Raw genomic sequence first — 57,671 nt, 5'->3', positions numbered from 1 at the left:
TCAGAAGGACGGCCTTCACGTTTTAGGAAGCCACCAGGGATTTTACCAACTGCGTAAGCACGCTCTTGATAATGAACAGACAATGGGAAAAAGTCTTGACCAGCTTTAGCTGATTTAGCGCCTACAACAGTAGCAAGTACTTGTGCATCACCAATAGTACAAAGAACAGCACCTGTTGCTTGACGAGCAATGCGGCCTGTTTCTAGCGTTACGGTATCGTTACCGAACTGGAAAGTTTTTGTAGTAATACTCACACGTATTCCTTTTATTAAAAAAATTTCTTCTCCCAAAGACCTCTTTTTAAGCCAGTACTCATATGAACTCTTTTATCTTCTTTATTTCGAAGAAGAAAAGTGCATATGAAGTACAGGCTGTCCCTTGGGAGACCAATAAAAAAAGGGCCATAATCACTTATGGCCCTTTCTCAGTCTTAGCGACGCAGACCTAGTTTTTTGATCAAACTAGTGTAACGAGCTGCATCTTTACGCTTAAGGTAATCCAACAACTTACGACGCTGGTTTACCATGCGGATTAGACCGCGACGAGAATGATGGTCGTGGATATGAGCTTTAAAGTGACCTTGTAGACCTTCGATGTTCTTAGTCAACAATGCTACTTGAACTTCAGGAGAACCAGTGTCGCCTTCCGCTACTTGAAACTCTTTTACCAACGCTGCTTTTGATTCTGCAGACAATGCCATAATCTTAATCTCCAAATTAATATGCTATTAAAAGTAAAGGATAGCCGAGCATATTTTCAGTCATCCTAAGCCAGCAAGTTTAACACTCTTTTTAGCAGAACTCACTGCTATTTATAAAGAGAACTCGCTAGTATTTACCAATCGATAAGGGCGAATAAACGCACCTTTAATTTGCCCAAGACCTAAGAAACGCTGTGTCCCCTGATCGTACATTCTCACCACTGCTTCATGTTCTAATGAAACAGGACTAGGAACAGTTCGACCAAACATCATATTCACTGTGTCCGACTCAGGCAGTTCCACTTTCGCAAAATGCTCAACGGCAGTGTCCATTGTGATTAGATGCGCGTCTAACGCGTCATAACCTTGCTCCGCTATCGCTTCAAACTCTTCCAAAGTCATCATATTCTCAGGCAAATAACCTGCTGTCGAAATACGATGTAAAGAGTGTAAATGCGCTCCACAACCTAGCGCTTCACCAATATCCTCGCCAATAGTGCGAATATAAGTCCCTTTAGAACACTGAATATCTAGGGTCAATGTATCTTCAGTTCTGGAAACAAGCGTTAAATTTGAAATAGTAACACGACGGCGCTTCCTTTCGATGACAATACCCTGACGAGCATATTCATACAAAGGTTTGCCTTCGTGTTTTAAAGCGGAATACATAGGCGGAATTTGCTCAATCTCACCACGAAAACCATTTAGAATTTCTTCAAGAGACTCATCGGTTAAAGCAGGAACGGAATCTTCCGTCAAAACCTCACCTTCCCGATCCCCTGTGGTGGTTCTTTTCCCTAATTGAATGCAGGTTAAATAACGCTTGTCTGCATCCAGTAAGTATTGGGAAAATTTCGTCGCTTCCCCTAAACACAATGGCAACATACCTGTTGCCAAAGGATCAAGCGCGCCAGTATGACCCGCTTTCGCTGCCTGATATAGGCGACGGACACGCTGCAGCGCTTGGTTAGAACTTAAACCTATCGGCTTGTTCAGTAGGACGATACCGTCTACTGAACGCCATTTTGCTTTAACCATACGAACTTATTACTCGTCTTCGTTACCGTTTTTAGTCTCATCATCACGAATTGCTTCGTCAATAAGAGCAGACATGCGCGAACCATTAACAACACTCTGGTCGTAGTGGAAACGCAAATGCGGCATAACACGAAGTTTTACTTCTTGTGCTAAACGACGACGCAAGAACCCTTTTGCACTATCCAGTGCAGCTTGGTTCTCAGCCAATACTTCTGGCTGATCATCTTTACCAAGTACAGTGTAATAAATATCCGCATAGCCTAAATCTTTTGCTACACGTACTTCGTTGACAGTAACCAATCCTAAACGAGGATCTTTTACTTCAAACTGGATCAAGGACGCCAGCTCCTTTTGGAGCTGGTCACCAATCCGACTAGTACGACTAAATTCGCCTGCCATGATTTTGTCCTATTAAAGTGTACGCGCTACTTCGACGGTTTCAAAAACCTCGATCTTATCGCCTACTTTGACATCGTTGTAGTTTTTCACGCCGATACCACATTCCATACCGCGGCTAACTTCGTTAACTGCATCTTTGAAACGACGAAGCGACTCAAGCTCACCTTCGTAAATAACAACATCATCACGCAATACACGAATCTGTTTGTTACGGTAAACCGTACCTTCGATAACCATACAACCAGCAATCAAGCCAAACTTAGGTGAACGGAATACGTCACGTACTTCCGCCGTACCTTTGATGTCTTCACGAAGATCTGGAGACAACATACCAGACAATGCAGATTTAACATCATCAATGATGTTATAGATGACGCTGTAGTAACGAAGGTCGATACTCTCACGCTCAATAAACTGCTTAGCCGAATTATCAGCACGTACGTTGAAACCAAAGATAACCGCATCAGACGCCAAAGCTAGAGTCGCATCGGTTTCGGTAATACCACCAACACCGCTAGAAACAACATTCACTTTTACTTCGTCTGTGTTCATATCAGTCAATGACTTGATCAAAGCTTCTAGAGAACCACGAACATCGGCTTTTAGAACAACATTCAAAGTACGAACTTCATCTTTACCCATTTCAGAGAACAAGTTCTCTAACTTAGCTGAGTGTTGACGAGCAAAGCGTACTTCACGGTATTTACCTTGACGGAAGTTCGCAACTTCACGTGCTTTACGCTCATCAGCTACAACGATGAATTCTTCACCTGCTTCTGGCGTTCCATCAAGACCTAAGATCTCAACAGGAATAGAAGGACCTGCAGAGTCAATGGCCTTACCAGTTTCATCCAACAAAGCACGAACACGACCCATTTGAAGGCCAGCTAACACTATGTCGCCTTTCTTCAAAGTACCGTTTTGCACAAGCAAAGTTGCAACAGAACCACGACCACGATCAAGGCGAGCTTCAACAACAACCCCTTTAGCAGGAGCGCTAGGAACAGCCGTCAACTCTAATACTTCAGCCTGAAGAAGAACCGCTTCTAAAAGAGCTTCGATGCCTTCACCAGATTTTGCAGATACACCAACAAACTGGATGTCGCCACCCCATTCCTCTGGCACAACTTCTTGCGCTACCAATTCGTTTTTAACACGATCGATATCAGCGCCTTCTTTATCTATCTTAGTCATCGCAACAACCATTGGTACACCAGCTGCACGTGCGTGCTGGATAGCCTCGATTGTTTGTGGCATAACACCATCATCAGCAGCACAAACTAGAATAACAATGTCTGTCGCCTTGGCACCACGAGCACGCATAGAAGTAAACGCAGCATGTCCAGGTGTATCTAAGAAGCTGATCATGCCATGTGGCGTTTCAACATGGTAAGCACCAATGTGCTGGGTAATACCGCCAGACTCACCCGCAGCAACGCGAGTGGTACGAATGTAATCAAGTAATGATGTTTTACCATGGTCAACGTGACCCATTACCGTAACTACTGGTGCGCGTTTAATTGCTTCACCTTGGTAGTCAATCGCTTCGATCATATCGTTTTCGACAGCATTCTCATCGATAAACTTAACCGTGTGACCCATTTCTTCAACGACCAAGGTTGCTGTGTCACGGTCAATTGTCTGGTTAATAGTCGCCATAGCGCCCATTTTGAACATGATCTTAATAACTTCAGCGCCCTTCACTGCCATTTTTTCAGCAAGATCAGCTACTGTAATACTTTCTGGCAATGCTACTTCGTGAATCATTTTAGCCGTAGGCTTTTGGAAACCATGCTCTTGTTTAGACGGTTTCTTATTCTTACGACCCAATTTACCACGACGAGTAAATTCATCTTCGTCATTCACATTGACACGTGAAGTACGTTTATTGTCTGGGTTTACTCGACCACGAGGTTTATCTTTATCTTTGTCGTTATCATGTCTAACTGGACCCTTTTTACCTTTAGGGGCAACAGTTGATTTCTTACTATCCATTGCTGGTTGAGACACTTTTTTCGACGCCTTAGGCTGCTTCGGTGATTCCACGGGTTCTGCCGCTCCTGTATCGGAAACATACTGCTCCGTTTCATTGACCGCGCCAGCATCCGCTACGACGTTTTTCACCGCTGCTTCTTGACGCGCTTTTTCTTCGGCTTCAGCCTTCGCTTTAGCCGCCTTCTCTTCTTCTTGCTTACGCTCTAATTCAAGGCGAGCTTTTTCTTGCGCTAAACGCTCTTGCTCTTCAGCAAGACGCTTTGCTAACTCTTCTTGTTTCTGAGCTTCTTCATCATCACGCTTAACATAGGTACGTTTTTTCTTAACAGCAACATTAACGGCTTTTCCGCCATCACGAGACAAAGTACTTGTTGTCTTACGCTGCAAGGTAATACGCTGGCTATTATCGCCTTCTTCACCATGTTGACGTTTTAAATAACTCAATAGAACTTGCTTTTCAACTTCAGAGACTTCTTGACTTGCACTCGTTTGAGGCAGGCCAGCGTCTTTCATCTGAGCTAGTAGCTTATCGACTGGCGTACTTACCAGCTCGGATAGTATCTTTACGGTTTGAACTGTCATTAAGTTCCCCCTTATGTACTCAGATTTTATTCAGATTCAGTAAACCAAGGTGCACGAGCAGTCAAAATAAGACGACCTGCACGCTCTTCAGTCATACCTTCAACGCTAAGCAACTCATCAACTGATTGTTCAGCCAAATCTTCCATTGTAATCACACCCATAGAAGCCAGGACCAAAGCAAGGTGATTATCCATTCCTTCCATCGCCAATAAGTCGGCAGCAGGCTTGGCATCGTCTAATTGCTCTTCAGCTTGAAGCGCTTGATTAAGCAAGGCCTCTTTTGCACGTGAACGCAGTTCGTTTACTAAATCTTCATCAAATCCATCGATGTCTAACATTTCTTCCATTGGGATATAAGCGACTTCTTCTAAAGAAGTGAATCCCTCATCAACCATCTGGATCGCCAAATCATCATCGATATCTAATCCATTAACGAAGATATCAATCAGCTTTTGCGACTCTTCTTGCTGCTTAGCTTCTGCATCTTCGCTGGTCATTACATTCAAAGACCAACCAGTCAGAGTAGACGCTAAACGAACGTTTTGACCGTTACGGCCAATCGCTTGCGCTAAATTATCACTCTTCACTGCAACATCCATTGAATGCGCATCTTCATCAATGACAATAGAGTCTACTTCTGCAGGCGCCATTGCATTGATAACTAGCTGAGCTGGGTTATCGTCCCAAAGTACGATATCAACACGCTCGCCATTCATCTCATTAGAGACTGCCTGAACTCGCGCACCGCGCATACCAACACAAGCACCGATGGGATCAATACGGCGATCGTTTGTTTTCACGGCAATTTTGGCTCGTAGACCTGGATCTCGCGCAGCACCGCGAATTTCGATAACTTCTTCCGAAATCTCTGGCACTTCAAGGCGGAACAACTCGATCATAAACGCAGGTGCGTTACGAGAAAGAATCAATTGCGCACCACGGCTGTCATCGCGAATTTCAAGTAACAATGCACGAATACGGTCATTCATTCTGAAGCTTTCACGAGCGATCAATTGATCTTTCGGCAATGACGCTTCTGCGTTTTCACCAAGATCTATAATCAAGCTATCACGAGTTACTTTTTTGACCTGTCCATGAACAAGCTTACCAACTTTTTCAGTGTACAACGCCACCATTTTAGCTCGTTCAGCTTCACGCACTTTTTGCACGATAACTTGTTTTGCTGTTTGGGCAGCAATACGACCAAAAACTTCAGACTCAACTTCTTCTTCGTAAATCTCGCCAATTGGCACACCAAGATTTTGTTCTTCAGAATCATCAATAGTTAATTCAAATGCTGGAGCAGAATAATCTTCATCTGCAACAATATGCCATTGACGGTAAGTTTTGTAATCACCTGTACGCTGATCAATAGAGACACGAATTAATGCATCTTCTTCAAAACGGCGTTTGGCAGCACTAGCTAAAGCAATTTCAACGGCTTCGAAAATAACTTGTTTCGGAACATCTTTCTCGTTGGAAACGGCTTCCACTACCAAAAGAATTTCTTTGCTCATCCTTTTAGCCTCTCTTCAAGGTTAATTTTTAAAATTGTGGAACAACATTTGCCTTATCAATTAAATCGATAGGCAATAAGTATTCTTCTTGATCTACGCGAATAACAATATCTTCGCTTTCGATCCCCATTAGTTGCCCTTTAAATTTACGTCGCCCATCAAAAGGCACACGTAAGCGCAAAGAAACAATAGAACCGATATAAGCCTGATATTGAGCCAAACTGAATAAAGGCCGATCTAAACCTGGTGACGATACTTCTAGGTTGTACTCCCCTGTAATAGGGTCTTCAACATCTAGAATAGAACTAACTTGACGGCTAACTCGGGCGCAATCTTCTACATCAATCCCTTTTTCAGCATCCGTTTCAATATAAATACGAAGCACAGAATCTTTACCTAAAGATAAGTATTCCATTCCCCAAAACTCAAACCCTAAACCTTCAACGACTGGTCGAATAAGTTCTTCTAAAATCGTATATTTTGCTGACAATCGTTTTCTCCGAAAACCAATTTTGTAAAACGCAGAAACAAAAAACGGGCTCAAGGCCCATTTTCATTTACAAACAGTAGCAGTACAGATAACAAAAAACCCCATATAGGGGTTCTCAGCACTCTACTCAAATAAACCTGAGAGAGCGTCCTTCAATAAAGAAGGTCGTCAATCCTGACACTAAACACTAAGAACAAACTGGTGCGGATACCTATACTAGAAAAACCATGAGAAGAATATCTTCTAAAAGAAATTCAAATCTCGACAAACCAGATTGCTCTGCATCAATATTTCGACATCATACACAAAACACGACATCAATTCAAGATTGGTGCGGATGGGGGGACTCGAACCCCCACGAGCATAGCTCACCACCCCCTCAAGGTGGCGCGTCTACCAATTCCGCCACATCCGCAAAGCACTACAAAACCAACACAAACACTTTCAAAAATTATATAACTAAATATTACTCAGTTACAGGTAAATCAGAGGATGTCTTCTTTTTATCACCCAGCTCTGGCAAACCCACCGTTTCTTCAACTTGAGGAGCTGAAGGAACAAAATCAAGCGCACCAGATACACTTTTCGCCTGCTCGCTAGCAAAATATGCCAAACCAAAGCTAGTCAAAAAGAAAACCAAAGCAAACACAGCAGTCATCTTTCCAAAGAAACTACCACCACCTTGACTACCAAATACTGTTTGCGACGCACCACCACCGAAAGAGGCGCCAGCGTCCGCACCCTTGCCTTGCTGCAACAAAACCAACGCGATAATGACAACCGCCGCTAGTACATGCAAAACTAAAATAAGTGCTTCCATTAATTAACCTGCTGTTTTTACAATCGCGATAAATTCTTTTGCATCAAGAGATGCACCACCAACAAGAGCACCATCTACATCAGGCATTTGAAACAAAGCCGAGCTCGTTGATGCTTTAACACTTCCACCATACAAAATCTGAACTTTTTGAGAAACAGACTCAGATGATTTAGCTAAAAAAGACCGAATAGATTCATGAACCTCTTGTGCCTGTTCTGCACTAGCTGACAAGCCAGTTCCTATTGCCCACACCGGCTCATAAGCAATAACCAACTGCTCAAAAGAGGCAATCCCCACAAGATCAATGACAGCTTGAAGTTGCTGTTCGCAAATCTCTAGCGTTTTACCTGACTCTCGTTCCGCCAATGTTTCACCGATACACAGCATCGGGGTTAAACCAGAATCTAAAACAGTTTTCACTTTAGAAGCGACAAGCTCATTTGTTTCACCATAAAGAGAACGTCTCTCTGAATGACCAAGCAACACATACTTAACCCCAAAGTCACCCAACATAGAAGTAGACACTTCACCTGTAAAGGCGCCCTTTACTTCCTGGCTAACATTCTGCGCAGCTAAAACTATGCTACTAGCAGATATCAAACCATCAACTTGCGACAAATAGGGAAAAGATGGAGCAACAACCACTTCAGAGCTAGAACTGTCCATCTCAAGCAAACCGCTAATCAGTGAAACAATAGACTCTTTCGAGCCATTCATTTTCCAGTTACCAGCCACTATTTTCTGACGAATCATATCCTAACCCCTAAATTCGAGGCGCCCATTCTATGGAATGGGCGCTTTGGTTTCAAGTATTTATTGTCATTCGATACATAAAATTCGTTTTATGTATCTGCTTTAGCTGAAACGACAGAATTAACTTCTTCAACTAAATATTCAACAAGCTCATCTACAGTATCATTATCCCGACCCTCGACCATAACTCGAATCAAAGGTTCAGTACCAGAGGCCCTAAGCAATACACGACCCAAGCCATTTAGGCGCTCATTTGCTACGGCAATTGCTTTTTGCAAAGTTGGCTCTTCATTTGGAACAAAACGCTTAGCCACACGAATATTTTTCAACTTCTGTGGAAATTTAACCAAGCCAACCAAAAGCTCATCAAGCGCCTTCCCCTCTTCAACCATCGCACGAAGCACCTGAAGAGCAGCAATGATACCATCGCCTGTCGTAGTAATTGAGCGGCATACGATATGCCCGGATGGCTCACCACCCAATACCCAACCGTGCTGCATCAATTTTTCATTGACATACCTATCTCCAACCGCAGCTCGACTAAAGCCAATACCCGTTTCAGAGAACGCCAATTCCAAGCCGAAGTTACTCATCAGAGTACCAACAACACCACCGCTAAAACGCCCAGTACGCATCAGGTGATTGGCAATAATATATAGAATATCATCGCCATCGCGCACCACACCGTGACGATCCACCAATATCAAGCGATCACCATCACCATCAAGCGCGATACCAAGATCTGCTTCTTCAGCTAACACATTTTTGCGTAACAACTCAGGCTTAGTCGCACCACTAAATTCATTAATATTCAATCCATCAGGATTAACGCCAATCGATATAACTTCAGCCCCTAACTCTGAAAACACGCGAGGTGCAACGTGATAGGTAGCACCATCAGCACAATCGACAACGATTTTAAGACCACTTAACTGCAAGCCAATAGGAAACGTACCTTTACAATACTCAATGTAGCGCCCTGCGGCATCATCAATACGTTTCGCACGACCAATTTGACTTGACTCAACCACTTCCATTGGTTGCTCAAGAAAATACTCAATCCGCTCTTCTAGCTCATCCGAGATTTTTCCACCTTCAGCAGAAAAAAACTTAATGCCATTATCAGTATAAGGATTATGAGAGGCACTAATAACAATCCCTGCACTTGCGCGGAATGTGCGAGTAAGATATGCAATCGCAGGCGTTGGCATAGGACCAACTAAACGCACATCCGCACCGGCCGCAACAATGCCAGACTCAAGCGCAGACTCAAACATGTAACCAGAAATACGCGTATCTTTCCCTATCAGAATTTTCTTATCATTTTCTTTAAAAACCTGGCCAGCCGCCCAACCAAGCTTAAGCATAAACTCAGGCGTAATTGGCGTCGTACCAACTTTCCCACGAATTCCATCTGTACCAAAATACTTGCGCATTAAATCTCTCTCTCAATACGAGACATTAGCGCCAACATTTCAACATGCGGCCTAACGTCATGAACCCTAAAAATACGAGCCCCCTTCAAATAGGCAGAAGCATTTGCCCCCATAGTGCCATATAAGCGCTCTTCAACAGGCAGACCCAAAGCCTCCCCAATCATAGTTTTTCTCGAAAGACCAATAAGGACATCAAAGCCCATACCAGTGAATAGCTCGGTGTGCTTCAGCAAGGATAAATTATGCGCCAACGTTTTTCCGAACCCAATACCAGGATCCAAAATAATGCGAGACCGAGCAATTCCCGCCGACTCACAGGCATCAACCCTAGACAATAAGTAACTCGATACTTCATCAACCACCGAAGCATAATCTGGCTTATCTTGCATGGTCTGCGGCATACCTTTCATATGCATTAGGCAAATCGGCAAATCCGTTTGAGCCGCAGCATTCAGTGCTCCCTCTCGTTCAAGAGCCCTGACATCATTGATTAAGCCCATACCCAGACGAGCGGCTCCCTCAATCACCTCGGTAGTACTAGTATCTACCGACACCACAATATCAAAACGTTTTTTTATGGCTGCTACAATTGGCAAAACTCGATCTAGCTCTTGCTGAACCGATACAGGCAAAGCACCTGGGCGAGTTGACTCGCCACCGACATCAACAATGCTAGCTCCTTCCTGAATCATCTTTTCAGTCTGGCGCAAAGCACTATCTAAAGAGTTAAAAGCACCACCATCAGAAAAAGAATCTGGCGTGACATTTAGAATCCCCATTACATGAGGAAGGGACAAGTCTAGCGACTTGTCCCCAAAAGGCATTAACGACATGAAAAAGCCATATCAATCAGTTAATAATGAAAGGTTATTCACCTGCAGGTTTAGGTGAAGTCTGCCCTGAATTAGAATCCACATTTTCAGAGTCTGTGCCATTCTCCGAAGCACTAACATCTGATGTAGCATCCACTTCATCAATTTCTTGATTAGCGCCACCTTTCGGAGTATTTGCACTAGGGTCAGACCAACCTTCCGGAGCAGAAGGCTTCTTTCCATCCATAATTTCTTTGATCTGCTTGGCATCAATGGTCTCATATTGCATCAAGGCTTCTGCCATAACATCAAGTTTAGAACGGTTTTCCTCTAAAATATGAGTCGCTTTGGCATAGCAGCGAGTAATAATATCTTGAACCTCAGCATCTATAATCTTACCCGTTTCAGGCGAGAAATAGTTTGCTTTACTTCCAGTTGGCCCAGAAATGTAGCCACCATTATTATCATCTTCTTCATAGGCGAACGGGCCAAGCTTTTCAGACAACCCCCACTTAGTGACCATGTTGCGGGCTATACTAGTTGCGCGCTCAATATCGTTTGATGCACCAGTAGAAACACCATCAAAGCCATGAATCATTTCTTCAGCAATACGGCCACCGTACAAACTACAAACCTGACTTTCTAGGCCACGCTTACTAATGCTGTATTTATCTTCTTCAGGCAAATACATAGTGACACCAAGCGCACGACCACGAGGAATAATAGACACTTTGTATACTGGATCATGCTCTGGCATCAAGTAACCAATAATGGTATGACCAGCCTCATGATAAGCAGTATTAAGCTTCTCTTTATCACTCATCACCATGGTTTTACGTTCAGCACCCATGAGAATTTTGTCTTTTGCTAACTCAAGCTGCTCCATATTTACTAATCTGCGATTAGAACGAGCCGCAAACAAGGCTGCTTCGTTAACTAAGTTCGCCAAATCAGCACCAGAGAAACCTGGCGTACCACGAGCAATGTTTTTTGGTTCCACATCATCGTCACAAGGTACTTTGCGCAAATGCACTTTTAGAATCTGTTCGCGACCACGAATGTCAGGCAAACCTACTTGCACTTGACGATCAAAACGACCAGGACGCAGCAAAGCTGGATCCAAGACATCTGGACGGTTTGTCGCAGCAATAACGATAATACCTTCGTTACCTTCGAAACCATCCATCTCAACCAATAACTGGTTTAATGTCTGCTCACGTTCATCGTTACCACCACCCATACCGGAACCACGGTTACGACCAACAGCATCAATCTCATCGATAAAGATAATGCATGGTGCGTGCTTCTTCGCCTGTTCAAACATATCACGAACACGAGACGCACCCACACCAACAAACATTTCAACAAAGTCAGAACCAGAAATAGTAAAAAATGGTACTTTTGCTTCACCGGCAATGGCTTTAGCCAGCAAGGTTTTACCCGTACCTGGAGGCCCGCACATCAAGATACCACGAGGTATTTTACCGCCTAGTCGCTGAAATTTACTTGGCTCGCGAAGAAAATCCACCAACTCTGAGGTATCTTCTTTTGCTTCGTCACAACCTGCGACATCTGCAAAAGTTGTTTTAATTTGATCTTCAGGCAAAAGGCGTGCTTTGGATTTACCAAAAGACATCGGGCCGCCCTTGCCGCCACCACCGCCTTGCATTTGGCGCATGAAAAACATGAAGATGGCAAGAATAAGAAGAATAGGAAAACTGGCAACTAATAGTTGAGTCCAAATACTTTGCTGTTCAGGCATACGCCCTTCAACAATCACATTATTGCTAAGCAAATCATCCATTATTTTTGGATCAGCTGCCGCTGGACGCACAGTATCAAAAGTGTCACCACTAGTTCGGCTGCCGCTAATGGTATAACCATCAACAACAACTTTAGCTATACGGCCATCTTGGACTTCTTTCACAAACTCAGAATAAGAAATTCGATTTGTGTCAGATGTCGTATTAAAGTTATTAAACACAGTTAGTAGTACAGCAGCTATCACCAACCACAACAGTATATTTTTCAGCATATCGTTCAAGAGCACACCTCTTAACGGTTATTTTAAATGTTCCTAGTAATCATACCAGAACATATCCCATTAACCTTTATATTGTCTTCCTAATAAGTAAACTTCGCGACTTCTTGCTCGCGATGCATCCGGTTTACGCGTCACTACGGAGTCAAATTGAGCCCGCATGGTTTTGAGATATTCTTCAAATCCCTCCCCCTGAAACACTTTTACCAGAAAATTTCCACCTGGACGTAACACTTGAGCCGCCATATCCAAGGCAAGTTCTACAAGATACATAGCCTGTGGCTGATCAGAAGAACTGTTACCACTCATATTGGGGGCCATATCTGAAATTACAAGATCTGCTTTTTTATCTCCAATTTCAGCCAAAATAGCCTCGTACACTTCTTGCTCAGTAAAATCCCCCTGAACAAAACTTACACCAGGCAAAGGCGCCATTTCCAAAATATCAGAAGCAACAATCGTCCCGTGATCGCCCACCAGCTTTGCTGCTACTTGAGACCAACCACCAGGAGCGGCACCAAGATCAACAACACGCATAGCTGGCTTAAACAACTTATCCTTATCGTTAATTTCTATCAGCTTATAACTCGCTCTAGAGCGATAACCATCTTGTTGGGATTTTTTGACATACGGATCGTCAAAATGTTCCTTCATCCAATTATTACTACTTTTTGATCTTGCCACGTTTTCATCATACCTAAATCAGTCAATATTCCGCTATAATATCGCTTAACCTCTAAAGCCTCCAATAAAGAGGGTCAACTAATATGAGAAATTTTTACTATGAGTCTTACAAACGCCCAAAAAAAGCAATATCGCCTAATCGGCCACGCACTTAATCCTGTGGTTATGATTGCGGGCAACGGTTTAACAGAAACCGTTCTCACTGAAATCGATCGTGCTCTTGAAGATCACGAACTGATTAAAATACGCATCAGTATTACGGATCGCGAAGTTCGCACCGCATTGATTGAAGAAATCAATAAAATAATGAAGTCTGAAACCGTACAAACCATTGGTAAAGTAGCACTTTTCTACCGCGCAGCCTTAAAACCAAATCCAAAGCTGTCCAACTTACTTCGTTAAAACAAAACTTAGAGATAGTCTTTTTTGTTTAAAAAACAGACTATCTCTAAACTCTTCAAAATTACGGCCGATACCTTTGACAGCTAACAAAGGAGTCGTACCATGCTATTTATAGAGGCGTTAAATAGAGCAAGCACTCAACCGAACGAGAAAAAGTTGATTTCTAGAGCTAAATATCGCCCTGTAATCAGCAATAAAGACTCTGTCGACTTAAGTTCCGCTGCGCACCAAGTAAAGGAAATACATCTAGATAGTCAAAACAAATCCCCACTCACTGCATCAACAAGTGTTTTTGCCAACCTTATTGAACATGTATTAAGTCATCTTATAAACGGTAATGCGCATCTGCATTCTCCAGAAGAACTTAATTTAGACACAAAAGATTGGAAACTCTTTCTACAAGTCCCTCCAATGACAAAAGAGAAGGACAACAAATCAGTAGAATATGTTGCACCAGAAGTACTACAGCGGCCACCAGCCAAACAACTAATATTCCATATCCCAGTAAAGCCGTCTTACGGTATTCCTGTAGAGATGACCGTATTATTGTCACCTCATAATGGCTCACCGGAAGCACCAAGCATTTTTTACACGTCCCCTAAGGAAAACTGGCTACCAGTATTACGCACCCCCTATCCGCCTGAATTTCTCGAACAGCAAATCACTCACTATCACATACTACTTGATCAAGATGGCGAGCCAGACCAATTATCACCACTTTATACACACATCAATCAAAGTAAAGTAATGGGCGAAGACTCTTTTTCACCTCATACTTTTGGCTTACGTATTTGGAGAGCAAAAAACAACACTTTAACACCTGTTGTTTTAGGAGATAGTCAAATTGGCTTATTGTTTGTTGGTCATTTCAAACCAATTGAAGGAAACCCGATTAGTGAAGAAGAAAGAGCCCGGCAAGCAAGCAACCTTTATACAAAGGCGTAACACTCAAAACCACACAACCCACTCACACCCTGTATGAGCGGGCTTATTATCCAGCAACTCAAAAATAATTTAATCCAATGCTCGCCATCGGCTAATGCGCTCTTGAAGCCCTATTACAAAAACAAAAAACACGGGAACGAAGAAGACGGCCAATACGGTCGCACTGATAATCCCACCCAATACTCCAGTACCAATCGCGCGCTGTGTTTCAGCACTGGCCCCAGAAGCAATCACTAAGGGAACAACTCCCAAACCAAAGGCAAGAGATGTCATTAAAATAGGGCGCAACCTAAGACGAGCAGCAATCATAGCTGACTCAATCAGCCCCTCCCCTTGTTCACGCAACTGCTTAGCAAACTCAACAATTAAGATCGCGTTTTTGGCAGAAAGACCAATCACCGTAATCATACCAACTTTAAAGAAAACATCATTTGGCATCTCACGAAGCAGAACGGCGATAACCGCACCAAGCAAACCAAGTGGCACAACCAACATAACAGAAAGCGGGATAGACCAACTTTCATACAATGCGGCCAATACCAAAAACACCACCAACATGGATAACGCCATTAATAGAGGAGCTTGAGATGACGACTGGCGCTCTTGAAGTGACTGCCCACTCCAAGCAACCGCAAAGCCTGCTGGCAATTGATCCACTAAACGCTCCATTTCCTGCATGGCATCACCACTAGAAAAGCCTGCTGCTGCCGCACCAGAAATGCGTATTGCTGGAAAACCTTGATAGCGAGTTAACTGCAAAGGCGTTTCTGTCCAAACCGGAGTAACCACTTCTGATAGAGGAACCATGCCACCACTAATATTGCGCACGTATAGGTTAAGCACATCTTCTATCTGCATTCGTGCCGATGCATCGGCTTGTAAAATAACCTGCTGCATGCGCCCCGCATTTGGAAAATCACTAACATAAGTTGATCCCATCGCCGTAGAAAGCGTGTCACTAATACTGCTGAACGACACCCCCATGGCCTCTGCTTTAAGGCGATTAATATTCAGCTGAATACTTACACCCGAAGGTAAACCATCTGGATAGACACCAGTCACAACCTTACTTTGTGCCGCCAACGTAAGCAGTTTTGTTTCCGCTTCTTTTAATGCCTCATAGCCTCGATTGGCACGATCCTGCAAACGCATAGAGAAGCCTGAGCTAGTATCTAACTCATCGATTGCTGGAGGCATTAGACTCATCGCTGAGCCTTCAGAAATATCCACCATAGCCTGCTGCGCAAGAGATACCTCTTCTTGCAAAGTAGTATATTCTCTATCTTTCCAATCTTTTAGAACAGTAAAGGCCATCGCTGCGTTCGAACCTGAACCAGAAAAACCAAAACCTAAAATAGATAGATTAGACGCAATAGCAGGACGCGAAGCGATATACTCTTCAAACACTTCCACTACATCCAACGTACGTTCGCTAGTCGCGTCAGCAGGCAACTGAATGGTCGTCATGAAATAACCCTGATCTTCTTCCGGTAAAAATGACGTCGGTAACTGTCGTAAAGCGAGAATTAATATAGCTACGATAACTATAAAGATCATCATCATTCGCCCTGTTCGGGCTACCAACTTACCAACACAAGAAACGTAGCCTTTCGTCATACTATCAAACGTTCGATTGAACCAACCAAAGAACCCTGTTTTCTTAAAGTCTTTCTCTGTGTGAGGTTTAAGCAAGGTAGCACAAAGCGCTGGTGTAAGAGTCAAAGCCAAAAATGCGGAAAACAAAATAGACACGGCCATGGAAAGTGAAAACTGCTGATAAATCACTCCAACAGAACCACTAGCAAAAGCCATAGGAATAAATACTGCGGTTAACACTAAAGTAATACTAACCACCGCACCAGTTATCTGCCTCATTGCCTTGACTGTCGCATCCTTCGGACTCAACCCTTCTTTAGCCATAATCCGCTCGACATTTTCCACCACAACAATCGCATCATCGACAATAATGCCAATGGCCAGCACCATGCCAAACATCGTCAACACGTTGATAGAAAAGCCTGCCAACAGCATAATTGAGAAAGTTCCCAATAAAGCAATCGGCGCAACGATTGCTGGAATTAAGGTATAGCGAATGTTCTGCAAAAACAAAAACATCACAAGGAATACCAACGCCATCGCCTCAAGTAGGGTATAAATTACTTTCTCAATCGAAACTTTGACAAAAGGTGCCGTGTTAAAAGGGATGGAGTAACTCATACCTGCCGGCATGGTTCGCCCCAACTCTTCCATACGAGCCAACACCTTATTTGAGGTACTAACAGCGTTAGCGCCAGGAGCCAATTGAATAGCCGCCGAAGTGGATACTTTGCCATTTTCACGATTACTAAAGCCGTAAGATTGGGCCCCTATCTCAACTCTCGCGACATCACTCAACACAATTTTCGAACCGTCTGTGCGAGCTCTCACGACAATACTGGCAAACTCTTCAGGTGAGCTCAATTGCCCTTGAACAGTCAACGGCACAGTAACTCGCTGTCCAATTACTGAAGGCGACGCACCAACACTACCAGGAGCAATTTGTGTATTTTGCTGAGTAATAGCAGTCGTTAGATCTGCCATAGTCAAACCATAAGACGTCAACTTATTTGGGTCTACCCAGATCCTCATTGCCTGCTCAGAACCAAACAGCTGTACATTACCTACACCATCGATGCGACGAAACTCTTCCAACAGATTGCGTGACATATAGTCACTCAACGACGTTTCAGTAAAACGCCCATCATCGGATTTAAGGCCGACGATCATAAGAAAGCTCGACGTTGCTGATTCGACACTCAAGCCATTTTGACGAACTGCCTGAGGTAGACGTGCTTCAACTGCTTTAATCTTGTTTTGCACATCGACCTGAGCCAACTTAGGATCTGTACCCGGCTTAAATGTCACCGTAATAGAAGCGGATCCAGAGCCATCTGCTGAGGATTCGAAATACAACATATTCTTTACGCCTGAAAGCTCGCGTTCAATCAAACTCAAAACAGCATCATTCATTGTCTGAGGATTCGCGCCAGGGTAGGTCGCCATAATACTGACTGACGGAGGAGCAATAGATGGATAACGAGCGATCGGCAATTGTGGAATTGACAATACACCACCCAAAATAATAAATAAGGCAAGCACCCAAGCAAATATGGGGCGATGAATGAAAAACTGAGCCATAAACATGCTTCCTGTAAAACAAGTAGAACTGTAGAATTAATGAGCAATCGCAGAGACTGACTTGTTCGACGTCCATTCTTGTACGCGAACTTCCATACCATTCACCAACCGATCCATTCCTTCGACAACAATTTTCTGGCCTGCCATTACCCCCGCCTTCAAGCGGTAATATCTATCAACCAACTCCCCTAATTCGACTGGAATGAGACGCACCTGACTATTTTCATCGATAACCCACACCTGCGATTGCCCCTCAAAACGGACTATCGCCTGTTGAGGTAACATCAAAGCCTTGTCGTAATAACTACGATCCACTTTGGCCTGCACAAACATCCCAGGTAAAAGCTGCTGCCCTGAGTTGTCTATTAGCACCCGCAACAACACATCTCCCGTACCGGCATCAACACTAATACCTGAAAATACGATATATCCTTTTAAGTCATAAGGTTCGCCGTTAGAACGTAAAACCGATACTAGCAAGCCATCTTCTACTCCCTGTTTCGTTAACGCTTTCTGTAAGGATTCAAGAGAAGATGCAGGACGTCGCAAATCAAGATAAACCTGATCGATCTGCTGAATTCGTGCCATTGGACTGCTATCCGTACTGCTAACCAACGCCCCTTCTGACACTAAAGTCTGATCAATACGACCAGAAATAGGAGCTTCTACGGTGGCAAATGTTAAATCGAGTTTACGACGTGCTAGCGTCGCCCGCGCTTGTGCGACCTCAGCCAACGCTTGGTCTCGTTTAAAAACCTCATCGTCGTACACTTGGCGACTGATTGAATTAGAGTTAAGTAATGAGTTCAATCGCACTATTTGCTTTTGAGAATGCGCCAATGAGAGTTCCGCCCGCTTAAGAGCAGCAGTCGCACTATCAACTTCTGCTAAAAAAGGTGCCGGATTAATTTGGTATAAAGGCTGACCTGCTTTTACATCACTACCTTGATCAAAGAGCTTTTCTTGTACAATTCCACCAATCTGAGCGCGAATTTCAGCGATTCGTACCGGAGCGACTCGACCTGATAATGTGTCCCTCACAGTTAACGCCTCAGGCGTTAAAGAAACCGCCGACACTAAAGGTGTCGATACCAAAAGCTCTTTGCTTGATTGCGACTGATCGCAAGCGGTCAGAATAAAAGCTAATACCGCAATCATTCCATAGCGGGTACTACTAAGGTTAAATTTCATCGAAAATCCTATACCTTCTAAGGCAAGTAAACATTGAATAATCTAAATTCTACTTTTACTAAATGGAGCTATGGCCGAGAATGTATGTAGATTTGATGGAGATGAACACTTTTTATGAATAACGAGATAATAGGTTCAGCAATAAACACTGATACCCAAGCAACGATACTAATTGCGGAAGATGAACTTGATATTGCAGAAATTCTGATTGCCTATTTAGAGAAATCTGGCATGCGCACTTTACATGCAAACAATGGCTTTCAAGCGCTGGAACTTCATTTAGAACATAAACCGGATATTGTTTTACTAGATGTCCAGATGCCTAAACTTGACGGCTGGCGAGTACTTTCTGAGATTCGTCACCGCGGCAATACCCCTATAATAATGCTAACCGCCATGGATCAAGATATCGATAAACTCATGGGACTGCGTATCGGGGCAGACGATTATGTCGTCAAACCCTTTAACCCAGCTGAAGTAGTGGCGCGAACTCAAGCAGTATTGCGCCGAACGATGATGAAAGAATCTTTGTCACAAAAAACTCTGCAGGTGGGTCCATTACACATTGATATAGAAAACCATTCAGTTTCGGTAGAGCAAGAAGGCGAGCACTTAAACATCACACTAACACTGACTGAATTCAAGCTCTTAGCACTTATGGCTCGCACACCAAAGCGGGCCTATAGTAGAACTGAACTATTAGAAAGCTGCTTACCTGAAGGCGATACATTAGAACGCACAGTGGATAGCCATATCAGTAAACTACGAAAAAAATTAGAGTTAGTTGGCGTTACAGATACTCCTGTTGGCGTAAGAGGCATTGGCTATCGCTTATGGGATCAAAAATGAAAATAGCTGGATTAAGCGGCAAAATCATTGCTTCAATGATTGCTATCACCTTACTTGCGGTATTGCTTGTGTTCTTTACAGCGTATCTTTTTTACTATTTCATGGATACATTTTGGCCAGATTATATCTTTGTAGACAGCTATATTCCTGCGGCACCAGAACTCATCTGGCTAGCAGGAACAACCATCATAGCACTGACAATAGCCGTAGCCGTAGCCGTCAATTTGGCACGTCATATTTTATCTCCACTCAACTCCGTTACGAAAGGCATTCGCCTTCTCGCAGCAGGCGATTTGTCGGCGAGAGCAACGTCATTCAATAATGCACAAAATGAAACAAATCAGCTTATTCGTGATTTTAATTTACTCGCAGAGAAATTAGAACGAATGACCAACGAGCAAAGATTTTGGAACGCAGCCATTGCCCACGAATTACGAACACCCGTCACTATTTTATATGGTCGTTTACAAGGTATGCTCGACGGCATATTTACCCCAGATAACCATCAATTACGCAGTTTATTAGTACAGGTGGATGGATTAAAAAATCTTGTAGAAGATTTACGAGTCGTCAGCCTAGAAGAAAGTGGTCATCTAAATTTAAGATCACAATATATCAATTTAAATACAGAAATCACCTCGGTTGTCGAGTTCATGAAAGACTCTCTAGCCAAAGCACATCAATATGTGGAACTAGATCTAGCCGTAAAAGATGCTTCTTGTGACCCTGTTAGAATCAGACAAGCACTCATCGCACTACTTACCAATGCCATCAAACATGCTGTACCAGGTTGCATTAAGATTCAAACACGAAGCACACAGAACTCACTGACTCTATGTGTAGAAGATGAAGGCCCCGGTATTGCTGAAGCCTTAGCACCACATGTATTCACCGCATTCAGACGCTCATCTGACAGTAACGCAACAGGAAGTGGTTTAGGTTTGGCTGTGGTTGCTGCTATTGCTAGAGCACATAATGGCGAAGCCAGTTGCCACCCAACAGCACAAGGCGGTACACGGTTTGAAATGCGCTGGCCATATAATCAAATAGCACAAGCCGAAAAGCGGTAACAATCAAATAAAAAAACCTTCCACACGAATAACGTGTGGAAGGTTTATTTTTTTATCAATTGTTTTATCAGAAGCTAAATACTAAAACTTGCACCACAACCACATGTAGATGTGGCGTTAGGGTTTTGCACAACGAAGCGCGCACCTTCTAAGTTTTCTTTATAATCTACTTCCGATCCAACAAGATATTGGAAGCTTAATGGGTCAACAACCAAAGTAACTCCATTACGCTTTATTTCTGTATCGTCTTCTTGATGATCTTCATCAAACGTAAAACCATACTGAAAGCCGGAACAACCGCCCCCCGTCACATAAACACGCAACATAAGTCGATCATTTTCTTCTTCTTCAATTAACGATTGCAACTTTGCAGCTGCTGCGTCTGTAAATTCAATAGGATCAATCGATTCAACCATGCTCATTCCAATACCACTAAAACCATTTCGATAAATGAATTATCCGCTTATCCGAGTAATTTAGTCAAGTATTGATCAATGTTCACGCGTTGAGTGGAATCGAACTTGAGGCCATTTTTCTTCTGCCATCATCAAATTCACTCGAGTTGGTGCCAAATACGTCAAATGCCCGCCACCATCAATCGCTAAGTTATCTCTACACTTGTTTTTAAACTCTTCAAATTTCTTAGCATCATCACACTCAACCCAACGTGCCGAGTTGACGTTTACCGCTTCATAAATACATTCCACTTTGTATTCGTCTTTCAAACGGTACGCGACAACTTCATATTGCAGCTGACCAACTGCACCAACAATGAGCTCATTATTACGTTGAGGCATGAATAACTGAGTGGAACCTTCTTCAGAAAGTTGCTGTAAACCTTTTTGTAAAGCTTTCATTTTCATCGGATCTTTTAAGCGTACACGGCGGAATAACTCAGGCGCAAAGTGAGGAATACCTGTGAACTTTAAATCTTCACCTTCCGTAAAAGTATCACCTATCTGGATCGTACCATGGTTATGCAAACCAATAATGTCACCAGAGAAGGCCTCTTCAACCCCCTCACGATCCCCTGCTGTAAAAGATACCGCATCCGTCACTTTAATATCTTTACCAATACGGCAATGGCGTATTTTCATGCCACGACTATAGGTTCCAGAACACACTCGCATAAACGCAATACGGTCTCGGTGTTTAGGGTCCATGTTGGCTTGAATTTTAAAAATGAAGCCTGAGAACTTCTCTTCCTTCGCCTCAACTTTACGACTATTGGTTTCGCGATCAATGGGCGCAGGAGCCCATTCAACAAAGCCATCCAACATTTCACGAACACCAAAGTTCGACAATGCTGTACCAAAAAATACCGGAGTGAGTTCACCTCTCAAATAAGCGTCATGGTCAAATTCATGACTCGCTCCACGAACCAACTCAATCTCGTCGACATAAGACTCCCAATCATCACCAAGCAATTCTTTTGCTTCATTAGACTGCAAACCTTCGATACGAATATCATCCATCAAGGTATGACCGCGTCCACGAACAAAAACATGGATAGTATCGGTATAAAGGTTATAAACCCCTTTAAAGAAATCACTCATGCCGATGGGCCAAGTAATAGGAGCCGCTGCGATTTTTAGGACTTCTTCTACTTCATCTAACAATTCAATCGGATCACGAATATCACGATCCATTTTGTTGATGAAAGTCAAAATAGGCGTGTCACGTAAACGACAAACGTCCATCAATTTGATAGTACGATCCTCTACACCTTTCGCACCATCGATGATCATCAATACAGAGTCAACTGCAGTAAGTGTGCGGTAAGTATCTTCCGAGAAGTCTTCGTGTCCAGGTGTATCAAGCAAATTAACAATACGATCTTTGTATGGAAATTGCATCACAGAAGAGGTAATTGAGATACCACGCTGTTTTTCCATTGCCATCCAGTCAGATGTAGCGTGCTTATCACCTTTACGACCTTTTACAGAACCAGCTGTTTGAATCAGCTGACCAAGCAGCAAAAGCTTTTCAGTGATGGTGGTTTTACCGGCGTCAGGGTGGGAGATGATAGCAAAGGTCCTTCGCTTATTGATTTCATTAAGAAAATCTTGGTTTGCCATGTATAAATTCTTTTAGTTTGTACACGGATTTGTACACACTTTTGGAAGTACTCTCTTTTCAGTTCTTCGCTTGTCAAATCCGTCGTGTTAATCGTAATTGGCCGCTATTTTCGCTGATCTTGACTTTATAAACAATCAATGGTTATCTAATCGGTTACCATTTACTCTCAGCGTGCGCCAATGCTCAGTTGTAGCTGTTTGCAATCGTTGCTTCTTCAGCTCATGAACAACTGTGGCTAAACCACAAATTCCTTCGCTACCAAAAATCGATGATAGCTTGTCGTACTACACCAATGATGGTGCAGTTGCCGTTGATCGGTATTGCAGGGTATTGTGGGTTCAAAGGTTTTAGGTACTTCTGTTCACCATCAATAACCAACTGCTTAAAGGTTGCTTCTTTCGAATCATCCAAACGCGCAACAACCAATGAACCTGAAGAGTACGGTAACTCAGGATCAACAACGATCACTGCTCCCTCAGGTATGGATTTTTTTCCGCTTGGATTTTCCATACTGTCGCCTTTTACGCGAAGTGCGAAACAACCCTCATGTGCTTTCCCAGTGACTTCACGCCACTCCTCAGCATCTTCATGGGCAAATCCCTCCGCTATTTCAGTCCAATCACCGGCCTGAACCCAGTTAATGAGAGGAATTCTTCCCTTAATATCAGGCCCGACTTCTACATTACCGACCCCCAAGCCAATCTCGCCATCACCTGTGGCGAGCCAATGAGCATTCACGCGAAGCGCCTCCGCGATCTGCATGGTGTAACGAGACCTAGCCGATTTACCAGAGCAAATCTGGCTGATCGACTGCTGTTTGATACCAATGCGACGAGCCAACTCAGACTGAGTCACCCCAGTAAGCTGCAAGGCATGGTTTAGTCGTTCGGATAAAGTTTTCATAAGCCCGTATTCTACAAATAAAACTGTAGCCTTTCAACAATTTTAACTGTTGACTTATCTACAGTTTAAACTGTAACATTCAATCTTGTAACAGTTTTTATTGTAACAGGAGACGGTATGGAAGTGTTCAACACGACACAAAAACATCTCCGCCGTGCCATTGACTTGGTCGGCGGGCAATCAGCATTAGCGCGAGCCATCAACTCAAAACAGCAAAACGTCTGGTTTTGGTTGAATAAATCAGGCCGTGTTCCCGCTGAATTCGTTTTACCCATCGAACAAGCTACGCAAGGACAGGTAACCCGATCCCAGTTAAGACCGGACATCTATCCCGAAGGCCAAAGCGAGCTGAAAGCCAGTAACCAGTAGGATTAAGGGCAAGTAATGGTCAGCATTTTACGTAAACACAGAAGCGAGTACCTCCATGCGTGATTATGGCAAGGTCTATACCCGCTTTTGGCTAAAGCAAAACGTTTTGTCCTGGAGTGACTCTGCGAAGTTGCTAGGACTGTATTTGCTTACATGCCCACATTGTAATTTGCTTGGCTGCTTTCGGTTGCCGATTGGTTACGTTGCTTCTGACTTGAACTGGGATGATCAACAGGTTGCCAAGGCTCTAAATGAGTTAGAACAAGATCAGTTCCTGATTCGTTGCGAGGAATCCGGTTGGACTTTGATTCGGAGCTTTCTGAAGCACAACCCAATCGAAAACCCAAACCAAGGTAAGGCAGCCTTTCGGTTGTTTAAAGATGTACCTGCCGACTTCGTTGGTATGGCATCGCTTTTGAAATCTCTTGCCGCTTTTCAAGCTCGGCTACCAGAAGAATTTTCATCATTGTTTATGCCTGATGGCAACCCAGTAAGGGACTCTCAACGGTCGGATGACTCTGAGAGAAGCAATAAACCAACAGTTAAAACTGTTGACCACATACAGTTTGAAGACTTCTGGGATGTACAAATACGCAAAGAAAAAAAAGCGAAAGCCAAAGAAGAATGGCTACGCATGGGCCTCAATGAAGACCATGAACTCGCCTTGGAAGTGCTAACACGCTGGAAAGAGCAACGAGACAACCGATTGCAGTATCAAGATCGGACTAAGACCCCTATGCCACATAATTGGCTTTTAAACCGGCAATGGGAAGACGAGTACGTTCGCATTGATGAAGTACAGCAATCATCGACGAGCCTAAAGGGCAGCAATCACCAATTGAATATTGAAGAAAGCAATCGTCGCATCGCTGAAAGCTGGGCCGGACCAGGTATTAGGGAGGTTCGTTCAAGTGCAGGAGGTTGATAAACGCGAGTTTGCTGAAGTTTGGGGAGCAGCTTGGGCCATGTATGGCAAAAGCGTATCACCGCAATTGCTATCCATCGCATTTGAAGCCCTTCGTGCTTATAGCATTGAAGAAGTGCGAATCGGTCTGACTCGGCATATTCAATCACCGGATACTGGGCAATTTTTTCCAAAGCCCGCTGACGTCATCAAGCATATCGATGGCAACTCGGGTTCAAGAGCCATGGTTGCTTGGAACAAAGTTGACAAGGCTGTTCGTCAGGTTGGCGCTTGGACATCCGTGATGTTTGACGATGCACTTATCCACCGCGTGATTTCAGACATGGGGGGATGGGTTGAACTCTGCAAAGTTGATGATAGGGAATACCCCTTTAAGCAAAAAGAGTTTTTAACACGCTACCAGGCTTACTTGCTGCGGGACGAAGTGGGTGAATACCCAAGGCTATTACAGGGTATTGCAGACCATCAGAACCAGCAAAAAGGATTTGATATGCAAGCGCCTGTTGCCGTGGGTGACTGGTCAAAAGCGGCACAAGTTTACACGAGAGGCATCGCCAATTTTAGCGCAGTGCCTTTGAAAAGAATAAGCCCGAAAGCCATTCAGGCGCTTCTCGGAAATCAATTAGAGGACAAAAATGAAAACGATTAAAGCAAAAACCGTTGCCCTAGTGATAGCCATGTCCGCAAGCACTTCAGTCTATGCGTTTCCGGGCTATCAGTGGGAAAAAGCAGCACAAAGTGTTGGTATTGATCCAGTCATGCTCTACGCCGTTGCCTTGGCTGAGTCCGCCTCACATCGAGGTCTTAACATGACCAGTCCATGGCCATACGCAATTCGCAATGGTTCAAACGCAACCTACGCCAAATCTAAGACAGAAGCGGAGCAACTGTTAAACCAGGCACTTCAAGAGAGTGAAAAATACCAGCTCGATATTGGCCTTATGCAAATCAATTTGCATTGGCATGGGCATCGAGTGAGCTCAGCAGCCGAACTGCTAGACCCCATCACCAACCTTACTGTCGGCTCCAGTATTTTGGCCGAAGCAATCAAGTCTTCACCAAACGATTTAGAGCTTGGCATAGGCCGCTATCACAGTTGGAACGAAGAGCGTGCACGCTGGTATGGGCAAAGAGTGCTTTCTATCTATCGCAATATTTTACATGAACTGGAGGTCCGTCAATGACAACCAATCAACAAGACTTCTATCAATTAAATTTGGCATACCTACACGCAGCACGGGAATTGGCGCGCATTGATCCGCAAGAGGCCGTCTTGCGCTTTGGACTTACACGCGATGTGGTTGATGCGCTGATTAATGCTGGAGTTGACGACCTGCAACGAGTGGCGACCTCATCATTCATGCTGTTTCAACCAAGGGGTAACCAAAGCCAACTGATTGAGATGGTGAAGAGCAAAGGCACAGGTATCACAAGAATCGCTTATTTATTATCAACCCTAAACAACAAGGGGGATGCATGATTGATAACCTGTCCAAAAGTGAGTTGTTTACCCGAGCCTCGCTGCTTATTAAATACGGATTTCGAACCACCATTATCGCGCTCGATACAGGTTTGCCAATCCACATTATCAGAAGACTCCACAAAGAAGTGACTGGCAAGTCACCTTGTCCTGGTCAATTGCCAGAATCTGATGCCATCGTTAAAAGCAGAAGAGCCTTAGTTGAAGGCTCCCTGCTGATGGCGCTTTATGTCAATATTGGTGGTGATAATGTCTACAAGCAATTAAATATCGATGCTTTGATGAAGGCTTACGATGCGTACTTGGTTGCAAGAGAAGAAGCAGATCTTCCAGCTGAGATCCCCTGGAAAAAACTGACCATCAATGAAGGTTGGGTTCTAGCTCGTGATTTAAGATCACAACTAGCATCCTTACACCGGTGTCGATGCGGCAGTCTTTATTTGACGGTATCTCAACAGCGTATTCAGCTTAAATGTCCTGTGTGTGAGATTATGGCCGAGCAAACCACTAGAGCACTTTTTGAGAACTAACATGCTGATGCATGATTTGATTGTGCACCGCCCGTGCACTTTGAGAGTACTAAGAAGATGACAAACTTACTTAAATCTTTACCAGCACGCTGCTGGTTTATATCACTGGGGCTTTTTCTGGCGACTTTGGCTGCGGCTCATTTTTTTCCATCAGAAATATTAACAGCATCAGCCAAGTTAGCGGCTTTACCATTTCTGTTCTGCACCGTCGTTTTTTTCGGCTACTTGGGATTCAAAGCGACCTGTAACCCCATCGGCCTAATAGCCATCATCACGATGCTTTTAGCAATCGCATATTGGCAAGCGAGTTGGACAATTGTTGGTTTGGGACTCTTTTTCATAGCTATTTGTACTGGAATTAGATTCTTGAGTAGCCAAGTTAAAGATTCGGGTAGAACTTTGAGCATTGAAGAAAAATGGTATTGGTATAAGCTCCATTCGTTTTTTGATGGCTTTTATCCAAGGTATCCCAAAAAGCCAAAAAAATAGCCAGCCCACCACAAGCTGGCTACCTTCTATTTTCAGTTCCTTCCTGATGCCTGGTTATAAGCCCTAATATCGATCAAGTTGTTCTGAGCATAATCTCCCGCTAGCGATGCATTTGAGATCACCGCTATCTGCTTATCCACAAATGCTTTATCTTCTTCGGACACACTGTCAGGGATGTAAGCGCCACTCTCATCCTTTTGACGATACTCATTTAGCATTTGCTCCCTTAGACCTAGCATTTCAGGCGACCAACTCGATGAGTCTTCAGAGTTGAATACGCGTCCCGCCAAACCTTCATTGAAAGCTTGAGCGAACACTTGACTTTGAATCGGGGTCAATCCCATTCTCTGCCCTTCGCTGTATGCTTCCTGTTTGAAATCATCGGCATACTGTTCTAAGAACTCACCATATCGATTGTTAACTGCCGCACCAAATGCCCCCGCCAACATGGCTTCAGACTTAGTGCCCCAGTTTACTTCGGAGGCATACTGCGAACTCGATCCACTGTATGCATCATTAAACGCCGTCAATGGATTTTCCAAAGAGGTTCCGGCATCAACGGCGGCTTTTAACCCATCCCAGGTTGATTTGCTGGCCACCGTTGCGTTGTGCAAGAAACCTCGTGAGCCAGGATCTTCAAGCGCTTGTTCTTTGTAACTCTCATAGTCTTCGCCAAAGTGATTCAAGGTATGCAGAGCTGCATCAGTATGCTTGCCACTGAAATCACCAATAGCACTGGCGCTGTTGAAGAACATTTCAGCACCAGAGACTCCGCTATCATCAGCCATAATGCGAGATCGCCACTGAGAGCCAGCTTCACTGTTTAGTCCAGATTGATAGGTACTTGTGTCAGAAGCTACGGCCTGCTGGGCTTGTTGCTGATGCGCATTCAGCTGTCCATCTACACCAGAAAGATTGGTTTGGTAAGCAGATTGAGCCGAATTGAACTGCGTTTGAACTCTTGCAGCACCCTCATAGCCTCCCAGAACACCGGATTCAACTTGGCTTTGAGTGCCACCAAAAGTAGGTGCCGTTGATGACAAGCCTTCATTAGAGCGTGGCTGAATTGATCGTAAATCGGCTCCGGTAGCCATGGCCATAACAGTCATTGCTGCTTGATAGTCATTGTCTCGTTCAGCGGGCGTCGAGGAGTTGCTATAGGTTAAAGACTCCATAGCTGCGGCCACATACGCCTGATTATCATCAGGTAGCAAGCGCTGATACATTGGAAGGTTTTCACGTAATCGGTTACCTGCTTCAACATGCTGGTTCATATAGCGACCTAAATAATCCATGACTTCAGGATTATCCGCTGCTAATCGAGTTAACGTCGCACCATCCGTGTTCCTTTGTCCTGATAGACTGTAGCTGGCCTGATCAAGCTCACTAAAGCGGTTTGATGCCGTGATAACGTCTTGTGCTGAACTCTGAAGTGACTGATAGTCTTGATTAGACAACGACATCTCAACGCCAGAGCGTCTTGAATCTGAAAGGTCCTTAACCATCGCATCGCGAAACTCAGCACGTCGTGAATCACTCGATGCCAAGCTTTGCATCTCCCCAGTGAGCGTATTTGCGGTCGTAGACCGAGAACTGCCTTCTGACGACTCAACTTGGCCACTAAAGTTACCACCTAGATCCAACCCAGCTCGTACCCTTGATAGTTTTGGTACACGAGATGAATCTGGCTTATCCATTCCTGGCAAGTTGCCCTGTGGAGAATCATTGCCGCCCGTACCAAGAAGCCTTCCAAGAAAACCCTTATCAGCAACTTCTTTCTCACCGGGATTAGTAATAGTTCCATCGCCACCGACCCTTAGGCCTCCCGATAACACGCCAGATACCAAGCCACGTACAGCATCTTTTTTATCGTCTCCGAAACCATACCGAGTTTGTAGGTCATCAGTAACCTGATTAACAACGGCGCTAGATGCGGAATTAGAAGAACCGATTTGACGTCCAACTGAAGATAGATTGTCGTAACTTAGCTTTTCACCAAAAGTTCGGCTCATGGTATTGCCAACTTGACGGCTAAAGGCTTGAGTTGCCTGAGTCATGGATTCTTTTGCAGAGCCGACCATTGAACCCACCGCATTTCCGACAGAGAAACTGCTAAGTAGGTTTGACGCGCCGGTCATAGCAGAACCAGTGAGGGCTGAATTTTGGAACATTGACTGTGATTGCATCACCGGGGCATTTTTCGCGACATCTGGACTTGCCATCTTTTCATCAATGGCATCACCGTTTTGAAGACGTCCAGCCAAGTGGGTTGCAGTTATTGCTGAGCCATACACGAGCATGAGCGAAATTGCCGGAACACTCGACGCCAACATGCCGCCAGTAGCTATCCAGGTTTGCAGCACTGAATCCATCTGCATCAACCCAGCAAAAGATGGCACTTCTGTACCTGCAAAGGCATCAAGAGCCGACATTTTCCCTGCAACGGTTAAATGAATATACAGGTTAATGATAGCCATGACAGGCATCCAAAGTTGAATCCAAAGCAGGATTAACAAGTACTTCCCAGCCATTCGCATCCCGATTTGGCCTAGGGCTATCACAAAGGCCATCAAAGGGGTGATGGCGTAAATGAAACCCTCAAAAAACGTCATCATCGGACGAACGATACTTTGGAAAAGAGTCTGCTCCGCCGCCCATTGTGTATTGCGCTGTTCAATCGCTTGATTAACCATAACGGCGGCGGTGAAAGCTTGATCATCCATATACTTGCCCGTCACGCTTTGCTCATAAATAGGCAAAAGCACTGACGCGGTCATGTACTCTTGGGTGTTAACCAAAGCCAAACCAAGGTTATTCAGTGCATTTCGGATCACGTCATCAGTATCCGTTGCTGACGAAGTCCCCAATGAGGCTGACAGAACCTGTTTAAGCCTCGGAATGAAGGTTGATTCTGTCATGAGTTTCAGTTGGCTATAGGCATCGGTGCAGTCCAGATCGCTACTGCTACCACTTAGCATGATGCGTGTGCCATATATGCGCGAATCAAACCTAATCGCAGTCATCGGGTTAGGATCACTCAGCACCTGATCTAGGTTCTTTTGGCCGATGTCGATGCCAATCAAGGTGCATTCTTTGATGTAGTTAAACCACGATTGCTCGATATCTGAGCCACCGACACGATTTGCATCACCCAACCCCGAGCGATCCATCACCTGTTTTCTCACTTTAATCAGTGACTGTAAACTGGATGCAAAGCCGTATTCCGTCATGGCGGGAGTTGAGAACGCCGTTTCAAACAATCGCGTGATTTGAAAGCCGACAGTTGAAATCGTACTGCCTGCGGCAGCAACACCGATGGGCACATTATCAACCACTCGAACTTGTCCCGTGTACGCATCCTCAATGCTCACTCGGGTACTGGGTCCAAACATGGTTGCAAAGACTAGCCATGAGACTAAAACGTGTTGAAAGTTAATGCCACGACCGCCTTGCATTAAGGCCTGAACAGAGACCATCAATACCCCAATGAGCAAGCCAATGCGAACCATTGAAGTAAAGTCGCCTGTACCAGTAATCATCGCGACAGCGTTCAAGACCTGCTCTAAAAATGCCGAATCCCCGATGGAATAGATCTCCCACATGACCTATTCCCCCAGTGCCGTAGATTTAACGGTGTAATAACGCTGTTTGCGAATGGTCTGTATCACCTGGTTAAAATGCGCCAGCAATTCTTGCTCTGAGCCGTATCTTCGCTGCAACGCAGCGTACTCCTCATTGATTTGGCGACGTGCACGTTCAAGGTCTTCCGTTAATAACTTCGCATAGGCATGATCTTCCACACCGGAGGTACTTCTAGCTGCATTGAGCATGTCTTCAACCAATGCTCGGGCCATCTCAACAGCAATAAATGGCGCAGCTCTTGAAGCAAACGACCTAGCAGCCCCTTCATTTAATGCAGAAAGTGTTCGAATCATGCCGCCAATGCTCGCAGGAGCCGAGGTCATAAAAGCCTTTTCGGTGGTGCTAGCTGCCCCAGTATTTCGAGCAAACTTAAAAATAATGCCGTTACTAGAACCTGTACCAAGCAGTAAATTTTCTACCTGGGTTGATAACCCGGTTAGGGTCACGTTAGTGATTGTCGGATTCAGACAGCCGTCTTGTGTCACTGTGTCACATCGGTACATAGCGACGTTACCGCCATGAATTAGATGCTCAATAGTCACTTTATTGCCATTCAGTCTGGTCAGTTTTGGGGCTTTACCTTGACCATCAGCCGCATTAGCCAAATCACCAACAATGATCGAACCAGTCACTGACATAACCGCTTCAAGAAAACGGTCATCCCCCGATGCAAACCAGCTTGATGCCGAGTGACGTTTCAGTGCTCGCCAAACCAAGTTGCCTTTAATCGTTTTGTTCACATCAGATGCCGCGACACTTGAAGCGTTCTCATAAGGGTTCTTACCATTGGACTCACTCCAACTGGTAAAAACGTCTCCAGCCCCTTTAAGTGAGCTCAACATGCTGGCTTCTGTTTGCCCCTTCTTACCAAAAGCAGCCAAGGTATCGTTCACGACTCCCTGAGCCATTTGACAGGAATTGCCAAAATACTCGTTCAACTGCTGGATTTTCTTTTGCAGAGTCTCCATGTGCTGTGAGCATTTCTCACACATAGCGCTGAGCGCCAGTTGGAATGCATATCCCTTGGCATTTGCCGCCACAGAGCGAAGCAATTGAACGAACTGATCAGCATTAACAAATGACAAACTTCCAGCGAACATATCAATGCCGCCACAACCGGCTTGGAATGACGGTGGCACCATAGAGACGAGGTTCTCATTCATGATCCTGTTACGAACAACAACACTTCCTCCAGATATAACGCCACGTCGTTGACTCTCGAATACACCAGGCGCAGTGGTGTTGGTCATTGAACCAAACAACTGATTCATCTCCTGTTGCAAGCTTGCTTGGCTCATAGATGAAAAACCAATCGCACAGGCGATAAGCGATACTCGGAATACTTTTTTCATCGTTATAACCCTCCTTGTGCACGCAGATAGCGAACAAGAAACTCAGGGTCCTGTAATATTTTTTCGTTAAGCTCTTGCGCTGACATCGCGAGTGACACGCCGGGTTGAACAGGTCTGGTGGCATAGTAAGTTTGATCGTCAATCCAACCGGCTTGATGGGCTGCGAGAATGATTCGATTATTGAGCTCATCGAGGCTCATTGCACCTTGGCCAATCGGAGTGATGACATTAGGCGGGTCTACTAAGAAGACCGCTGGAACAGTCGTAACGGACAAGGATTGGGCTTGTCCTGAATCGACTTTGTAATGAGGAAACTCTCCACCAGGTAAAGGCAAGCCATCGACTGCAATAGCAAACACCTCGAAACCATAGTTCAAAGCCATTGATTCGATGATAGGCGCTTGAGCATGGCAGTAAGGGCAATCAGAACGATAGAAGAAGAATAAGCCAGCCCGTTTTGCTACTTCACCTAAAGCAATATCTCGTTGAGCGCCAGCTTCTCGATCCATCCGATTGGCAGCATAGGTAGCCAAGGGTCTGCGACTGATTTCATCCAAAACTGGATCGCCCATGACTACCTGCTGACTAACATCAGCAAACTGTGAGCCCTTATCCATCATGACGCGCTGGAGATACAGATAGGCTCTGACGTTCTCATTCGTCGGCTCATCAATTGCCTTGTCCATGAACGACTGCATGTGCTCACGAAACCAGGCAGCACTGAAAGGCTTTAGCCCGCTCTTACTCGACTCTGCCGCACCAGATTCCGGCTTAATAAGCTCTTCAGCCTCCGCTGGCCCAGGAATGACCTGATACCAAAACCAGCCTTCCTGACCACGCTGATAGAATGGCTCGTCACTGGCATAGGCGGGTAAGATGAATAGAAAGAAAATAATGATTGGGATGGTCACCCATAGGATAAACCAAGGTAACAAAGGCGTTCTCATTGTCAGCTCCAGAAATTTCATAGAGCTAACATGCTAAGGAACGCCGTTAAGGTGATTGGCCAGATAGATGAAGAAATCGTGTGTGTTTCTGACTAGCTGTTATGACCAGTAACAACAGCTAATTTTAACGAGCCAAATTTATGATTGGACCGCTTTGAGCGAAAAGCAGACATTTACGTCAATACAAAGAAACCATGCTCATTTCGCACTTTAATAGTGATTAAAGTGCAGCTTTTTAACTGAAATAGTAACAAAGCGTACACCTTGTAAAAAATAGGTAAATCAGGCACTGCTGTAACCATTTTTGTGGGCGACTAACATTTGATACACAATGTATTCTGAAAAATTCTTAATCAAGAACAGAAAAACCATTGCTATAAATGATAAAAGTACCTAAGTCTTTCTTTTCGTAATACCGTGCTCAAAACAAATTGTTTATCTCGGCGCAAACATGATCACTGCCATGCCTGCGAGCATTAGCACCACGCCAGCCAGATCCCAGCGGTGTGGTTGAATGCCATCTACTCCCCACAACCAGACTATTGCTATTGTTACGTATACTCCGCCATAAGCCGCGTAAACACGTCCAGCAGCCGTTGGGTGAAGCGTTAACAACCAGGCAAATAATGCCAGACTGATTGCAGCAGGTAACAGCACCCAGGCTGAAGCTCCTTTTTTCAGCCACAAGTAAGGCAAATAGCAACCGACAATTTCTGCTATTGCAGTAATGATAAATAAACCTAACGTTGTAATGACGGTCACTTCACTGCACCTTATCCGGGAATTCATCCCGACAATGTTCTTGTGTTAACTCCAGCTCTATCGTGGTATGTGCTAAATCAAACTGCTCCAATGCGTTAGCAATACGCAGCTTAATATCGGCATAATGGTTTGCAGTAAATGCCTTGCTGGCATTGGTTACCACATGTGCGGTGAGTACATGATGTTCACCATCAAGCGACCAGAGATGCAGGTGATGAATGCTGTCTAACTCATCAATTTTCAGCAAAGTATCTTGGATTTCATTTTGCAATTTGCTATCTGGCGCGGCTTGCAGAAATAAACGCGCAGTTGTGCTGAGGTTTCGTAAAACATTAACCAAAATAAATAAGGTGAAACCAATAGAAAGCAAAGGGTCAAGGATAGGCCAATCCACAAATTGCAGCACAATAGCCACAACCAAAACTGCAACCCACCCAAGAACGTCTTCAAGCAAATGCCAATTCAGCACTTTTTCATTCAGTGTATTTCCTTTGCTCAAGCGGTAAGCGGCAAAGCCATTGACTGCAACACCCAGCACAGCTAAAGCCAGCATTCCCTCTGTCACTGGCATTACCGGGTTAGCCAGCCGCGGTATTGCCTCAGTCAGTACCCAAACCGATCCGGCAATCAATACCAAGCCGTTAATTAAGGCGCCAAACAATGACAATCTGCGGTAGCCGTAAGTAAATTGTCGGTTTGCAGACTTTCGGCCAAGCCGGTTCAACAGCCATGCACTGCCAATAGATAAGCTATCACCCAGGTCATGCACTGCATCTGCCATAATTGCTGTGCTGTTGGTTAACCAACCGCCGATAAACTCAATTAGGGTAAAACCCACATTAAGAAAAAAGCCATAGCGATCCGGTTGTCGCTGTCGTCTTTGATATATGAATGGTTGTGCTGGTGCATTAAGACTCACCTATTTATTGCTGATAACAACTTAGTTGGTTTGACTAACGGCTTCATTCAATTGTTTTAAAATACCACAGTGCTCTACCGTGCGCTTCGAGTTGCAGCTAAGACGTAAAGCCTTTAGTTGTTTATTAAGCTGCGTTAAATCCGCTATGCGACGTTCTACCTGCTCGATATGCTGTTCAATCATCTGATTAACATCATCACACTGCGACATTGGCGAGTCATTCAAACTCAGTAACTGACGAATTTCTGCCAAACTCAGATCTAAACTCCGGCAGTGTTTAATAAATAGCAACCGCTCGATATCAGCGTGATCGTAGAGGCGGAAATTACCATCGCTACGTAGTTTCGCCGCAAGAAGCTGCTCCTTTTCATAGTGACGGATGGTTTGCACAGAACAGCCAGAGATTTTTGCCAGCTCTCCAATCTTGATCATCTCGATACTGCCTATTGACTCTATAGTAACTACAGAGTTTAAACTAGGTTTCATATCAACCCAAGGTTTATCGGTTATGAATGCAAAATGCTGTTCCAATGATAAGTGTAGCGAAACGGGCAACAGTGAAAATAGCGCCGTTGATGCACCTGATAAGCATGCAAAATATGCCTACCTTAGTGAATTTAGGGTGCCTAAAATGGACTGCCCTGCCGAAGAGCGTTTGATCCGTATGGCGCTGGAAACAGTTGAGCCCGGTGTTCTGTTACAGTTTGATATCCGACAAAGGCAGGTTCGCGTTTTTCACACGGTGAATGCCAATGAAATTACAACAAAAATGCACAGCTTAGGGCTGGGCGCATCGCTGACAAAGACCGGGCCGGTGAAACCCGAAGAGGTAACGCAGGCCAGACAATCCACAGAATCAGGTTCGCTGCGTGAGGAGTTAATTTTAAAATGGTTGCTGGGCATTAACGCGGTGATGTTTGCAGTAGAGTTTGTGACCGGTTGGCTGGCTCAATCAACCGGGTTAATAGCCGACTCTTTGGATATGTTTGCCGATGCAGCGGTATACGGGGTTGCGCTATACGCAGTCGGGCGTAGTAGCAAGGTTCAATTAAACGCCGCACAGCTTGCCGGCTGGCTGCAATTAATTTTAGCTTTTGGGGTGATCAGTGAGGTGATACGGCGCTACCTGTTTGGTAACGAGCCAGTGTCGACGTTGATGTTAATTATGGGCGCTATTGCTTTGGTTGCTAATGTGATCTGTCTTTCGTTAATTCATCAACAAAAAGAAAGCGGCGCGCATATGAAAGCCAGTTGGATTTTCTCTGCAAATGACGTTATCGCAAATGCTGGGGTGATTTTGGCCGGATTATTAGTCACCTGGACCGGGTCACGCTATCCGGATCTGGTAATAGGGTTCATCATTGGATTAGTTGTACTCAATGGTGCGCGCAGGATTTTACAGCTAAAAGCGTAAGTCGCAATAGCGCTACCATAGCGCTAACTTACTGAGGGATTTATGTTAGGTCGTACATCAGGCTTATTATTACTGTTGCTGATTATGCTGAATCATGCCGTGATGGCCTGTGATGCGTTAGTTATGCATTTGCCTGATCATGCCCATGCCTACACTGACCTGCAACATGAACACTGCCACTCAGATACCCTTTTCGACGTAAGCAGTGAGCAAGTCACTGCACATAACGTTGCACATAACTCTGAGCATGATGCCGACGAACACAGTAATCATGCTCATGTGACCTGCTATATCGCTTTTTTTCAGGGCATGGAACTGCTTAACTTCCGTGACAGTGTTATAGCCGCTACCCAACCAGGGTTAAACCTCATTAGCTATCCCCCACCGGTGCCGCCGCCAAATATCTGATCCTGCTTGTTTATCTTTTTTTATTAACGATTAACTTTCAGGAGCATACCCATGCGTATGACACTAATGCTGCCAGCAATACTGGCGGCGGTATTTTGCGCGCTTCCGCTACGTGCAGAGCCGCAAGCACTGACATTACAACAGGCAATAGATAAAACGCTGCAACACAACCCTCAGCTGCATCAGTTTAAATTTACGCAACAGCGTCTGTTTGCAGAGCGTGATTTGCAAAGCCTTAAACCCGGTTATCAACTCGGTGTAGAGCTTGAGAATGTTGCGGGCACCGGAGAGGCCAGAGGGCTGGCCGGTGCTGAGCTGACAATCGCCTTATCTTCCGTGATAGAGCTGGATAATAAAGCTCAATGGCGCGCTGCGGTAGTAGACGCCAGGCTCAATACTCTTGAATGGCAGCAACAGGCGCAAACCCTGGATGTGCTGGCAGAGCTTACCCGCAATTATATTAATCTATTGGCCAGCCAGCAGGAATTGACACTGACAGAAGAGGCCGTAGCGCTCTCAGAAGCCCTGCTGCAAAGCGCTGAAAAACGTGCTGCCAGCGGTGCCTTGTCAGATGCTGAAATCATGCGGGCAAAGGCGCAACTGGCGCAGGTTCAGATCGGGCGGGACGCCCTGTTGCAGCGCATTGAGCGGCAAAAAATAGCCATAGCACGTTTTTGGGGTGATACCAGCGCCAACTTTAACGTTGTGGCAGGTAACTTGTTTGCTTTTGGCCAAAGCCGCCCTTTTGCTGAGCTGTATCAGCGGCTGCAACAATCGCCGGCGTTAACCATTTTTGCCTCTGAACGTCGGTTAAAAGACGCTGAAGTGCGACTGGCACAAAGCCAGAATCGCGCCGATCTGAGTTGGCAGGTAGGGGTAAGACGCTATCAGGCCAGTGATGATACAGGCCTTACCTTTGGTATCTCAGTGCCGTTATTTGCTGAACGTCGCAATAGTGCAGCCATCGAAGCTGCGCTGGCAGAGCGAAACAATGTCGAGTATCGACAGCAGGATAGCTTACTGATCCTGCATGAACGCTTGTTTGATGCGTACTCGCAACGACAGCAATTTATTACCAGTCACCAACAGTTGGCGCAGTACGTGATCCCCAACCTGGAACAAGCGCTGGATCTTACGCGTGATGCATACCAGCGCGGGCGCTCAAATTATCAGGATTGGCTTAATGCCCAGCAAGAATTGTTGCAGGCAAAAAGACACTTACTGGAAACCGCCACTGCGGTGCTATTGAGCCAGGCGACGATTGAACAGCTTACCGCCGAGCCGGTAACGCAGTAACTGACAAGATTATTGCCCCGCTGCCGCACTTAATTAACTGTGCGACGTGGCAAACAGAACATACAGGAAGATAGCATTATGAAACCACATGTAACACTGGCAATGTTTATTGCAGCCTGGCTGATGCCGATGCATGTAATGGCCGCCAATGAGCAAGAACAAGCTCACGTCCATGCCAAAGAACAAGCGGTAAAGCCGCAATCTGACACTAAGAAAAATGAAGAGCACAAAAAACATGAAGAACACAATGAGCATGAAGGGCACGACGAAAACGACGAGCATGAACACAACGAAACCCTAAGCAGCCGCATTAGTGATGATATGGCTACGGCAGTTAATATTGTCACAGACCGTGCTGACAGCCAGCGATTACGCCAACATCAGGTTGTTTATGGCAAGCTTAGCGCTGATCCAAACCGCATCAGCCATGTTAATGCCCGTTTTCCCGGTATTCTTACCTCGGTGAAATTCTCGCTGGGTGACAGCGTAAAAGCAGGCGATGTACTGGCCGTTGTCGAGTCAAATGAGAGCTTAAATACCTATACCATTAAAGCGCCAATTGACGGCGTTATTATTCAGCGCAGCGCCAATGTTGGTGAAGTCGCACAGCAGCAGACGCTGTTTAGCATTGCTGATTTTGGCGGCCTGTGGGCAGATTTTCGCCTGTACCCGTCACAACAAGATGCTGTCGCGACAGGACAAAAAGTGGTCATTATGGCCGCTGAAACTGAGATTAACGGCGTAATTGCGCATATCATCCCATCATTAACCCAGCCCTATCAACTGGCCAGAGTTAAGCTGGATAACCGTGACGGTAAACTGTCGTCCGGGCAATTGATCGAAGGTGCTGTGATAAGCGGTGAATTCAACGTTGAGCTTGCCGTTAAAAAATCGGCCATTCAAATACTGGACAATAAAAGCGGTGTCTTCGTGAAAAATAATAGCGAATATGTCTTTTCCCCATTGCAGCTTGGCCGTAGCGACATGGATTATGTCGAAGTGATTGCCGGTTTAAAGCCCGGCCAGTTGTATGTCACTACAAACAGCTATCTGTTAAAAGCGGATATTGAAAAATCTGAAGCCGAGCATGATCATTAAGGGGGCACTATGATTGAATCCATGTTGCGCCTGGCTATTGCGAGGCGGTATCTATTTTTAATGCTGACACTGTTGATTATTGCCATTGGTAGCTGGAGCTACCAACAGTTACCGATTGATGCAGTGCCGGATATTACTAACGTTCAGGTACAAATAAACACGGCGGCACCGGGTTATTCGCCACTTGAAGCAGAGCAGCGTATTACCTATCCGGTAGAAACTGCCCTGTATGGCTTACCCAATTTAAGTTATACCCGCTCATTGTCACGCTATGGCTTGTCACAGGTAACGGTGGTGTTTGAAGAAGGCACGGACATCTACTTTGCCCGCAATTTAATCAACACCCGGTTAAGCGCTATCAAGGATATGTTGCCTGAGGGCATAGAGCCTGAAATGGGCCCTATTTCAACCGGTCTTGGTGAAATCTTTATGTATACGGTGCAGGCCAAGCCGGGCGCGCTGCAACAAAATGGTTCACCTTACGATGCCATGGCACTGCGGGAAATCCAGGACTGGATAATAAAACCTCAGCTGGCACAGGTTAAAGGTGTGGTGGAGGTAAACAGTATTGGTGGCTACAACAAGCAATACCATGTGTTACCCGACCCACTGAAACTGCTTAATTATGGCCTGAGTATTAAGGATGTTGAACTGGCCCTGCAAGCCAACAATGACAACCGGGGTGCCGGTTATATTGAACGTGAGGGCATGCAACTGCTGGTACGCTCGCCCGGTCAGTTAACCTCTCTGGATGACATTGCTAATGTCATTATTACGCAATACGACACAATACCGGTAAAGCTGAGTGACGTTGCCGATGTTGCCATTGGCAAAGAGCTGCGAACCGGTGCGGCAACTCAGGATGGTAAAGAAGCTGTGCTGGGTACAGCCATGATGTTAATTGATGAAAACTCACGCACAGTGGCACGCGATGTCGCGCAAAAGCTGGAGCAGATCAAAAGCTCTCTGCCAGAGGGTATTATTGCTGAAGCCGTATATGATCGCACCACCTTAGTGGATAAAGCCATTGCAACCGTCAGTAAAAACCTGCTGGAAGGCGCATTACTGGTGATCGTAGTGTTGTTTATCCTGCTGGGCAACCTGCGGGCGGCGTTAATCACTGCGGCGGTGATCCCGCTATCAATGCTGATGACCATTACCGGCATGGTACAAGCCGGCGTTTCTGCCAACCTGATGAGCCTGGGTGCGCTGGATTTTGGCTTAATTGTTGATGGTACGGTGATTATTGTCGAGAATGCGGTTCGCCGCCTGGCGCAGGCACAGCACAACGGCCGTATCCAACCGCTAAAAGAGCGCTTAAATACGGTGTATCTGGCAACTGCAGAGGTTATCCGGCCCAGTTTGTTCGGTGTGGCCATTATTACTATCGTGTATATTCCTATTTTTTCGCTGACCGGTGTCGAAGGTAAAATGTTTCATCCTATGGCAGCGACTGTGGTGATGGCCCTGTTATCCGCTATGGTGTTGTCGCTGACCATTGTGCCTGCCGCTGTGGCGGTGTTCTTAAATGGTAAAATCAGTGAAAAAGAAAGTGCGGTCATAAGAGGCGCTAAAACCCTGTACGCACCGCTATTAGCGCTGGCACTCAAATTTCGCTGGCTGGTGATTGGTTTGGCCAGTGCTCTGGTTGGTGTGTGTCTGTGGTTGGCGACCACGTTGGGGGCAGAGTTTGTGCCTCAGCTTGATGAGGGCGATATCGCTTTACACGCCATGCGTATTCCGGGCACCGGCTTAGAACAAGCCGTTGCAATGCAGGAAATTCTGGAGCAGAAGATCAAAACCTTTGCTGAGGTTGATAAAGTGTTTGCCAGAATTGGTACCCCAGAAGTGGCGACCGATCCGATGCCACCCAATGTGGCTGACAACTTTGTGATATTAAAACCGCGCAGTGAATGGCCCAATCCGGATAAAACCAAAGCCCAATTGGTCGCTGAAATGGAGGCTGCTTTGGCGACATTGCCGGGCAATAACTATGAATTTACCCAACCTATTCAGATGCGTTTTAATGAACTGATTTCCGGTGTACGAGCTGATCTGGCTATTAAGGTATTTGGCGATGATTTAGATCAGATGGTTACAAGCGCTAATCAAATTCTGCAAGCCGTCAACAAGGTGCAAGGTGCTGCGGATACTAAAGTGGAACAAGTCACTGGTTTGCCAACCTTGTCGGTGATCCCCAACCGAACTGCGCTTGCCCGTTACGGCTTAAATGTGGTTGAACTACAGGACTGGGTATCAGCGGCAATTGGAGGTACGTCGGCCGGTATTCTGTATGAAGGTGACAGACGCTTTGAGCTGATTGTGCGCTTGCCGGAAACCCTGCGTCGCGATCTGGACAAACTGGCGGTGTTGCCGGTGCCATTACCAAATGGGGACTTTGTACCGTTACAGGAAGTGGCTACCTTAGATGTGTCGCCTGCGCCGGCGCAAATTAGTCGTGAAAATGGCAAACGCCGGGTAGTGGTAACCGCGAATGTGCGCGGGCGAGACCTTGGTAGTTTTGTAGAAGAGGTAAAGGCCCAAATCAACCGTGACGTTAGATTACCAGCCGGTTACTGGCTGGACTATGGTGGTACTTTTGAGCAGCTGGAGTCCGCCAGTCAGCGCCTTAGCATTGTGGTGCCTGTTACGTTGCTGCTGATTTTAGGTATTCTGGTGATGGCTTTTGCGTCATTTAAAGATGCGTTGATTATCTTCAGCGGTGTGCCGTTGGCGCTCACCGGTGGTGTGTTGGCCTTGTATTTGAGGGGTATGCCTTTATCAATCTCTGCTGGCATTGGCTTTATCGCCTTATCAGGCGTAGCGGTGTTGAACGGTCTGGTGATGCTGAGCTTTATTCGCGATCTCTGGCGTGAGAAAGGTGACTTGCTGTTAGCGATAACGGAAGGCGCGCTTACCCGGTTGCGCCCTGTGCTAATGACCGCTTTGGTCGCGAGCCTCGGTTTTGTGCCGATGGCGATTAATATTGGCACCGGTGCTGAAGTGCAGCGCCCGCTGGCGACAGTGGTGATTGGCGGTATTATTTCGTCAACCTTGCTGACATTGTTGGTATTGCCCGTGTTATATCATTGGGTGCACAAAAACGATAACCGCAAACAGCAAACGGAATAATCATTAACCTGCTTCGCTGCAGCATTGGGCTGCAGCGAAGAACGTTTTGGCAATAGTATGGGTGTTTATGCTAATACGATTAAAACGATAACCGCGTAAATAGTCAGGCGTATTAAGACGTCCCGCCAAATGGGGCTGTCAGCTAGCAAGGGTTGCAAGTCAGCTGGCAAGGGCACTGGCTTTAAAGCAGAGATATTCGCGCCTCCAGGATTTCCCCTTGGAACCCAACCAAATATAAAACCCGGAACCGTTGCTATCAAACGGACGATCTGACCAATAACCTCGCGATTATCATTGCGTTTAAGCCCAATTCGTAACATCTGCCAGTGCGTCGCTATGTGCGGTATAAAATATCTCTGCCCTAAAATATGCGCTCTTTCAAGAGACTTAAACGCATTGTCTAAATCATTGACTTGTTCAGCCTCCATGGCTGAGCGCATACTGATTTGGTACTCATGTTTAATTTTTTTATTCATTTACTATCACTAAGATAATGAGTCTGCGAAAGAAAAGAGCAATCCTCGATCGCTAAATAAGAGACGCGAAGCATATCACTGATTATTAAATTAAAGCTTAACTTAAGTGTACTCTTTAGAGACTACATACATTAGATAATGATAAGACATAGATTCTATTCTGCACTTTAATGTGCATTAAAGTACAGTTCTTTAACTGGAACAGCAACAAACTGCATACCTTGTCACTAACATAGTTAATTTAGATACTGCTTTCACTATTCTAGTAAATATTAGCAATATGTAAAAAAACTTGAGTTGTGATTGATTAAAATAGTGATGTCCGCTTTTGGCACATAAGTAATATTCATAAAGTGCGAATACTACATTAGCTCACTTAACTGCAAAAACCGTAACCAAAGTTTTAATTGAGCCACTTGGAACCATAACAAAGTACATCTTGCTCCCCATGTATTGCCAGAACTCGGCCTCTTGTGCATATTTTTTTGCTTTTTGGATAGTGACGCTTTCTGGTAACTGGGCTTTAGTTAGCGCAGAACATAGCAGCTTTGAGCACAAAGCCTTCCAAGGATGCTTAGGTACACCGTCTGAAAGCCGTTCCACAAACCGTTCCTGTGCATGACGAGTCACCACGACAGGCCCAATACTTGGCACATTGATGACCTCATCGATTTCTCTCACGGTAGCATTATCGACGCAGTATTCTTCGAAGGAATGGGAGAGCCATTCTTCCCGTTTTTCTACCGATATCTGTGCTTCTTGGTAGCGGGTGAGCAAGAACCTAGTCAGGCTGTAAAGTGAATGCTGAGTTGAGCGTTGTTTCTGTAACTTTTTGATGGCTCCTTTACTGACCCGGATTTGAAGCCCATTACCGCTTCGGTTACTCCCCATCACCTCTTTCACTGACAGTAGGTGATGAATAGCATAAACCTCAGCTGCAATTGGCTTTTGCTGCTCAGGTAGCTTGTCGTATTGCTCACCTAAATCGACCTTTAGCTCACCACCTCTTCGAAGGCCGGTCTTCCAGTAAACCGTAAACTCACCATCAATCTGCTTTGTTAACAGGGTTAATACCATCATATTTGTTTCTCCTATTGGTTATCTATTTTTCATTCTCCATGTTTTTTCAAATATGCAAGGCGCAAAAAAAGGGGCCGAAGCCCCTTGGATCAGATATGAACTTTCGGAAAGCCCATGGCACCGTAAACATTCAGCACATCATTCCAATCCCAACTTTTCACGCCGAGTGACGTTGGTATCGGAGGGATCAACATTTGTGTCAGAATGCCTTTTTGCCAGGCTTTTTTCTTGAGTTCATTCGCTGCATTCAGGCCGGTCTCAGATAGATCATGATCTGCCCAGATGTACAGCATTTTCACATTACTTGGTGGTTCAAACCTAGCAAGTAGCGTTGCATTCACAACCGACCAACATGTTTGTCCCGTTGCTCTGGTAACAGCTAAAGCCGTTTCGATACCTTCAGAAACACCTAGTACCTCACCAGGCTCACCAATCGGAATGGCACCGCCAGTGATTGTTCTGTCACTTGGTATCGGCATCATCTTTTTAGGCTTTTCAACCGGCGCTTTGAATCCATCTTCACTTAGGTAGATCCGATGGAACGTGGCCGAACGCCCTTGCTGCGTAACGATTTTACCTAGCAGCGCTGGGTAGCTATCGATCAACAGACCATCTTCATCATGGTAAGGCAAGCTTGGATGAAACCTCAGCACCGAATCCCATTCAGGACGAAGCCGGGTAACAATGCCACGACGACGCAAGTAGTTCCAAACTGGTTGCGCACGAGTATCTGCAAGAGATAACGTTTCTCCCCAGGTTTGATTCAAGCGATGGATAATCGCTTTGTCCTCTTCCTGCTTTTTAGCCTTCCAATCAACAGCGTTACTCGGTATTGGCCGAGTAGGCGCTTGTATTTGTCCGGGTTGAATACCTAGAACTTGGCCGATTGCTTCAATAGACTGAGCAAAGTTCCATCCATTAATCCAAGACAACAGTTCAAAGCCATCATGAAAGATACCGCAGGTGTTACAAACGCCACCTCCGGTATATTCAGCATCTTTGAACAGCCTAAAGCCATCACGACCGCCATGAACAGGACAAGCCACATGACGGCCTTTTCGAGCAATAGCGGCATCAAGTTCTGGCGCCAACGCCGCCAGTATTTGAAGCCATTGGCCATTAAGATATGGCCTTACTGTTTCAATTTGTAAAGGTAACGCCATATAACCTCCTTAAGTAAAATGCCGACTCCTACCACAGGTGGTAAAAGTCAGCTTGGGTCCTGCATTGAGCCGTTTGGTTAATGCAGGAACGTTAGTCAAGCTGGATACCATGTCGTCTTAATAGCCACATGATGGAATCACGAAGCACATCAGGATCGACAACCGCAGCCATAGCGCAAACACGAAAGCAAAATGGCGCTAATTCGTCATTTTGAATCCACGACAACACATCCTTTCGCAATCGAGTACTGACACGACCGTCTAGCAATACACGGATCGCATCCAATAGAATGCCTTCGCGTAACTGCCAGATTTCCGTGTCAGACCAAGTGACAGGGGCATCATCAAACTCAAATAGAAATTCGAGCTGTGCTGATGTGTGCTGATGGGACTGCTTTTGTGATGTAGGAGAATGGGCAATACGCCCATTCATTACAGATAACCGCGTTCGGCAAGCGAAACGCAGCCCTCGGATGCGACCACGACATGGTCAAGCGTTCGAATATCAACAAGTGACAAGGCGTCACGAAGTCGATGAGTGATGCGTTTATCAGATTCACTGGGTTCAGGATCACCCGATGGATGGTTATGAACCAATATCACTGCTGCTACATTAAGTTCTAGCGCTCGCTTTGTTACTTCCCTTGGATACACGCTCGCTGCATCTAAAGTGCCTTTGAACAGCTCTTCAAATCGAATAACGCGATGCTTTGTATCAAGAAACAGCACGCCAAAGACTTCGTGCTCATACTCGTGCATCAGTGTTTGCAGGTATGAGAACGCCGACGATGGCTGTTCAATTTTTCGACCTTTACTCAATCGACCACGGGCAAGCTTGAGCGCCATATCTAAGATATCCGCTTCAGTCACTTGCTCAGGAACGATGTAAGTACCGGTTTCTTCGCCAGCTAAGAACTTTTTGTTTTTCATAGGAGTCTCCAAAAAAAAGCGGAGACGAACCCATGCCCTGACGGGGACGGAATCGTCCCCGCAGGGTGGTAAAGTTGATGTGGTTACTGAATTAACAGTTGTTGTGTTACTTCGAATAACTCACGCTTCAGATCTTTGACATCGTTAATCACAATGCTTTGAGGAAAGAATTTCTCAACACTGCGTGTTTGAATCCCTATTCCCAGAAGCTCAAAGCCACTTCGTCTGCACCGGTCAACAATGTCATGCGTGGCAGCCCAATCATCTGGGTCACCATCCGTTAGCACTATCATTAGCTTTCGCTTCTGTTTTTGCGCTAACAAACTGTTTGCCGCAAACCACATCGCTTGTGCCATAGGCGTACAACCTCGTGGTTTTTGGTCAAAACAGGCGGCCCGATGTCGAACCGATTGCTTGGGCAATAACGCGATAGAAACTTCCTGATGAATACCAGGAAAATAACTGACCGCAGGTACAACACCCGGTATGCCTTCCAGTGCCATGGCCAAAGCCAAAGCAGCTTCATTGGCAACATGAAAGTACTTTCGATTACCTTCGCCAATGGGCTTACCCATTGAGCCCGATATATCGACAAGCAAGTGCACAGCAGCATTGGGCGCAATGCGAGGTTGCCTTTGAATAAACAATCTCGACTCACCTGCTTGTGAAGCGGCAAGACGATGAGTTGCAACTCGAAGACCGTGCCGTTTGGCATGATTCCGATTATCCTGACTGGACTGAACCATGCCCCTAAGTCGGGCTCGAATTTGAGCCGACTCAGACGCCGATAAGGTCAAGATGGCCTCATCACCCAACATAGCTTGCTCTGCTTGGGGCAAACTGAGAGGTGTGACGCCCTGATGTCCTTCAGCTTGTTCCGACAACACTTCTGCCACTTGGGCAAAGGTATCGGGTTCAAACTGAGCGGCACTGGCCTCTAAGGCTTGTCGCAAATTGTCAGCTTGATCAGAGTTATCTGAATCCCCCGTTTCAGCAACATCCGCCGTTGCAGACGAGTCTGTTTCAGGGATTTGACTGTCACTACTGTTATTGCTGTCATTACTCGCATCTTGTCCAATGTCATTACCGCTATCAGCATCCGACTCATCCTGTGGTGGACGAGATTCGTCTTCCAACATGGCAACGATGGCATCGACAAGTTTTAGCACTTCACCTGTAGATGCCAGGCTAGGCACTGCTGTAAGCATGGCGCTTAACCGGCTCATCGCTGCGGCAGGAAAGAGTTGTCTCACTCTTTCATCAACCGCTTGATACAGAGGTGTCAGCGCTTTCTGACCCAGAAAATGGCATCTCAAGCGGAACAACAACCAGGCTTGCAAGTTAGATGCAGGATCAAGCTGTTCAGGTACACTCATTTGCTGTGTGTCCACCATGTACTCAATCACTTGCGAAATACTGCGCCGGGTTCCGGGGTAATCCTTTGCCAATTCGTTTTCAATGCGAACGTCCTCAATGATATTGAGAAGTGCCTTACGGATCGGCTTGGACGACGCCTTCTGCACCATGTCAAAATTGGTATGCCGAATATGCGCCGCTTCATGAGCCAGATAACCCCAAGCTATCTGTTGATAGTGTGGGTCGTCTGGGTTTGCTGTTGGGATCACAATCCGCTCACCATCGGTAAACGCATCTTGTCCTTGAATAAGCACCTTCACACCAAACTTTTCGCCATAAGCGGCGGCAACGATTGGCAGTGCGTTTTTTAATGGATGATTCATGGGAGTCTCCTAATCATTAGGGGGAATACTCCCTCAGCGGGAGCGTTTCCCCGCTGGGAATATGGATGTTTAAACCTGTGCTTTTAGCTTATCCAGGTCGTATTTTTGACCTAACCAAGCCACCAATTGAGCTGGACTCTCGTGCTGCTCAAATGACGTTTTAAGCTGGTCTAAACTCAGGATGTCATCCAATGTCAGACCGTACTGATCTTGTAACTGAGTAGACACCTCGTGTTGATATTGCAGCCAGGCCCGCTCAAAAGCGGTTTGCTGCAATGCCATGTTTGGAACAAATACCATGGCCGTTACCCAAGCTCCTTGTGCGTCCACATCTGCGATCAAAACAGGATTCTTGGGGATCACGACACTATGTGTTGAGTACGACCGTTGTACTAACGTTCGACAACACGCCACTTCTGGTATCGATTCACTTTCAACCGCATCAGTCACACCACGAAAATGTGCTTCAAACTGGTTCAGTTGGCTGGGGTTATGGATGCTTGATTGCATAATTTCCTCTTACATAGTTCAGAGGACATGCGCCCTTAAGGGCAACATGCCCTCAAGGACGTTAGAAATAAAATGAGTTTGGTACAGTCGAACCAATGTTTGGTCTGACGGTTGGTTGTGGTATTGCACGTAAGTTATCAGCCTGAGCAGAAACTGGCTGCGCGGGTTTAGGTTCAGGTTTGGGCATCAGTTGTCTGATATCCAATTGACCTTCACCGTGCATTCTCATCTTGTCTGGATCAGACAAAATTAAAATGGTCGCCATCAGTTCGTGATAGAGATTGTCTGTCACAGGGCCGGTCTTCGGCAGACGAACAAATAAATTGTCCATCGCTTCAACCATCGGCTGAACTCGATGATCCAGGAATGACAAACCATCCAACTTGTCTCTTAACCGCTTCAGAGGATTAAGGGCTCGCTGACTGATTTGATTCTTTCCTGCAACGGAACGCTCAAACAGTTCATTGGCATCACGAGCCACTTCCCTAAAGAGGGTGTGTCCCATACCATTGACCTTGTCATCTAAGCCACCAGCTTGTTCAGCTGGTTGCATTCGATAGATGGCATAATCGAACTGAAGTCGTTGTTCCACGTCTTCGATGGGTGACAGCGCACGCCGGATTGCATCTGCAAATTCCGGGTGTTTTGCAACCCAGTCAAACGTCACCTGATCATAGTTGTCCAAGAACAACTGCTTGCACTGCGCAAACTCCTGACCGATCCGGTCAAGCTCTGGAACAATCTGATCAATTCGGTCTTCAGGGACGGCATAGCCACCTAAAAACCGCACACCGACTTGCTCACACAAGCGCTGCGCTTCTTTCTTAAGCCTTTCAAAGTTCGCCAATGCCTCAGGGTCGCAAATTTTTTTACTCCCTAAGCTGGCAACATCCTTCGGTGGAAGTTGGCTGCCATTGGCTAGTCTGAAATCTTCAGGCCTTAGTTTTTTTCTACCGCTCCAGATGGAACAGTCGATGTGACAAATCAAAAGTTTGTCGAGGGTTTGAATACTCATAGTGCATCCTCATGCGAGATGGGGACGCACCACTCCCAACAGGAGCAATGGCCCCCCGTTTGGGTGGTAGTAGTTGACGCGCTAATGGCAATATCACTATCAGAAATAGTAATTTTGCGAATCAGGCGACGATTGGTTGAGATCGATTTTCGCAGGCATTAAGTCCAGTGCTTCAGCTATCGGGCGAACCCGCTCTAAATCACTGCCTAAAAGCCTCAATACATCTTTTTCCAACTTCAGTTGGTCGGATACTTCTATCCCCTCAGGACTCGCTACTGTGAGCGAACACAGTGGTGGTAATTGACGCTTAAAGGCCAGTAACAGCAACAACGGCCACGGGCCATCATCAGTGTTAACAATGCCAGCGCCTTCACCTGACACAATGCTGATTTGATTGGTACTAGGTAATCCGCTTTTGCAAAACCCTAATGACCATTCTCCAATCCTGACCTGGTTATCATCAATAACAGCCAAGCCATAGGCTTCAAGCAGCTTTGCCATATCGAATAACGCTTTTTGCGCCAGCGAGATTTGGCCATTGACGTCCTTGCGAGTACGAAACTCCCAACTGACGTTATTGGCGCACGCGACGCTATCAAGCGCATTTGAGAGTTCAAATGGCCGCCCTTGATGATCAATGCCGACTTGTCCAACAAATCGATAACCCTTGTTGATTTTCTCATTGATTCTTCGGTCTGCTTCTGCGTTAGGATCAGTCGAGTCAATCAATCGCTGCTGCGACAATTGACCAGCTTTTCCAAACCGGACTTCAATCTCCTGGGTATTTGATCCAACGTAAATGGCCCATTCTTTGGCTGTCCCATCAGAATGACTGTAACGGTAAAGAGCAAAGCACTTTTCCATCATCAATCCTCCCAGTGGTCACCGAAGACATCAGCGGCAATACGGTGAATGGCTTCACGTTGCTCCAACTCAGCACGAGCCGTCAAAGACCGAACCAGTGCATACTCCACTGCGTTAGGAGCGCCTTTAAAAGCAAGTGTTAACTTTGCCCAGCGCACCAAGGTCCGAGTGGACATGGTGATACTAAGCTCAGCGCCGCCATCCGCGCCCCCAATAAATAGACGGCGAATGTCACCAGCCACTTTCACCATTTTTTGGCGAAAGACTTCTGGCAAGCCCGGCGCAACGTTCTCCAGAATGGCTTCCTCTACAGAAGGCTCTGCATAGGTCGCTTCGATGATTCTAAAGCGATCAAGAAAAGCCAAATTCTGTTGAAGCACGCCTTGATACAAGCCCGTTTGGTCACCGCTGCCCGCACTGTTGCCGGTAGCGATAAAACGAAACTTGTTATGTGGCATGATGATCTCACCGCCATTTTGTGCGATGACCAACGGGGCACCTTCCAAAATGTCATTCAGCCCAGCCAGTTCAGCAGGCTCAGCAAGATCCATTTCATTAATGATCAGTAAATGGCCATGCTTTACAGCCAGTGCCAGCGGTCCATACACAAAGGTCATGTTGCCATTAACCAGCGTGTGGTGACCGATAAGATCGGACAACTCCAATCGACCGTGCGCAGTAATTTGCTGAACAGGCCAATTCAATCGAGAAGCAACTTGGCAAATTAGCGAGGTCTTACCGCATCCCGTGGGGCCTGTAATATACAAACCGTCACCGTCTGGGTGAGACAAGAACGCCAATACGTCACGTAAGTCTTCTTTTCTAAAAACATACTCGTCCTTGCGAACGGGAATGTTTGGATGGGTAGTGTCGGCACCATATCCTTCCAGAACGAAAGCATCAGGAGCCGGGACATTAAACGCTTGATTCACTTGAACCAAAAATGGGGATTGTTCTGTCATGGTAAACCTCATTAGTTTTAACGAGGCCCCATGCCCCAACAGGGAATGAAGTCCCCGTCGGGTGGTGTGTTGATTGTGGTATGGCTGTGTATGTAAGAGTTCAGCTCGCTCTATCATTCGTACCCAGCATTGGCTACGAGTGAAACTGCTTTCTGATGCACTCGATGTAAGCGCATGAGAAAGGAGCCGAAATCGGCTCCAAGTGAACGTTAAAAGTAAAATGAGCTCGGCGAGTCACCTGGCAGAACCAAGTTATCTTGCTCAAGACTGATTTTGATTGGTGTTTCAACGGGCTGCTCTGGCTTATTGGTGCTAATGCGCAACCGCTCTTGTGGCGCTTTTCGGTAAGCGGCTAAAACCTGTTCATCCAGCTCGCCTAACTTATCGGTGGCCAATTGCTTATAGTCCACCGTGCCCGCCATCATGTAGCGGCTGAGTTTGACCCCAGCATAGTCGGCATGAGCGTAGTTACCCATCATGGCGACCAATTTTGACTGGGCGTCTCGCATTTCCTCTTTCAAAGATTTAATGTGATTTTCCAGTCGGACAACTTCGGAATGTGCTGAGCAATACTGCCGAGACAGCGATGTCCAGCGGTATTGGGCTTCACCCTTGGGAACAAAACAATCTTGTTCAGGGCATTTTGACGGTTCTTTTTTGGTCTGTACTAACTCCCAAAACTGAAGCGCTGTTTCTTGCAATTCAGTTAAGAACGCCGCGTCTCGTTGTATTTCAAACTCAATCAGTTGATCCTCAAAATAGAATACCAACCAACCACGCGTGCTATTGGCGACCAGTATTTGATGCTGTACTTGCACCCAATACAACTGGTACGCCTCGCTTTGTTCTCTGTGAGCTTGCACATCCTCAAAAACTGACTGGCAAGGACATTTCAGTTCAACGGGTTCGCCCGCATCGTTGATGCCATCAAAGCTGGCTCGAAAGATTGCGTTATGATCAGCTTCAGCACATAACGGCAGAAGAAAGTCATTATGCGCATTCTCAAATGCTCGCCTTGCTTGAGGCTCCAACCGTATACCGCGAAGCACATTAGGATTATTTGACAGGTCTTCCGGTAATACGAATCCGGTTTTTTCTGCCCATAATCGCCAAGGTGTTTTGTAGGGTGAACGCCCCATAATAATTGGGGCTTCAGATGCCGTAACCCCTGCAATGCGCCACTGGTGCCATGCAGGAGTACGTTGTGATAGGTCGATAACCTTCATATTGCCTCCTTTGAGGGGAGACTCCCCCGAAGGAGAGAACTCCCCTTCAGGGTTAAGTGGTTACTTTGCAGCTTGCGCTAACGCTGTTTGGTGCTGAACAACACTTGCTTGAACCGAATCAATTGCCGCTTTACCGGCTTGAATCGAACCTAAGACAAGGGCAACAACCAATACCAAGCGAAAAAATGAGGCTGATTTAGTCATGGAAGATCTCCAAAAAAAAGACGAGACCTTCCCCCTGACGGGAGAAAAATCCCGCCAGGGTTAGTAAAATGAATGCGTGGCGCTAAGAAGCTAAAGGCTGTGTGAGCGCTTTGGCTGCCTGTTGCTGTGCATTAAATATTTCTTGTTTCGCAAACGTCAGTTCAACACCCTGAAAATGTTCATTGGCATATTCCAATGCACTATTCCAAGCGTTTGAAGCTTCCGCCCGCTCGATAAGCTTGCAAACAAGCCCTCGGGTTCGATCATCAACTTGCTCGGGTGGAATCACCGATGGCTCAACAACGTGTGTTGCTTGGCCTTCGATAATTCGCTCTGCTTCGTCTTGATCGAAAATTCCCACAAAGCCAAACGCAATGCGGGAACACTGGATCATGGATTTATGTCTTAGCATTCGCTTAGTGTGCGTCTGCCATGGACCATCTACACGGTAAGGGCCATTTTTGCCGTTACCTTCAAAAGGCGGTCGATAGACTTCATCCAGATACTCAGTGATTTTGACTGGGTGCGAACGGTCGCGCCGATAGATGATGCATTCCATCCATTCAGGGCATTCTTTCGCGCCATCCAGGGAGACTTTGTTTTCTGAAGTCTTAAACTCCATGCCATCAAACTGGTCGTGTTGATTAATGATGCGAGACCATCCATCGACACCTACCACTGGAATAATCCCAGCTTGTTTATCAGGGAACGCAAAAATCTCTTTGGTGAAAGGGTTCAAGCCGTACTGATCTGCAACCACTAAGAGCGCCATCATCTGCTCATTGGTCGGTGCACTACCGTCACGTTGCTTAAATGCTGTTGCTTTTAGAGTATCGAACAACTTGTTTGGATCGACACTAAAGCGCTCAGCAAAGCGTTGGATTAGCTTTGGTTTTTCCATTTTGGACTCCGACAATCAAAGTGGGAGTCTGCCCCTGACGGGAAAGTACTCCCGGCTGGGTTAAAGCGTTATCGCTCGGTTAAAAATCTGGTTCAGGATAAGTTTGTGCCCAATTAGCTTGGGAGCTCGCATCATCCGCCGGTGATGGCTCGGATGCTTTGTTCACACTATCAAGAAGCAGAAACTCGTCCGCGTCCACTTCAGTCAATCGATGCTTAATGCCATCTTTCTCCCATGAGCGCGTGCGCTGAGGCCCTTGAACAAAAAGCTTCGCTCCTTTTTGGATCAAATCTTTTGCTCTTAGCCCTAACTTAAATCCACCACGATCTCGAAAAACAACCCGATGCCATTCCGTATGCTCTTTGAGCTCATTGGATTGACGGTCGCGCCATTTCTCAGAAGTAGCCAGTGAAATACTGGTCACTAAATCACCTGATGGATAGGCTCGTGTCTCTGGCTCAGCGCCAACGTAGCCTATGAGTGTTACTTGGTTTTTCATGATGTTCTCCTCGTCTTAGTTGAACTCTGTGCACACAGTCGCTTCTACCCGGCTGGGCAAAGAAGACTGACGACGCAGATAGGTTGGTATTTCGAGTAAAGCCATGTCGTACTGATGTGGCTCTTTGTAAAACGCAGATGTCAAACGGGGCATACCAGGAACTTTAGGCACTGCCATTGGACGACGTTTTGATGTTGGTGTGAGCAATCGCTTGATTTGAGTAAGTACAAATCGAAACGGGCGCACGCTTTGACGAGCAAGTAATCGCAAAAGCGACCAGCTCAGTTTTGCAAGCAACATAATGCCTGCGATTTGGATAATAAATCCGAAGATATATTCCATTGGTGACTCCTTAATTTGGTTGTGAAGGAGTCACCCCCAACTGGGGAAAACTCCCCCAGTTGGGTGGTAAAAAGGCGAACCGTAAGGAACGCATGGTTGCGCATGTAAAAACATGCAGGCTATTTGTTTAAGGAGGCTAGCTACCTCTTAGTACCACTGAGAATACTCAGCGGCGGGCTTCCTTTGAGCTCATGCTCTCAGGCGCAGATATCACTGAAACAGATCAGCAATATTTGATATTCAGTGTAACCGTCTTATCCAGACAGGATAGTCAGAAAGATGCTCAATTCTTCCACCTAGCTGAAAGGCCATTACCTCACTGAGGATTAGGCTAGGGACTGATTATTGTCATATCAGGAGCAAACTTATGGCCCAAGCAAAACCCAATTACTCAAAACCAATCTTTGAACAATCATTCACAATTAACAGCTTACAGGCGCAACGTGTCGTTGACCGTGTTTTTAAACGGACGGTCAGTGCGCTTTATGGAATCGATGTCATCTTGCGCATCATTGGCGATGAGAACGAAATTGATGAAGTGGAACAGATCATTAGCCAGTTGATCGAGGATTGCGCTAAGGTGGTAGACAGCGAACAAGCTCGTTTGGACAAACTGATGGAGTCCAACGGCATCGATGAAGTACCTGACTACACCGACCCGATTACCTTCAACGCCAAAATCAGCTCGCCTCAGGTTGGCCAGTTTGTCGGCTTAGTTCGCAAACTCGATGCGTTGATGATCTCAATGGACACACTCTGGTTGTCTAGCGTGCTTAGCAACAAACAACGTGTTGATGGCAACTACGCATGGCAACAGCGCATTATCAAACTTGCACGACGCATTATTGATATCGAAATTCGAGCACGAAAATCAGCCCAAGCTAAGGGTAAAGAAGCAGAAGTTGAACAATCGGTGCCTTTAACCGATGACGATATCACTGAAGAGGAAACAGATACCCCCGCCAACTAGCCAACCAGGCTCCCATCAACCAGCCCCTCTCGAAGGGGCTCTTCATCTTGCTGCATTTTCTATCAAAATCATTAAAATGAATTTAACTGTCATTTTTGGCCAAGCTACATGAATAGAACTGATTTTTTCGTTACTTTCTTTATAGCGTTGTTCGCTATACCTGCAATTGCAGAACACCCCACATCGTTCAGTCAGGCAAAACGATTTGCCCGAGAAATTTACCAAGACAACCAGAGTACGTTTTACTGTGGATGTAGCTATAACAATGATGGTGCGATTGATGCTGCATCTTGCGGATATGAACCAAGGAAGCAACCGAAACGAGGAGAACGCTTAGAGTGGGAGCACGTTGTCTCAGCTTGGGAAATTGGCCATCAACGCCAATGCTGGCAAAATGGTGGTCGTCGGAACTGTGAAAAGAATGATGCTGAGTTTTCTAAAATGGTGTCGGATCTCCATAACCTTGTACCATCTGTAGGGTCTTTACCTGTCAAGGCATTTAGTAGACATTATCTCGCAGCCCTTTAACTATCTACTTTTTTCGGGATTCCACTTTAATAATAAGTTGACATAACTTTATAAGAACATTTTGGTGATATTTATGTTTATTTCAGCACGACATTTTAACCAAATAAATATGTTTATTCGACGATTTTCTCAGACGTTATTTTTGTTTGCTACGGCCTTTTCTTTTTGTACTCAACTAGCAATAGCGCATCCTGGAGGCGTTGACAAATACGGAGGACATACGTCGTCTAAAACAGGCAAATATCATTGTCACACAGAAAAATGTAAACGTGCTCAATTACAAGTTGAAAATGCTACCCAAGAAGCTAGGCGTGAAAAGCGCCAGTTTAGTTCAGTATATAATAGGGATGATTGGGATCATTGGTTAGATAAAGATCGAGATTGCATTAATACTCGCCATGAGGTTCTTGCGTCAAGTTCGCTTAAGCCTGCTAAGATGTCTCCTGACGGATGCTATGTTAGCAACGGCGTATGGTATGACCCATACAGCGGGAATAAATACACAAGGCCTAGCGATCTAGATATTGATCACATTATTCCTTTGGCTTGGGCTCACCGTCATGGCGGGGCTTCTTGGTCAAAGAGTAAGAAGGCTTTATTCGCCAATGATTATGAAAATCTACTAGCTGTTGATGATGGGTTAAACCAGTCAAAAAGCGCAAAGGGTCCGGATAGATGGATGCCACCGAATAAAGATTACCATTGTGAGTACTTGAGCCACTGGAAGTATTTGATTGAGAAGTACAGCCTTTCCTATAGTGATAAGGGTGCTAGGAAATTTAATAAATTATATTCAAGCTGCAAATCTTAATGTTTCTGACCAAACATTTTTAATATAGTTTCTAGAAATGTAAAAGTCAGCACTGCCTCAACTATTGAAATAGAGGCGAACTAAAACGCACAATTAGCAAGTAAGGCTCAGTCGTAAATGTGCCCAGACTGTGTGAAAACTCTTGATCAAGATTCGCTAATCATTAGAATATATTCTAGTAGTTAGATTAATCTTCTCGGAGTTATTCTCCATGTCTCGTTTCATTTCAGGCCAAGGCCGACATCAAGCCACTTTATTCCCAGAAGTATTGGATGATTTTATCTCCGTTGAGAACCCAGTTAAGGTTATTGACGTTTTCGTGAATGAGCTTGATTTGGAATCTTTAGGGTTTCAACAAATGGTGCCTAAAGGTACTGGTCGTCCAGGCTATCACCCCTCAACTATGCTAAAGCTCTATATTTACGGTTACCTCAACCGAATCCAGTCATCTCGTAGGCTGGAAAAAGAAAGTCACCGAAATGTTGAGTTGATGTGGTTATTGGAACGATTAAGGAAACTGCGATTAAGTCCCCAATATGAGACAATGCCGATCTGACCATTACCTCAAGACCGAATGACATGAATCAGCTTTCCTTCGCCGATACCGAATTTACCAGCAAACGCCGCAAGACTCGCAAAGAGCTCTTCCTTGGTCGGATGAATGAGCTGATTCCATGGCTACAGCTCGAAGCTCAGATTGAGCCGTTTTACCCAAAAGCTGGCAATGGTCGGCGTCCATACCCTCTCGCTACCATGCTACGCATTCACTTTATGCAGAACTGGTACAACATGAGTGATCCAGCGA

Annotated in this window: 58 protein-coding genes, 1 tRNA gene and 2 pseudogenes (1 of these 61 running past the window's edge); 21 read left to right on the top strand and 40 right to left on the bottom strand. The window is 45.5% G+C overall.

Translation table 11 applies throughout. From position 1 onward, the window contains the following. The 14 genes from pnp to rlmE all read right to left on the bottom strand — a co-directional run. On the bottom strand, positions 1–254 hold the beginning of the coding sequence (pnp, locus tag B6N13_RS19165) for a polyribonucleotide nucleotidyltransferase (RefSeq protein ID WP_012068749.1). Its footprint begins 1,855 nt before the window's first position; 254 of the gene's 2,109 nt are visible here — the first part of the coding sequence; its start codon is at positions 252–254; its stop codon lies beyond the left edge, outside the window. Positions 255–430: 176 nt separating this feature from the next. Continuing rightward, positions 431–700: a 30S ribosomal protein S15 gene (rpsO, locus tag B6N13_RS19160; protein WP_012068748.1), complete on the bottom strand. Its 270-nt coding sequence runs from the start codon at positions 698–700 to the stop codon at positions 431–433. A 111-nt stretch (positions 701–811) separates the two neighbouring features. After that, positions 812–1,738: a tRNA pseudouridine(55) synthase TruB gene (truB, locus tag B6N13_RS19155; protein ID WP_169460303.1), complete on the bottom strand. Its 927-nt coding sequence runs from the start codon at positions 1,736–1,738 to the stop codon at positions 812–814. Positions 1,739–1,747: 9 nt separating this feature from the next. Beyond that, the gene (rbfA, locus tag B6N13_RS19150; RefSeq protein ID WP_012068746.1) at positions 1,748–2,137 is read right to left on the bottom strand and encodes a 30S ribosome-binding factor RbfA; all 390 of its coding nucleotides are present in this window, start codon (positions 2,135–2,137) and stop codon (positions 1,748–1,750) included. Between the two features lie 12 nt (positions 2,138–2,149). Continuing rightward, the gene (gene infB / locus B6N13_RS19145; protein WP_012068745.1) at positions 2,150–4,714 is read right to left on the bottom strand and encodes a translation initiation factor IF-2; all 2,565 of its coding nucleotides are present in this window, start codon (positions 4,712–4,714) and stop codon (positions 2,150–2,152) included. A 26-nt stretch (positions 4,715–4,740) separates the two neighbouring features. Then, complete coding sequence (gene nusA / locus B6N13_RS19140) at positions 4,741–6,231, bottom strand: transcription termination factor NusA (protein ID WP_012068744.1); 1,491 nt, start codon at positions 6,229–6,231, stop codon at positions 4,741–4,743. 28 nt (positions 6,232–6,259) lie between these two features. Then, complete coding sequence (gene rimP, locus B6N13_RS19135) at positions 6,260–6,721, bottom strand: ribosome maturation factor RimP (RefSeq protein ID WP_012068743.1); 462 nt, start codon at positions 6,719–6,721, stop codon at positions 6,260–6,262. Positions 6,722–7,050: 329 nt separating this feature from the next. After that, a tRNA-Leu gene (locus B6N13_RS19130) sits at positions 7,051–7,136 on the bottom strand. A gap of 51 nt (positions 7,137–7,187) precedes the next feature. Next, the gene (gene secG / locus B6N13_RS19125) at positions 7,188–7,541 is read right to left on the bottom strand and encodes a preprotein translocase subunit SecG (RefSeq protein ID WP_012068742.1); all 354 of its coding nucleotides are present in this window, start codon (positions 7,539–7,541) and stop codon (positions 7,188–7,190) included. Positions 7,542–7,544: 3 nt separating this feature from the next. Then, positions 7,545–8,294, bottom strand: a complete 750-nt coding sequence (gene tpiA, locus B6N13_RS19120; RefSeq protein ID WP_012068741.1) for a triose-phosphate isomerase — start codon at positions 8,292–8,294, stop codon at positions 7,545–7,547. Positions 8,295–8,383: 89 nt separating this feature from the next. Beyond that, positions 8,384–9,730 carry a phosphoglucosamine mutase gene (gene glmM / locus B6N13_RS19115; protein WP_012068740.1) on the bottom strand — a complete coding sequence of 449 codons (1,347 nt, stop codon included), beginning with the start codon at positions 9,728–9,730 and terminating at the stop codon, positions 8,384–8,386. Next, entirely contained in the window at positions 9,730–10,563 is an 834-nt protein-coding gene (folP, locus tag B6N13_RS19110; protein ID WP_169460302.1) for a dihydropteroate synthase, read from the bottom strand. Before folP ends, glmM begins: the two co-directional genes overlap by 1 nt. Positions 10,564–10,597: 34 nt before the next feature. Beyond that, a complete protein-coding gene (gene ftsH / locus B6N13_RS19105; RefSeq protein WP_048813921.1) occupies positions 10,598–12,586 on the bottom strand; it encodes an ATP-dependent zinc metalloprotease FtsH in 1,989 nt (662 codons plus the stop codon). Between the two features lie 60 nt (positions 12,587–12,646). Then, positions 12,647–13,267: a 23S rRNA (uridine(2552)-2'-O)-methyltransferase RlmE gene (gene rlmE / locus B6N13_RS19100; protein ID WP_083766318.1), complete on the bottom strand. Its 621-nt coding sequence runs from the start codon at positions 13,265–13,267 to the stop codon at positions 12,647–12,649. A gap of 99 nt (positions 13,268–13,366) precedes the next feature. Here rlmE and B6N13_RS19095 point away from each other — a divergent pair, with 99 nt between their 5' ends. Together B6N13_RS19095 and B6N13_RS19090 are read left to right on the top strand one after the other, a co-directional pair. Next, on the top strand, positions 13,367–13,669 hold the full coding sequence (locus B6N13_RS19095) for a YhbY family RNA-binding protein (protein WP_012068736.1): 303 nt from the start codon (positions 13,367–13,369) through the stop codon (positions 13,667–13,669). 102 nt (positions 13,670–13,771) lie between these two features. After that, a complete protein-coding gene (locus B6N13_RS19090; protein WP_169460301.1) occupies positions 13,772–14,614 on the top strand; it encodes a hypothetical protein in 843 nt (280 codons plus the stop codon). A gap of 69 nt (positions 14,615–14,683) precedes the next feature. Here B6N13_RS19090 and B6N13_RS19085 read toward each other — a convergent pair whose 3' ends face one another. Together B6N13_RS19085 and B6N13_RS19080 are read right to left on the bottom strand one after the other, a co-directional pair. After that, a complete protein-coding gene (locus tag B6N13_RS19085) occupies positions 14,684–17,791 on the bottom strand; it encodes an efflux RND transporter permease subunit (protein ID WP_012068734.1) in 3,108 nt (1,035 codons plus the stop codon). A gap of 36 nt (positions 17,792–17,827) precedes the next feature. Continuing rightward, entirely contained in the window at positions 17,828–18,982 is a 1,155-nt protein-coding gene (locus tag B6N13_RS19080; RefSeq protein WP_169460300.1) for an efflux RND transporter periplasmic adaptor subunit, read from the bottom strand. Positions 18,983–19,096: 114 nt separating this feature from the next. Between B6N13_RS19080 and B6N13_RS19075 the strand changes: the two genes are divergently transcribed. Together B6N13_RS19075 and B6N13_RS19070 are read left to right on the top strand one after the other, a co-directional pair. Beyond that, positions 19,097–19,831 carry a response regulator gene (locus B6N13_RS19075; protein WP_169460299.1) on the top strand — a complete coding sequence of 245 codons (735 nt, stop codon included), beginning with the start codon at positions 19,097–19,099 and terminating at the stop codon, positions 19,829–19,831. Beyond that, positions 19,828–20,901 (top strand): ATP-binding protein, encoded by a 1,074-nt coding sequence (locus tag B6N13_RS19070; RefSeq protein ID WP_169460298.1) that lies wholly within the window; start codon positions 19,828–19,830, stop codon positions 20,899–20,901. Before B6N13_RS19075 ends, B6N13_RS19070 begins: the two co-directional genes overlap by 4 nt. 74 nt (positions 20,902–20,975) lie before the next feature. On the opposite strand, the gene erpA is transcribed toward B6N13_RS19070, so the two are convergent. The 3 genes from erpA to B6N13_RS19055 form a co-directional block, all read right to left on the bottom strand. Continuing rightward, positions 20,976–21,323, bottom strand: coding sequence for an iron-sulfur cluster insertion protein ErpA (gene erpA / locus B6N13_RS19065; protein WP_211172942.1), 348 nt, complete (start codon positions 21,321–21,323; stop codon positions 20,976–20,978). Positions 21,324–21,392: 69 nt separating this feature from the next. Beyond that, positions 21,393–22,979, bottom strand: coding sequence for a peptide chain release factor 3 (locus B6N13_RS19060; protein WP_169460296.1), 1,587 nt, complete (start codon positions 22,977–22,979; stop codon positions 21,393–21,395). Between the two features lie 256 nt (positions 22,980–23,235). Further along, positions 23,236–23,883 (bottom strand): LexA family transcriptional regulator, encoded by a 648-nt coding sequence (locus tag B6N13_RS19055; protein WP_000854920.1) that lies wholly within the window; start codon positions 23,881–23,883, stop codon positions 23,236–23,238. A gap of 117 nt (positions 23,884–24,000) precedes the next feature. Here B6N13_RS19055 and B6N13_RS19050 point away from each other — a divergent pair, with 117 nt between their 5' ends. Genes B6N13_RS19050 through eexS form a run of 7 tightly spaced genes read left to right on the top strand, consistent with a single transcriptional unit; the run spans position 24,001 to position 27,676 of the window. Continuing rightward, positions 24,001–24,252: a helix-turn-helix domain-containing protein gene (locus tag B6N13_RS19050; RefSeq protein WP_011788534.1), complete on the top strand. Its 252-nt coding sequence runs from the start codon at positions 24,001–24,003 to the stop codon at positions 24,250–24,252. Positions 24,253–24,307: 55 nt separating this feature from the next. After that, a complete protein-coding gene (locus B6N13_RS19045) occupies positions 24,308–25,177 on the top strand; it encodes a hypothetical protein (protein ID WP_011788533.1) in 870 nt (289 codons plus the stop codon). After that, a complete protein-coding gene (locus B6N13_RS19040; RefSeq protein ID WP_001158521.1) occupies positions 25,164–25,826 on the top strand; it encodes a DUF6475 domain-containing protein in 663 nt (220 codons plus the stop codon). The genes B6N13_RS19045 and B6N13_RS19040 overlap by 14 nt, the downstream gene beginning before the upstream one ends. Continuing rightward, positions 25,813–26,361 (top strand): lytic transglycosylase domain-containing protein, encoded by a 549-nt coding sequence (locus B6N13_RS19035; protein WP_000848909.1) that lies wholly within the window; start codon positions 25,813–25,815, stop codon positions 26,359–26,361. The genes B6N13_RS19040 and B6N13_RS19035 overlap by 14 nt, the downstream gene beginning before the upstream one ends. After that, positions 26,358–26,657, top strand: coding sequence for a flagellar transcriptional regulator FlhD (locus B6N13_RS19030; protein WP_011788532.1), 300 nt, complete (start codon positions 26,358–26,360; stop codon positions 26,655–26,657). Before B6N13_RS19035 ends, B6N13_RS19030 begins: the two co-directional genes overlap by 4 nt. Then, positions 26,654–27,187: a FlhC family transcriptional regulator gene (locus B6N13_RS19025; protein WP_000566753.1), complete on the top strand. Its 534-nt coding sequence runs from the start codon at positions 26,654–26,656 to the stop codon at positions 27,185–27,187. Before B6N13_RS19030 ends, B6N13_RS19025 begins: the two co-directional genes overlap by 4 nt. Positions 27,188–27,244: 57 nt before the next feature. Further along, positions 27,245–27,676: an entry exclusion protein EexS gene (gene eexS / locus B6N13_RS19020; RefSeq protein WP_011788531.1), complete on the top strand. Its 432-nt coding sequence runs from the start codon at positions 27,245–27,247 to the stop codon at positions 27,674–27,676. A gap of 32 nt (positions 27,677–27,708) precedes the next feature. On the opposite strand, the gene B6N13_RS19015 is transcribed toward eexS, so the two are convergent. The 6 genes and pseudogenes from B6N13_RS19015 to cadR all read right to left on the bottom strand — a co-directional run bounded on the left by B6N13_RS19015 (position 27,709) and on the right by cadR (position 35,784). Next, entirely contained in the window at positions 27,709–31,278 is a 3,570-nt protein-coding gene (locus B6N13_RS19015) for a conjugal transfer protein TraG N-terminal domain-containing protein (protein WP_011788530.1), read from the bottom strand. Positions 31,279–31,281: 3 nt separating this feature from the next. Beyond that, the gene (locus B6N13_RS19010; protein ID WP_011788529.1) at positions 31,282–32,670 is read right to left on the bottom strand and encodes a conjugal transfer protein TraH; all 1,389 of its coding nucleotides are present in this window, start codon (positions 32,668–32,670) and stop codon (positions 31,282–31,284) included. Between the two features lie 2 nt (positions 32,671–32,672). Next, the gene (locus B6N13_RS19005) at positions 32,673–33,617 is read right to left on the bottom strand and encodes a thioredoxin family protein (protein WP_011788528.1); all 945 of its coding nucleotides are present in this window, start codon (positions 33,615–33,617) and stop codon (positions 32,673–32,675) included. A 435-nt stretch (positions 33,618–34,052) separates the two neighbouring features. After that, entirely contained in the window at positions 34,053–34,379 is a 327-nt protein-coding gene (locus B6N13_RS19000; RefSeq protein WP_011788527.1) for a YnfA family protein, read from the bottom strand. Between the two features lies 1 nt (position 34,380). Further along, a pseudogene (locus B6N13_RS18995) lies at positions 34,381–35,288 on the bottom strand (cation diffusion facilitator family transporter). Positions 35,289–35,319: 31 nt separating this feature from the next. Then, positions 35,320–35,784 (bottom strand): Cd(II)/Pb(II)-responsive transcriptional regulator, encoded by a 465-nt coding sequence (gene cadR / locus B6N13_RS18990; RefSeq protein ID WP_011788525.1) that lies wholly within the window; start codon positions 35,782–35,784, stop codon positions 35,320–35,322. 22 nt (positions 35,785–35,806) lie between these two features. Here cadR and B6N13_RS18985 point away from each other — a divergent pair, with 22 nt between their 5' ends. From B6N13_RS18985 to B6N13_RS18965, 5 genes are all read left to right on the top strand, one after another. Then, complete coding sequence (locus tag B6N13_RS18985) at positions 35,807–36,712, top strand: cation transporter (RefSeq protein ID WP_011788524.1); 906 nt, start codon at positions 35,807–35,809, stop codon at positions 36,710–36,712. Between the two features lie 42 nt (positions 36,713–36,754). Beyond that, positions 36,755–37,120, top strand: a complete 366-nt coding sequence (locus B6N13_RS18980) for a hypothetical protein (protein ID WP_011788523.1) — start codon at positions 36,755–36,757, stop codon at positions 37,118–37,120. A gap of 51 nt (positions 37,121–37,171) precedes the next feature. Next, a complete protein-coding gene (locus tag B6N13_RS18975) occupies positions 37,172–38,416 on the top strand; it encodes a TolC family protein (protein WP_008985545.1) in 1,245 nt (414 codons plus the stop codon). A gap of 78 nt (positions 38,417–38,494) precedes the next feature. Continuing rightward, on the top strand, positions 38,495–39,514 hold the full coding sequence (locus B6N13_RS18970) for an efflux RND transporter periplasmic adaptor subunit (RefSeq protein WP_011788522.1): 1,020 nt from the start codon (positions 38,495–38,497) through the stop codon (positions 39,512–39,514). Between the two features lie 9 nt (positions 39,515–39,523). Then, entirely contained in the window at positions 39,524–42,646 is a 3,123-nt protein-coding gene (locus B6N13_RS18965; protein ID WP_011788521.1) for a CusA/CzcA family heavy metal efflux RND transporter, read from the top strand. Between the two features lie 65 nt (positions 42,647–42,711). Here the strand turns inward: B6N13_RS18965 and B6N13_RS18960 are convergent, their stop codons facing one another. From B6N13_RS18960 to B6N13_RS18890, 15 genes are all read right to left on the bottom strand, one after another. Continuing rightward, a complete protein-coding gene (locus tag B6N13_RS18960) occupies positions 42,712–43,122 on the bottom strand; it encodes a DUF3703 domain-containing protein (protein ID WP_008985542.1) in 411 nt (136 codons plus the stop codon). A gap of 372 nt (positions 43,123–43,494) precedes the next feature. Next, positions 43,495–44,202, bottom strand: a complete 708-nt coding sequence (locus tag B6N13_RS18955; protein ID WP_011788520.1) for a hypothetical protein — start codon at positions 44,200–44,202, stop codon at positions 43,495–43,497. Positions 44,203–44,291: 89 nt separating this feature from the next. Beyond that, positions 44,292–45,365 carry a primase-helicase zinc-binding domain-containing protein gene (locus B6N13_RS18950; RefSeq protein ID WP_011788519.1) on the bottom strand — a complete coding sequence of 358 codons (1,074 nt, stop codon included), beginning with the start codon at positions 45,363–45,365 and terminating at the stop codon, positions 44,292–44,294. Positions 45,366–45,456: 91 nt separating this feature from the next. Then, positions 45,457–45,798 (bottom strand): hypothetical protein, encoded by a 342-nt coding sequence (locus B6N13_RS18945; RefSeq protein WP_011788518.1) that lies wholly within the window; start codon positions 45,796–45,798, stop codon positions 45,457–45,459. Next, a complete protein-coding gene (gene radC, locus B6N13_RS18940; RefSeq protein WP_011788517.1) occupies positions 45,798–46,295 on the bottom strand; it encodes a DNA repair protein RadC in 498 nt (165 codons plus the stop codon). Before radC ends, B6N13_RS18945 begins: the two co-directional genes overlap by 1 nt. An 83-nt stretch (positions 46,296–46,378) precedes the next feature. Then, positions 46,379–48,034, bottom strand: coding sequence for a VWA domain-containing protein (locus B6N13_RS18935; RefSeq protein WP_011788516.1), 1,656 nt, complete (start codon positions 48,032–48,034; stop codon positions 46,379–46,381). A 69-nt stretch (positions 48,035–48,103) separates the two neighbouring features. Beyond that, positions 48,104–48,544, bottom strand: a complete 441-nt coding sequence (locus tag B6N13_RS18930; RefSeq protein ID WP_011788515.1) for a hypothetical protein — start codon at positions 48,542–48,544, stop codon at positions 48,104–48,106. Positions 48,545–48,605: 61 nt separating this feature from the next. After that, the gene (locus tag B6N13_RS18925; RefSeq protein WP_011788514.1) at positions 48,606–49,559 is read right to left on the bottom strand and encodes a DUF3150 domain-containing protein; all 954 of its coding nucleotides are present in this window, start codon (positions 49,557–49,559) and stop codon (positions 48,606–48,608) included. A gap of 99 nt (positions 49,560–49,658) precedes the next feature. Further along, positions 49,659–50,426 (bottom strand): hypothetical protein, encoded by a 768-nt coding sequence (locus B6N13_RS18920; protein ID WP_011788513.1) that lies wholly within the window; start codon positions 50,424–50,426, stop codon positions 49,659–49,661. After that, complete coding sequence (locus B6N13_RS18915) at positions 50,426–51,385, bottom strand: AAA family ATPase (RefSeq protein ID WP_000139695.1); 960 nt, start codon at positions 51,383–51,385, stop codon at positions 50,426–50,428. The genes B6N13_RS18920 and B6N13_RS18915 overlap by 1 nt, the downstream gene beginning before the upstream one ends. Before the next feature lie 209 nt (positions 51,386–51,594). Continuing rightward, positions 51,595–52,611, bottom strand: a complete 1,017-nt coding sequence (locus B6N13_RS18910) for a lambda-exonuclease family protein (RefSeq protein WP_011788512.1) — start codon at positions 52,609–52,611, stop codon at positions 51,595–51,597. A gap of 60 nt (positions 52,612–52,671) precedes the next feature. Further along, positions 52,672–52,815, bottom strand: coding sequence for a hypothetical protein (locus B6N13_RS18905; protein ID WP_169460295.1), 144 nt, complete (start codon positions 52,813–52,815; stop codon positions 52,672–52,674). Between the two features lie 82 nt (positions 52,816–52,897). Continuing rightward, positions 52,898–53,716 (bottom strand): phage recombination protein Bet, encoded by an 819-nt coding sequence (gene bet, locus B6N13_RS18900; protein ID WP_011788511.1) that lies wholly within the window; start codon positions 53,714–53,716, stop codon positions 52,898–52,900. Positions 53,717–53,795: 79 nt separating this feature from the next. Next, on the bottom strand, positions 53,796–54,215 hold the full coding sequence (gene ssb / locus B6N13_RS18895; protein ID WP_000795984.1) for a single-stranded DNA-binding protein: 420 nt from the start codon (positions 54,213–54,215) through the stop codon (positions 53,796–53,798). Positions 54,216–54,230: 15 nt separating this feature from the next. Continuing rightward, positions 54,231–54,557 (bottom strand): hypothetical protein, encoded by a 327-nt coding sequence (locus B6N13_RS18890; RefSeq protein WP_011788510.1) that lies wholly within the window; start codon positions 54,555–54,557, stop codon positions 54,231–54,233. A gap of 367 nt (positions 54,558–54,924) precedes the next feature. Between B6N13_RS18890 and B6N13_RS18885 the strand changes: the two genes are divergently transcribed. From B6N13_RS18885 to B6N13_RS18865, 5 genes and pseudogenes are all read left to right on the top strand, one after another. Beyond that, a complete protein-coding gene (locus B6N13_RS18885; protein WP_011788509.1) occupies positions 54,925–55,527 on the top strand; it encodes a hypothetical protein in 603 nt (200 codons plus the stop codon). A 108-nt stretch (positions 55,528–55,635) separates the two neighbouring features. Beyond that, a complete protein-coding gene (locus B6N13_RS18880) occupies positions 55,636–56,055 on the top strand; it encodes an endonuclease (protein ID WP_248280387.1) in 420 nt (139 codons plus the stop codon). Between the two features lie 73 nt (positions 56,056–56,128). Further along, on the top strand, positions 56,129–56,866 hold the full coding sequence (locus tag B6N13_RS18875; protein WP_014611282.1) for an HNH endonuclease: 738 nt from the start codon (positions 56,129–56,131) through the stop codon (positions 56,864–56,866). Between the two features lie 211 nt (positions 56,867–57,077). Further along, positions 57,078–57,365: pseudogene (locus B6N13_RS18870) on the top strand (transposase); the annotation flags it as partial. Between the two features lie 80 nt (positions 57,366–57,445). Then, positions 57,446–57,671 (top strand): transposase (locus B6N13_RS18865; protein ID WP_211172940.1); only part of this gene is annotated, 226 nt, incomplete at its 3' end.

The sequence above is a fragment of the Marinomonas sp. UCMA 3892 genome, from assembly GCF_012726345.1.
Taxonomy (GTDB): domain Bacteria; phylum Pseudomonadota; class Gammaproteobacteria; order Pseudomonadales; family Marinomonadaceae; genus Marinomonas.
The sequence above is the reverse complement of the archived record's forward strand: the minus strand, read 5'-3'. Positions and strand labels throughout refer to the sequence as shown.

Excerpts from the sequence above, each read along its gene's own strand:
- rpsO (WP_012068748.1), bottom strand. The coding sequence starts at position 700 with ATGGCATTGTCTGCAGAATCAAAAGCAGCGTTGGTAAAAGAGTTTCAA.
- truB (WP_169460303.1), bottom strand. The coding sequence starts at position 1,738 with ATGGTTAAAGCAAAATGGCGTTCAGTAGACGGTATCGTCCTACTGAAC.
- rbfA (WP_012068746.1), bottom strand. The coding sequence starts at position 2,137 with ATGGCAGGCGAATTTAGTCGTACTAGTCGGATTGGTGACCAGCTCCAA.
- infB (WP_012068745.1), bottom strand. The coding sequence starts at position 4,714 with ATGACAGTTCAAACCGTAAAGATACTATCCGAGCTGGTAAGTACGCCA.
- nusA (WP_012068744.1), bottom strand. The coding sequence starts at position 6,231 with ATGAGCAAAGAAATTCTTTTGGTAGTGGAAGCCGTTTCCAACGAGAAA.
- secG (WP_012068742.1), bottom strand. The coding sequence starts at position 7,541 with ATGGAAGCACTTATTTTAGTTTTGCATGTACTAGCGGCGGTTGTCATT.
- tpiA (WP_012068741.1), bottom strand. The coding sequence starts at position 8,294 with ATGATTCGTCAGAAAATAGTGGCTGGTAACTGGAAAATGAATGGCTCG.
- glmM (WP_012068740.1), bottom strand. The coding sequence starts at position 9,730 with ATGCGCAAGTATTTTGGTACAGATGGAATTCGTGGGAAAGTTGGTACG.
- folP (WP_169460302.1), bottom strand. The coding sequence starts at position 10,563 with ATGTCGTTAATGCCTTTTGGGGACAAGTCGCTAGACTTGTCCCTTCCT.
- B6N13_RS19095 (WP_012068736.1), top strand. The coding sequence starts at position 13,367 with ATGAGTCTTACAAACGCCCAAAAAAAGCAATATCGCCTAATCGGCCAC.
- B6N13_RS19090 (WP_169460301.1), top strand. The coding sequence starts at position 13,772 with ATGCTATTTATAGAGGCGTTAAATAGAGCAAGCACTCAACCGAACGAG.
- B6N13_RS19085 (WP_012068734.1), bottom strand. The coding sequence starts at position 17,791 with ATGGCTCAGTTTTTCATTCATCGCCCCATATTTGCTTGGGTGCTTGCC.
- B6N13_RS19080 (WP_169460300.1), bottom strand. The coding sequence starts at position 18,982 with ATGAAATTTAACCTTAGTAGTACCCGCTATGGAATGATTGCGGTATTA.
- B6N13_RS19075 (WP_169460299.1), top strand. The coding sequence starts at position 19,097 with ATGAATAACGAGATAATAGGTTCAGCAATAAACACTGATACCCAAGCA.
- B6N13_RS19070 (WP_169460298.1), top strand. The coding sequence starts at position 19,828 with ATGAAAATAGCTGGATTAAGCGGCAAAATCATTGCTTCAATGATTGCT.
- erpA (WP_211172942.1), bottom strand. The coding sequence starts at position 21,323 with ATGAGCATGGTTGAATCGATTGATCCTATTGAATTTACAGACGCAGCA.
- B6N13_RS19060 (WP_169460296.1), bottom strand. The coding sequence starts at position 22,979 with ATGGCAAACCAAGATTTTCTTAATGAAATCAATAAGCGAAGGACCTTT.
- B6N13_RS19055 (WP_000854920.1), bottom strand. The coding sequence starts at position 23,883 with ATGAAAACTTTATCCGAACGACTAAACCATGCCTTGCAGCTTACTGGG.
- B6N13_RS19050 (WP_011788534.1), top strand. The coding sequence starts at position 24,001 with ATGGAAGTGTTCAACACGACACAAAAACATCTCCGCCGTGCCATTGAC.
- B6N13_RS19045 (WP_011788533.1), top strand. The coding sequence starts at position 24,308 with ATGCGTGATTATGGCAAGGTCTATACCCGCTTTTGGCTAAAGCAAAAC.
- B6N13_RS19035 (WP_000848909.1), top strand. The coding sequence starts at position 25,813 with ATGAAAACGATTAAAGCAAAAACCGTTGCCCTAGTGATAGCCATGTCC.
- B6N13_RS19030 (WP_011788532.1), top strand. The coding sequence starts at position 26,358 with ATGACAACCAATCAACAAGACTTCTATCAATTAAATTTGGCATACCTA.
- B6N13_RS19025 (WP_000566753.1), top strand. The coding sequence starts at position 26,654 with ATGATTGATAACCTGTCCAAAAGTGAGTTGTTTACCCGAGCCTCGCTG.
- eexS (WP_011788531.1), top strand. The coding sequence starts at position 27,245 with ATGACAAACTTACTTAAATCTTTACCAGCACGCTGCTGGTTTATATCA.
- B6N13_RS19015 (WP_011788530.1), bottom strand. The coding sequence starts at position 31,278 with ATGTGGGAGATCTATTCCATCGGGGATTCGGCATTTTTAGAGCAGGTC.
- B6N13_RS19010 (WP_011788529.1), bottom strand. The coding sequence starts at position 32,670 with ATGAAAAAAGTATTCCGAGTATCGCTTATCGCCTGTGCGATTGGTTTT.
- B6N13_RS19005 (WP_011788528.1), bottom strand. The coding sequence starts at position 33,617 with ATGAGAACGCCTTTGTTACCTTGGTTTATCCTATGGGTGACCATCCCA.
- cadR (WP_011788525.1), bottom strand. The coding sequence starts at position 35,784 with ATGAAACCTAGTTTAAACTCTGTAGTTACTATAGAGTCAATAGGCAGT.
- B6N13_RS18985 (WP_011788524.1), top strand. The coding sequence starts at position 35,807 with ATGAATGCAAAATGCTGTTCCAATGATAAGTGTAGCGAAACGGGCAAC.
- B6N13_RS18980 (WP_011788523.1), top strand. The coding sequence starts at position 36,755 with ATGTTAGGTCGTACATCAGGCTTATTATTACTGTTGCTGATTATGCTG.
- B6N13_RS18975 (WP_008985545.1), top strand. The coding sequence starts at position 37,172 with ATGCGTATGACACTAATGCTGCCAGCAATACTGGCGGCGGTATTTTGC.
- B6N13_RS18970 (WP_011788522.1), top strand. The coding sequence starts at position 38,495 with ATGAAACCACATGTAACACTGGCAATGTTTATTGCAGCCTGGCTGATG.
- B6N13_RS18965 (WP_011788521.1), top strand. The coding sequence starts at position 39,524 with ATGATTGAATCCATGTTGCGCCTGGCTATTGCGAGGCGGTATCTATTT.
- B6N13_RS18960 (WP_008985542.1), bottom strand. The coding sequence starts at position 43,122 with ATGAATAAAAAAATTAAACATGAGTACCAAATCAGTATGCGCTCAGCC.
- B6N13_RS18955 (WP_011788520.1), bottom strand. The coding sequence starts at position 44,202 with ATGATGGTATTAACCCTGTTAACAAAGCAGATTGATGGTGAGTTTACG.
- B6N13_RS18950 (WP_011788519.1), bottom strand. The coding sequence starts at position 45,365 with ATGGCGTTACCTTTACAAATTGAAACAGTAAGGCCATATCTTAATGGC.
- B6N13_RS18945 (WP_011788518.1), bottom strand. The coding sequence starts at position 45,798 with ATGAATGGGCGTATTGCCCATTCTCCTACATCACAAAAGCAGTCCCAT.
- radC (WP_011788517.1), bottom strand. The coding sequence starts at position 46,295 with ATGAAAAACAAAAAGTTCTTAGCTGGCGAAGAAACCGGTACTTACATC.
- B6N13_RS18935 (WP_011788516.1), bottom strand. The coding sequence starts at position 48,034 with ATGAATCATCCATTAAAAAACGCACTGCCAATCGTTGCCGCCGCTTAT.
- B6N13_RS18930 (WP_011788515.1), bottom strand. The coding sequence starts at position 48,544 with ATGCAATCAAGCATCCATAACCCCAGCCAACTGAACCAGTTTGAAGCA.
- B6N13_RS18925 (WP_011788514.1), bottom strand. The coding sequence starts at position 49,559 with ATGAGTATTCAAACCCTCGACAAACTTTTGATTTGTCACATCGACTGT.
- B6N13_RS18920 (WP_011788513.1), bottom strand. The coding sequence starts at position 50,426 with ATGATGGAAAAGTGCTTTGCTCTTTACCGTTACAGTCATTCTGATGGG.
- B6N13_RS18915 (WP_000139695.1), bottom strand. The coding sequence starts at position 51,385 with ATGACAGAACAATCCCCATTTTTGGTTCAAGTGAATCAAGCGTTTAAT.
- B6N13_RS18910 (WP_011788512.1), bottom strand. The coding sequence starts at position 52,611 with ATGAAGGTTATCGACCTATCACAACGTACTCCTGCATGGCACCAGTGG.
- B6N13_RS18905 (WP_169460295.1), bottom strand. The coding sequence starts at position 52,815 with ATGACTAAATCAGCCTCATTTTTTCGCTTGGTATTGGTTGTTGCCCTT.
- bet (WP_011788511.1), bottom strand. The coding sequence starts at position 53,716 with ATGGAAAAACCAAAGCTAATCCAACGCTTTGCTGAGCGCTTTAGTGTC.
- ssb (WP_000795984.1), bottom strand. The coding sequence starts at position 54,215 with ATGAAAAACCAAGTAACACTCATAGGCTACGTTGGCGCTGAGCCAGAG.
- B6N13_RS18890 (WP_011788510.1), bottom strand. The coding sequence starts at position 54,557 with ATGGAATATATCTTCGGATTTATTATCCAAATCGCAGGCATTATGTTG.
- B6N13_RS18885 (WP_011788509.1), top strand. The coding sequence starts at position 54,925 with ATGGCCCAAGCAAAACCCAATTACTCAAAACCAATCTTTGAACAATCA.
- B6N13_RS18880 (WP_248280387.1), top strand. The coding sequence starts at position 55,636 with ATGAATAGAACTGATTTTTTCGTTACTTTCTTTATAGCGTTGTTCGCT.
- B6N13_RS18875 (WP_014611282.1), top strand. The coding sequence starts at position 56,129 with ATGTTTATTTCAGCACGACATTTTAACCAAATAAATATGTTTATTCGA.